This is a genomic window from Pseudoalteromonas gelatinilytica (genome assembly GCF_001641615.1).
Classification (GTDB): domain Bacteria; phylum Pseudomonadota; class Gammaproteobacteria; order Enterobacterales; family Alteromonadaceae; genus Pseudoalteromonas; species Pseudoalteromonas gelatinilytica.
Genome location: NZ_LRRU01000007.1, coordinates 115,343 through 173,013, shown reverse-complemented (window position 1 = coordinate 173,013; position 57,671 = coordinate 115,343). Strand labels below are relative to the sequence as shown.

The following is a 57,671-nucleotide window of genomic DNA, read 5'->3' as shown; positions in this document are numbered from 1 at the left end:
TGATACACCACACGAGTGAGCAATCAGCCCTGCACCATAGTGAATAAACTTATTATAATTAGCGACACGCTGTGCCTTATCGGTCACATCTAAGCCTCGTTGTAAGCGTTCATTGTGAGTCGTAATACCGGTCGGACAGGTATCTTTATTACACTGCAGAGCCTGAATACAACCTAGCGAAAACATATGACCGCGCGCCGAAACAATAAAATCAGCCCCAAGTGCCAATGCCCAAGCCACTTTTGACGGTACGATTAGCTTACCCGATGCAATCACTTTCACTCGCTCTCTGAGACCATGTTTTTTTAGCAGATCGACAACCAAAGGCAAGCTCTCTCGAAGCGGTAAACCAACTGAATCCATCAAGGGTTGAGGAGCTGCGCCCGTACCGCCGTCGGCACTATCAATAGTGATGAAATCAGGCGCTGATTCAATGCCTCGGTTATTAATTTCACTGAACAAGGTTTCGAGCCAAGTGTATTCACCAATCACCGCTTTAAAACCGGTTGGTTTACCTGTGGTACTGCGTACCGTTTCAATCATATCGAGTAAATCTGCTGGGCATTTAATCTCTGGGTGACCATTTGGACTAATCGAGTCATGCCCTTCAGGAATGCCCCGGATCTTTGCAATTTCAGCAGTCACTTTACGCCCTGGTAACATCCCCCCTTTACCGGGTTTGGCACCTTGACTCATTTTAATTTCGAACATTTTAACTTGTTCATGCTCAGCAATTGCTTTGAGTTTTTCGATGCTTAATTTGCCGTGCTCATCTCGTACACCATATTTTGCCGTGCCAATCTGAAACACAATATCTGCACCACCTTCAAGGTGATAAGGACTGAGCCCACCTTCGCCTGTATTCATCCAACAGCCTGCTAACTTTGCACCTCGCGATAACGCACGAACAGCAGGCTTAGATAAGGCACCAAAGCTCATACCAGAAATATTAAATAACGAGTTTGTTGTATAAGGAGTTTGGCAATAAGGCCCTAACGTGACTTCACTAGGGTCAAGTGCATCTTCATCTAAGGTTGGAAACGCACAGTTCATAAACATCACAGTGCCCGTTGCCTCAAGACTTTGTGTTGAGCCAAAGGCCGTAGTACGGTCAACATTTTTCGCAGCACGATAAACCCAGCTTCGATCAGCACGGTTAAATGGCAACTCTTCTCTATCCATTGCAAAGAAGTATTGACGGAAGAATTCACCTTGGCGCTCAAAGAAATAACGAAAGCGGCCGATCACCGGGTAATTACGGCGAATCGCCTGTTTAGACTGCGTCACATCACTAATGTAAAAGCACACAATCACCAGCAAACCTATCCCGAGTGCAAAAATAAATAAGCTGGCAAAAACATCGATACTAAAAATTATAAAATCACTCATCCAAGGCCCCTTTGTGAAATGACATCCTTCAAAGCATATAAGGTGTTTATATTACGTGCAATAAACAAAAAAGGCGTGATGTAAATCACGCCTTTCTCATCTGCTATGCTGCTCGTTTTGCTAGCTCAGCTTTAATATAAAGTTGAATTTGCTCTTCAAGCACCGACATTGGCACTGAGCCATGACGTAATATTTGATGGTGGAATTCGCGAATATCAAAGTCTTGGCCAAGCGCTTGCTCTGCTTCATGGCGTAAACGTTTAATCGTTAGCTCACCAATTTTGTATGACAACGCTTGTGCAGGCCATGAAATATAACGGTCGGTTTCAGTCTTCACGTTATGTAATGAAAGCGCGGTGTTTTCGCTCATAAATTTCATTGCGCGTTCGCGACTCCAGCCATACATATGCATACCTGTATCAACCACTAAACGCGCAGCACGCCACATTTCATAGGTTAATCGACCAAAGTCACTGTATGGGTCTTGGTAAAAGCCCGCTTCGATACCTAAAAATTCCGAATATAAGCCCCAACCTTCGCCAAATGCCGACAAATATGCATTGCGGCGATAGCTTGGTAATGACTCAAGTTCAGCATTAAGTGAAATTTGTAAATGATGACCAGGTACAGCTTCGTGTAGGGTTAATGCTTCAAGAACATACAACGGGCGCTTATCTAGCGCATAGGTATTAACCCAGTAATAACCCGCTTGATCATCACGACGAGACCCTGAGTAACGACCCGTTGTATATTTAGGGGCAATACTCTCAGGCACTGGCGCAACACCGTACGGCATTCTCGGTAAGGTATGGAATAATTTAGGTAACTGCGCATCCATTTTCTTGGCGATGTAAGACGCTTCTTTTAGCAAATCTTTCGGTGTTTTTGCGTAAAATTGCGGATCAGTTCGTAAAAAGTGGACAAAATCAGCAAACGAGCCTTCAAAACCTACTTTCTCAATAATTTTTTCCATTTCTGCACGAATACGCGCGACTTCTTGTAAACCCAGCTCATGGATTTCTTTCGGCGTCATATCAGTAGTGGTGTAATACTTGGCGCGATTTTCATAAAACGCCTTACCATTTGGTGTACTTGAAATGCCAATGTCAGTACGTGCACCCGGTTGATATTCGTTATTAAAGAAAGTTAAGTAACCTTGATAAGCCGGAATAACCTGTTCTTTAATAATGGTTTGTGCTTGCTTTTGTAATGCAGCAAATTCGCTATCACTCAAACCTGCCGTGTTATTTAAGAATGGTTTGTAAAATTCAGACTGGGTAGCATCATCAACAATATAAGCCGTAATAGAGTCTTGATAGCCTTCTAACACAGCCTTTGGTTGGGTTAAACCCACTTCAAGACCTTTGCGCATCCAGCCGATATTTTGCGAGAAATAGCGGGGAATTTGCTGCAATTTAGCAAGGTATAACTGGTAGTCTTGCGGTTTTGTGTAATCAGAGCTAGAAACCATAAACGACAAGCTAGAATGAAACCCATACTCAGATGTCAGTGGCATATAGTGCGTATTGAAGACATATTCATCGACACTATTTTGCACTTGGCCACGCAAAATAGTCAGGTTAATGCGGTTTTCTTCAGATAACTTATCACGGTCTATAGCATCTAGCTCAGCAAGTAATTCAGTATTCTTCTTGTATTTTTGCTCTAAAAATTCAGCCGATAGATTTTCTAATAAATACCCATCTACGCCATTTTCTTTGCCATATGGGCTGATGCTTTGGCGATAATTAACAATATTTTCGGCTACTTGAGTAAATTGCTGATCAGCATCAATATTTGTTACCTGACAAGCGCTTAAAGTACACGCTAAAGCAACCGCAATAACAGAGCGGTTTAAAGTTCGCGACAGTGTTTGTTTCATAGCATTCTTTTTAGTTTTAATCAGTATCGCTAAAGTAGCGCAGCACTGGCTAAAACCCAAGCAAATGCGACCAAGCTCAGGTTAAATGCGCTTAAATTAGCAGCGCTGTGTAAACAACAGTGAGCAAGCTTTAAACAATTTTTAATTACACTTGTTAAAGTTGTTGAGAAAATCAGCTAATAGACACAAACGAAACAAATTTAAGTTCCAAAGTTAGCGATTTTGCTTTTAAATAGGTTGATTACAGATTACTGTAGACTCAGTATTTATGCTTGGAAGCAAATACACCTTACGGAAGAGATTATTAATTGGTTGATATGCGTATTTAGTGGTATTGAAAAATGATGTTCCATGATTCCATGGCTATTGCTCAAGAAAAAATGACAAAGGTATGTATCTTTTTAGAACATCACGCATTACCGCCGTCACCACTAAACTATCAGGTTGTTTATACCTACGTCAGCCAATCTAATCCAAAACTTAACGCCGCTATTGACCGTGCAGTCGCACAAAGAAAAACCATCGATTGTGTTTATGTAGAACAGTTGTATTTCGATTTTATGGAACAAGGCCATAAAATGAAAACGGCGATTGTTCGCAATGTTGACTCGGTTATAAATACCCTTTCGCGTAATGCCAGCAATAACGAACAAAACATTGTGCGCTTTGCCGAACAAATTACCGATTGTGTGCATTCAATTGATGAAAACAACATTGAGCAAACGCGCCACGCATTAAAAATGCTCAGTAAACAGTCTGAAGTGCTGCTCAATCAACATCGTCAATTTAAGCAAGAAATAGCAAAGGCAAAAGCACTTCAAGAAAAAACCCAAAAACAACTCACCCAATTACGTAAGCAACATATCACCGACCAGCAAACTGGCTTATACAAACGCCATTACTTAAATCAACAAACCCAACTCTGGGTTGGTCAAAATAAAGCGGTTTGTGCGATTTCTATTCATATTGAGAACTTAAACCATTTTATTGAAAACTATGGCGATGTGATTGGTGAGGTGATTTTAAATAAAGTCGCGAAGCAAGTGCAAAAGTACGTGCGTGAAAGCGGTTTACCTGGGCGTACAAGTAAAGATGAGTTTACCATTTTACTTGCTGATATAGAGCCTGAAACGGCGAACTTAATTGCCGAAAAAGTACGAAATGGTGTCGAAAAGCTACGTTTTGTCAGCTCCAAAAATGGCACTAAACTCCCCGCGATTACCCTAGCTCTAGGGATCGCGAAACATGAAGGTGATGGCGACTTTAACAGTTTAGCCCGAAAAGCATCTTTAGCAGCAGCAAAAGCAAAGTCACTAGGGCAAAGTAGTTTTATTGCCGGCCAATAAAGTTTAAAACTGCGCTAAGTCATGAAAAGCCACGCTAATCTGATGATTTAGTTATAATCAAATTGCACCCCACAGCTACAATCAAGTACACTAGTCTTTATTGCCACGATAGAGATTAATCATGAACGAGAATCAAGAAAAGACCACGCATTTTGGCTATAAAACCGTTGCTGAAAACGACAAAGCATCAATGGTTGCAGATGTATTCCACTCAGTCGCTGCAAAGTATGACGTAATGAATGATCTAATGTCGTTCGGTATTCATCGTTTATGGAAACGCCAAACTATTGCAAGTTCTGGTGTTCGTAAAGGTCACTATGTATTAGACCTTGCTGGCGGTACAGGTGATTTGACCGCTAAATTTAGTCAGTTAGTTGGTGAAACGGGTCAAGTTATCTTAGGCGATATCAACTCTTCAATGCTGAAAGTTGGCCGCGAGAAACTGCGTAATCTTGGTCGTGTTGGCAATATTGAATATGTACAAATGAATGCCGAAGCATTGCCATTTCCTGACAACAGCTTTGATTTAATTACGATTGCCTTTGGTCTTCGTAACGTGACCGATAAAGATAAAGCACTTCGCTCAATGTATCGTATTCTTAAGCCGGGCGGCCGCTTACTTGTGCTTGAGTTCTCGAAACCAGAACACGAAGCGCTAAGCAAAGCTTACGACTTCTATTCATTCAATATCTTACCTAAGATGGGTCAGTTAGTGGCAAATGACAGCGAGTCTTACCAATACCTTGCTGAATCAATCCGTATGCATCCAGACCAAGAAACATTGAAAGGGATGATGGAAGATGCCGGTTTTGAACAAACGAGCTATCAAAATCTAACTGGCGGTATTGTTGCCCTTCACCGTGGTTTTAAATACTAGAAATTCTGTAAAGTAAGTAGGTAACGCGATGTTAGCAAACGCTCTGTTATCACTCGTCGAACGAATCATTAATCAATTGCTGCCGCTAGACCCCCAGTTACAGGGCAAGCTTGCAGCAATTGCTGATAAACAGCTGCTGATTGAAGTTCGTGATTGGCAACAATCCATTTTGTGCGTTTACAGCGACGAGCAAATTCACTTATACAGCACGCAAGAGCGCAGTTTTGACTGCATGATCAGCGCTGATATCAACACCTTGTTGGCCCTTAAAGATCCATCAATGCTGACGCAACTCATTCGCCAAGATAAGCTTGACCTACAAGGCGATTTAAATCTTGCGCAAGGTTTTAGCAATGCGTTTGCAGAGCTTGATATTGATTGGCCTGAACATTTTTCGCGTTATATTGGTGATGCGCCAGCCCAGCAGTTATGGCTTTCTTTCCAAGCCCTAAAACGTCGTGGTTCACAAACAAAAAGTAAGTTAGAAAATACCCTAACAACACTTTGCCAAGATGAGCTATCAGTGACTATTCACCCACTAGAACTTGCTGAATTTAAACAGCAAAATCGCCAATTAAAAAGCCAAGTATCTCAGTTAGAGATGCGAATTAACGCGCTGTTACAGTCTCGCTAATGCGCTAAGGAACTTGTGTGTCGTCTGCTCGCCTTTATTACATCACTAAAACACTCCTGAGCTATGGCTTAGACGAATTAATTCCACGTAAGCGAGTGCCTTGGTTTGCAAAGCTTGCCCGTGGCAGCTTATTTTGGTTACGTAATCAACATAAAGATAAACCTGCAGGTATGCGCTTGCGACTTGCTTTGCAAGAGCTTGGCCCGGTGTGGATCAAGTTTGGCCAAATGCTATCGACACGCCGTGATTTACTGCCGCATGATGTCGCATTAGAACTTGCCTTATTGCAAGATCAGGTTGAGCCTTTTGAAGGTGAACTTGCTCAGCAGCTTATTGAAAAAGCGCTTGGCATTAATGATATCAGTGAGTTGTTTAGTGATTTTTCGCAAACACCTTTGGCATCAGCATCGATTGCACAAGTTCACACGGCAACCTTAATTGATGAACATGGCACTCCTCAAGATGTGGTGATTAAGGTCATTCGCCCTAACATTAAAGAGCAAATTGATGCCGACTTAATGCTAATGCAAAAAGTCGCACGCTTAGTGGCTAAGTTATTAAAAGAAGCGAAACGTTTACGCCCAATTGAGGTAGTAAACGAGTACAAAAAAACCTTGCTGGATGAGCTCGACTTAATGCGTGAAGGGGCGAATGCGATTCAGCTACGCCGTAACTTTGAAGATTCAGATTCTCTCTACATTCCTTTTGTTTACAGTGATTATAGCCGCAGTAATGTATTAGTAATGGAGCGTATTTACGGTATTCCAGTATCTGATACCGACGCATTGCTGGCACAAAATACCAATATGCAGCTGCTGGCTGAACGCGGGGTTGAAGTGTTTTTCACACAAGTTTTCCGTGATAGTTTTTTCCATGCAGATATGCACCCGGGTAATATCTTCGTGTCTCGCGAAAACCCGCATAATCCAAAATACATCGGCATCGATTGCGGCATTGTCGGCACCCTTAATCGTGAAGACAAACGCTATTTAGCAGAGAACTTTATTGCCTTCTTCAACCGTGATTACCGCCAAGTCGCACAACTACACGTAGATTCTGGCTGGGTGCCAGCCGATACCAGTATTGAAGAGTTTGAGTTTGCGATTCGTACTGTGTGCGAACCCATTTTCAATAAACCGCTTGCCGAAATCTCGTTTGGCCATGTGTTAGTAAACCTGTTTAATACGGCTCGTCGCTTTAATATGCAAGTTCAACCGCAATTAGTGTTACTGCAAAAGACGCTGTTGTATGTTGAAGGCCTTGGCAGACAACTGTATCCGCAGCTTGATTTATGGAAAACCGCTAAACCTTTTCTAGAAGATTGGGTCAAAGAACAAGTTGGTCCGCTTGCAGTAATGAAAAAAATGTATGCGAACTTGCCATTTTGGGCAGAAAAAATGCCTGAATTACCTGATTTAATTTATCAAAACTTAAAACGTCAGCAACAACCTGTACAATTGCCAGCGCCGCAATCAGCTAAACCTTTGTTACTTAGCATCTTTGCGGGTAGCTGTTTGATTGTTTCAGGCTTATGTTATTTACAGCATGACTTAATCGCCAGTGCAATTACGGCAGGCTTTGCTGTCGTGGGCTTTATCGCAGCATGGCGTAGCGCATAAACTAAGTGCTATTTATGTTTTGGTGAGTATAATCGAGACAAGTCTATTCAATAAATTTGATAAAAAACGGAGTAACCCATGGGTTTTGGTGGTATCAGTATTTGGCAATTAATCATTATTTTGGCAATCATCGTTTTGTTATTTGGCACAAAAAAACTTCGTGGCATCGGCGGTGATTTAGGTAGCGCGGTAAAAGGCTTTAAAAAAGCCGTGTCTGACGATGACCAAACTAGCGCTAAAAGCGAGCAAATAGAACAAGCTTCTAACACGCAAAGCAAAGAAACCGTAGAGAAAAGCAAAGACGACCATAAGGCTTAATCAACATGGGGATGTGGGAACTTGTTGTCGTACTGATCGTGGGTCTGATTGTATTAGGCCCAGAGCGCTTGCCTGTGGCAATTCGCACAGTGAGCCGCTGGGTAAAAACATTAAAGTCAGTCGCCAACTCAGTGAAAGCTGAAGTGAACGAAGAACTCCGTATCCATGAGCTTCATGAAAATTTAAAAAAAGCAGAGCAACAAAACTTGCAAGAACTCTCGCCTGAGTTGCAAAACTCTGTAAACGAACTTCAAAAGGCTGCTCAGTCAGTCACCCACAGTTACAAGAAAGACACGCCTGAAAAAGCAGAAATTAATAATAATGACGAAAAAAAGTGAATTTAAACTCTGCTTTTGTGGTCAATAACAACGATGATGAATAGTAAATTATGACCGAGCAAGCTCACACAGGCTTTGTTGGCCACTTAATTGAGTTACGAAACAGACTTATGAAAGCTTTGTTAAGCATTTTGCTAATATTTATCAGCTTGGTGTATTTTGCCAACGATATTTATAGCTTTGTTGCAGCTCCACTTATTGCAAACTTGCCTAGCACAGCCACCATGATCGCAACGGATGTCACAGCACCCTTTTTTGCGCCGTTTAAACTCACCTTATTTGTGGCGTTATTTGCTGCTATTCCTATGATACTGCATCAAGTTTGGAGCTTTATTGCACCTGGCTTGTATCAACATGAAAAGCGTATGCTGATGCCTATTTTGGCCTCTAGTATCTTGCTATTTTATAGTGGTATCGCATTTTGCTACTTTGTGGTGTTACCTATTATTTTAGGGTTTTTCACCAACACTGGCCCTGATATGATGACATTAGCACCAGATATTAGTAGCTACTTAAGTTTTGCTTTAAAACTGTTTTTTGCTTTTGGTATTGCGTTTGAAATACCTGTTGCCATCATGCTGTTATGCTGGAGTGGCGCAACAACAACGAAAAGTTTAAAAGAAAAACGACCTTATATCGTGGTAGGTGTATTCGTGGTTGCCATGTTCTTAACACCTCCTGATGTACTGTCACAAACATTACTAGCATTACCCATGCTGTTATTATTTGAATTAGGCTTAATTTTGGCTGCATTTTATACCGCCAAACCTCAACAGGAATCAGAGGAATAAATGAAAAAACAACTCATTCCATTCGTTGCACTGTTAACGATTACTGGCACTGCGCAAGCAAACGAAGTTAACTTACAAGCATTACAAGCCTGTACTTTTGTTGAAAATGATTTTAACCGTTTACTTTGTTACGACAACGTCATGGCGGGTAAATCACTTTCTAAACCGGCTACAAAACAACAAATTGAACAACCTGCAGCAAGCTCTGCAGCGCCTGTTGCGGCAGCACCTGTTACGGCAGCAGCAAGCACACAAATTGTAAAAACAAAAAATGAAGACTTTGGTTTAGAGCACAAAGAAGTTGCGAAAGTAAATGATGACCAGATTAGCGCTATCGTTAAAAGCGTGAAAAAAGCCCCTTACGGTGAGCTCATCATCGAACTTGATAATGGTCAACAGTGGCGTCAAGTTGGTTCTGATAGCCTACGTCTAAAAGAACAAGATGTTGTCGTTATTGAACGTGGCGTTTTCAATTCTTTCCTATTAAAAGTTGAAGGCCAAAACCGTTCGATTCGCGTTAAGCGCACTAACTAATGAGCATTTCGCTGGTTGATGCTGGCGTCAACTTAAGCAATCATCAATTTGATGATATTCATGAAGCTGTGTTACGACGTGCCGCTGAGGCAAATGTAACACAGATGCTTCTTATTGGCTGCGATCTGCAAACTAGCCAAGCCTCTCTTAAGCTCGCCAAACAGTTTAAGCAATTTTGCACTGCGGGGGTTCACCCTCATGATGCAAAAACCGCAGATGACCACCTTGAAGAACACTTAACAGCACTAAGCCAAAATCATGAAGTAGTTGCTATTGGTGAATGTGGCCTCGATTACAACCGTGATTTTTCTCCTCGTGATGTACAGCGCAGTGTTTTCAGACGCCAACTGCAGCTTGCTGAGCAGCTTAATATGCCAGTGTACTTGCATGAACGAGATGCTAGTGAAGACATGTTGGCCATCTTGAGTGACTTCAAAGTACGAGGTGTATTGCACTGTTTTACGGGGGATGAAAAAGCGCTGCAAAGCTACCTAGCAATGGGGCTTTATATCGGTGTTACTGGCTGGGTATGCGATGAACGCCGCGGTGAGCAACTGCAAGCCTTGGTGCCAGCAATCCCTTTGAATCGCTTGTTAATTGAGACCGATGCGCCCTTTTTAATGCCAAGAAATATTCGACCAAGACCGAAGTCTCGTCGCAACGAACCTCAGAACCTTCCTTATGTATGTCAGCAAATTGCTGATTTAAAAGGCTGTGAATTTACTGAAGTGGCAAAACAAACTACACTAAACTTTCAGCAATTATTTTCCATAAAGGGTTAAGATGAAGCGCCTATGGTCACTATGTGGCGTACTCTTCGTTGTTTTATTTACTCCTTACTTACTGGCTAACCCTGTTGTTGTTAGCTCACAATTTAAGTCTCAACATACGTTACATGTTGAGTACACGCTTGATCCTATTACTCAACAACAAGCCTTTAGCAATACAAATGTAGTTTGGCAGGCAAGCAAAGGTGAAACCTTAAATCTAGGAATGACTTTAAAGCCTCTGTGGCTCAAGCTATCGATAAAAAACACCTCTTTAGATGATGTACCGCTGATATTATCGATAGATAACCCTTTGCTCGATGAAGTGAGTGTCTTTCATCTACAAGGTGGGCATGTGTTATTTAACACAAAAATAGGTGATGCAGTCCCATTAGCCAATCGACAAATTAAAAATGAATCGCTGTTAGTTTCATTAAGCATTCCAAAAGCTAGCCATTCAGAGGTTTATCTCAAAGTTAAAAACAACGGCGGCTTAAGAGTGCCTCTCAGTCTTTGGAAACCCTCAGAATACCTAAAGCATAAAAGCAAATTTAACTTATTGTACGGTTTATTAGTCGGCTTTATTTTATCGCTGGCACTCACTAACTTAGTGCTTTATGGTTTTTCTAGACGCCGCTATTTCGCCTACACAGGGTTATTACTTACCTTGCTTTGGCTGTCGTTAGCGTATCTTTATGGCTTTGGTTATCGCTACCTGCAACCGAGCGGCTTCTCCTTTCAACAGTTGACTATTCCGACTCTATTCTTTATCTGTGGTGCGTTATTTGTGCCATTGCAAGGGTATATATTCGGCTTTGCCAAATCTCGCTTAAATCGTTTTCAGTATTGGTTAGCCTGGGTCGTGGTGCTTGTCGCCGTAATAATGTGGTTCTTACCAATTCATATTGCAATTACACTGTGCTTGTTAAGTTTACCTGTGGTGCTCATCATCTTTGCAGGCATTGCTATCAAACAGTTTAATCGTGAATATAAACAGCCTTGTAGCGCTTTTCTAATCGCCCTATTCGCATTTTTCTGCGCCATTATTTACAGTGCACTTGGGGTGTTTAACCCGTTTAATTTAAATATCGGCGTGCTTTCACTCACCTTCATTTGCTTTTTGGTTTGTAGCTTAAGTTTAAGCTATGCCGTTATAAAACTATTTTTGATGCAGCGCGATGCCGAAGTTGCAGCGCAACAAAATGCATTAGCGGAAAGCAAAGCAAAAGATACCTTAATGCGCGAGCGCCTTGAGCTGCAAGAACAGGCGCGCCAAGACCTTGAAGCGAATATCGAGGAGCGTACCTTTGAGTTACAAGTGACGTTACGCGAGCTTGAAGAGAAAAACCGAGAGCTTGAACAACTCAATATGGAAGACGCGCTGACAAAAACCAAAAATCGCCGTTACTTCGATAAAAAACTCCTGATGGATATTCGTCGCTCGCGACGTGAACAAACACCTTTAGCCATCATCATGTTAGATATTGACCATTTCAAAGCAATTAATGACACCTATGGTCATTTAACCGGTGATCAAACCATTCAATCTGCCGCCGATGTCATTAAACAACACCTGAAACGCCCGCTCGATGAAGTGGCGCGCTATGGCGGCGAAGAGTTTGTGGTGCTGTTGCCAAATACACCACTGGCAGGTGCATTAGAAATTGCCGAACAAATACGCAAAGCCGCAGAAAATACTGATATAATAGTTGCCGGAACAACGATTAAATTTACTTTGAGTGCAGGTGTTTACAGCGCAATTGCTGAAGACATTAATAACCCAAGTTTATTCACTGACTATGCCGACAAAGCCTTATATCATGCCAAGCAAACGGGTCGAAATCGCGTAGTGAGTTATCCTCTACCAGACTAGGAGTATACAAAGCATGGCCCAATCAGGACTCGACCTTTTCCCTTATACACGTATGCGCCGCATGCGTCGTGATGACTTCTCTCGTCGCCTAATGGCTGAAAACCAACTAACCGTTAATGACCTTATTTTTCCTGTATTTGTGTTAGAAGGTAAAAACCGCCGCGAAGCCATTGAGTCTATGCCAGGCATTGACCGTCTTTCTATTGATTTACTACTTGAAGAAGCAAAAGAACTCGTTGAATTAGGTGTGCCAGCAGTGGCGATTTTCCCAGTAACACCGAGCGATAAAAAATCGTTGCTGGCTGAAGAAGCCTATAACCCAGATGCATTAGCACAACGCACTGTTCGTGCACTTAAAGAAGCTTTTCCAACCCTTGGTGTGATCACTGATGTGGCACTTGACCCGTTCACCGTGCATGGTCAAGACGGTATCATTGATGAAGATGGCTATGTGATTAATGATGTCACAACTGAAATCTTAGTAAAACAAGCACTGTCGCATGCCGAAGCGGGTGCTGATGTAGTTGCACCTTCAGACATGATGGATGGACGCATTGGTGCTATTCGTGAAGCACTTGAAGCCGAAGGTCATATCCACACTCGTATTATGGCTTACTCTGCAAAATACGCTTCAAGCTACTATGGCCCATTCCGTGATGCGGTAGGCTCTGCAGGTAACTTAAAAGGTGCCGATAAAAAGACCTATCAAATGGATCCAGCCAACTCAGATGAAGCTATTCGTGAAGTTGCCCTTGATCTGCAAGAAGGCGCAGACATGGTTATGGTAAAACCTGGTATGCCATATTTAGATGTTGTACGTCGCGTAAAAGATGAGTTTGGTGTACCAACATTTGCATACCAAGTGAGCGGTGAATATGCCATGCATAAAGCGGCCATTGATAACGGTTGGCTTGCAGAAGAAGCAATAATCATGGAGTCATTATTGGCATTTAAGCGTGCTGGCGCCGATGGCATCCTGACATATTTTGCAAAACAAGCAGCAATTTGGTTAAAAAACAACTAATCTAAAGCAAATGTTCTAAAAATTGGTAATTATTCCGATTTTATTAACATTTTGTATTTAATTTGTCATAGATTTTTCTTAAAGTACTGTGTCCCATATTGGGACTTTTATAATACATACACGGGAAAAATAATGATAAATACAAAATTAACGCCGCTCGCGCTTGTGATTGCAAGCTTGAGCGCGCCTGCTTCTGCCAACCTAATCATCTCTGAATACGTTGAAGGAAGCTCTAACAATAAAGCGGTAGAGCTTTATAACACGTCTGGTGCTGATCTATCGCTTGACGGTTACACCATCTCTTTATACTCAAATGGTAATGGCGACCTTGCTGCGCCAAACAACACCTTAGCGCTAACCGGTACACTTGCTGCAAATGCAACTTACGTTATTGTTAACGCAGGATCTGCAGATGAACTAAAAGCAAAAGGCAACACCGAATCAACTATCACTTATTTCAACGGTGATGACGCATTAGTACTAACTAAAGACGGTGCAATCGTTGATAGCTTTGGTCAACTTGGTGTTGATCCGGGTTCAGCATGGGATGAAGGCGGTGTTTCTACACAAAATAAAACGCTTCGCCGTAAAGCAACTGTGACTGCAGGTCGTACAGATGCAACATCAGCATTCAACCCAAGCGATGAGTGGGAACAATTCGACCAAGACGATTTCAGCAATATTGGTTTATACGGTGATAGCACAGAGCCAACACCTGAACCAGATCCAGTGACACCGCTTGAGTGTGGCGCAACAAAAACGTTAATTAGCGCAATTCAAGGTGAAGGCGGTGACAGCCCGCTCATTAACACTGAAGTTGAAGTTGAAGGTGTTGTTACAGCTGACTTCCAAGGTGATGATCAACTAAAAGGCTTCTTCATTAGCTCACTTGCTGCTGATGTTGATACAAACCCACTTACTTCTGAAGGTGTATTCGTTTATTTCGCAGATACTGATGTTGCTGTAGGTGACCACGTACGTATTAAAGGTAGCGTGGCAGAATACTACAGCGCAACACAACTAGGCGATGTTAGCCAAGTTGAGATCTGTGCAACCGGCTTATCGACAGATGCAACCGCTATCACTTTACCAGTTGCTGACGTTGCAGACCTTGAAGCCTATGAAGGTATGTTAGTCACCATCGCGCAACCTTTAGTAGTTAATAATAACTACGGTCTTGGCCGCTATGGTGAAGTTGACTTAGGTACTGAGCGTTTATACCAAGGTACTCAAGTGGCGCTACCAGGTGATGCAGCGAATGCGATTGAAACTGAAAACCTTAAAAAACAAATCTTAATCGACGATGGTTCAACAAAGCAAAACCTTGATCCAATTGCCTACCCAGGTACGGGTCTTGATGCCTATAACACATTACGTTTAGGCGACACTGTAAATACGATTACTGGTGTAATGGGTTACAGCTTTGACCGTTACCGCATTCACCCAACAGTGAAGCCTGAATTCACAGCAACTAACCCGCGTACAGATGCTCCAGAGCTTAACGAAGAAGCTGATCTACGTGTAGCGAGCTTTAACGTATTAAACTACTTTAATGGCGACGGCCAAGGTGCAGGCTTCCCAACTAGCCGTGGTGCAGACAGCGAAGAAGAGTTTATCCGTCAGCAAGCTAAAATTGTCAGCGCAATTACAGCTATCAATGCAGATGTTATTGGCTTAATGGAAATCGAAAACGATGGTTTCGGTGAAAACAGCGCCATTGCAAGCCTAGTAAAAGCACTGAATGACGAAGATGCAGAAAACACCTACGCATTTGTTGATTTTGGTGTTGATAAGATTGGTACTGATGAAATTACAACAGCACTTATTTATCGCTCAAATAAAGTATCTGAAGTGGGTAAAGCAGCTCATACAACTGTAGAACCTTTTGATTACAGCAATCGTCCACCTATTGCGCAAAGCTTCCAATCTCTTGAGAGCGAAGAAATCTTCACAGTTGCAGTTGCACACTTAAAATCAAAAGGCGGCTGTGGCAGCGCTGAAGGCAACAATGCTGACTTAGGCGATGGCCAAGCATGTTGGAATGAAATCCGTGTTGCGGGTGCAAATGCATACGCAGATTGGTTAGCAACTTACCCAACTGAAGTTGAAGATGAAGATATCATCCTAGTGGGTGATATGAACTCTTATGCAATGGAAGATCCTATCCGTGCATTCGCAGATAAAGGTCTTAAAAGTGCAGTAGCTGAACTGGACGGCGACACACAAGGTTACTCTTATAGCTTCTCTGGTCGCATTGGTAGCCTTGACCACGCACTAGTATCAGAATCTATGCTAGGAAAAGTTGTTGCTGCAACAGATTGGCACATCAATGCTGACGAACCAATCAGCTTAGATTACAACCTAGAGTTTAAGTCTGATACACAGCAAGCTAGCCTGTATGCAGACAACGCATACCGCGCATCTGATCACGACCCTGTGATTGTTGATATTCAATCTGCAGAGCCTATTCCTGCAGAGCAAGCGCCAGTAATTGAAGCAAGTCAATCATTCGAAATCGTAGAAAACAGTGAAATTGGCGCAGTGATTGGTCAACTTGTATTCTCTGATGGCGACGCTGATTACACGCCAGTAGTAAGCTTTAGCATTGAAGGTGAGCATGCTGATGTTATTGCAATCAGTGCAGCAGGTGAAATCACAGTAGCTAAAGCACTCGACTTTGAAGAAGAAGACAAGCTTACGCTGATGATCCGTGCAGAAGATAGCGCAGGCAACTTATCAGAAGCACAACTGCTATACATCAACATCACTAACGATGAAGCTGATGATGTAACTGAAGAAGTTGAAGAAGATGAAACAGAAGAAGAGTCAAAAGATGATGATTCTGGTTCATTTGCTTGGTTAAGCTTACTTGCTTTACCATTTGCACTACGTCGTCGTATGAAAAAATAAACGACGCTATATATAAATAAGGCCGCTTTCGCGGCCTTTTTTATTTTTGTTCACATAATTTAGCATTATTGAGGCTTGCTAGTATTAGGCTTTACATTGCAGATTAGGCTTTATGGCACAACCTGCTTTTGACTTATAGAGCTTAGCAATGTCACTCTGTTGCTGCTCATCTACCTGCCAGTTCATAAACTGATATGACTTGCCATTCTGCAAGCTGATTTTAAATACGGTGATGAATGCCACTTGGTTAAACTCAACAGCCAGGATGTCTTCAGCATTGATATAACGCTTACCAAATCCGCGCGAATAACAAATACCCGCTTTATAGCAGTGTAAAAAGCGTACTTGTAAGAAGTTTAATACGGTAATAAATAAAAGGGCTGGCAGCATCAACATCAAGAGCGGAGCGCCCAGCAAAGTAACGCTTAATGCAACAAGAATAGCCAATGCTATCTTGCTTCCCTGTAGAGTCCAATTGGGACTTAACTTAATCGTTTTCATGAAAATGTTTCTTTAGTTGTAATATTTAATAAGCAGACGTTTAATACAAAATGATTAAAAATCATTTAATCTGCGATTCTACACAGGGTAAAAAAGGTACACAAGGTACAAAAAAGCACTTTTTTACTAGAACAAAAGAATTAATACACAACTAATTAATAGTAATGTACTTTTTCTTAAAATGAATTTTGTATTAAAATCGTACAATTTTCACTCAGCAATACCAATGCATTACACACCACTCTTCAACAACAACAAAAGTGTGAGATTTCTTTAGGTACATTAATAATAAAAGGCTGAATGGCAGGTTAATTTAGAAAGATATGAAATGATTAATTTGTAACCGAAAATACTTAGCATGAAATTTAGATAATAAAAAACCCGCAACAAGTGCGGGTTTTTTTAAAGAAGTTAAAAGGCTAATTACTTAGCAGCTTTTTTCTCTTTTTCTGCAGCGATTACAGTTTCAGCTACGTTCTGTGGACATGGTGCGTAGTGTGAGAACTCCATAGAGAACTGACCACGACCAGACGTGATAGTACGTAAGTGACCGATGTAACCGAACATTTCTGAAAGTGGTACTTCACCCTTGATGCGAACGCCCATTGCGCCTGCTTCTTGGTCTTTGATCATACCACGACGACGGTTAAGGTCACCGATTACGTCACCCACGTTGTCTTCTGGAGTGAACACGTCAACTTTCATGATTGGCTCAAGAAGTTGTGCGCCCGCTTTAGGGATAGACTGACGGAAAGCGCCTTTAGCAGCGATTTCGAACGCGATTGCTGATGAGTCAACTGCGTGGAATGCACCGTCAACTAATTCAACTTCAACGTCTAACACTGGGAAGCCAGCTAGAACACCTTCTTGCATCATTGATGCGAAGCCTTTCTCAACTGCAGGCCAGAATTCCTTAGGAACGTTACCACCAACAACTGAAGACGTGAATGTGAAACCTGAGTTAGGCTCACCTGGCTTGATGCGGTAATCGATCTTACCGAATTGACCAGAACCACCAGATTGTTTCTTGTGCGTGTAGCTATCTTCGATTTCTTTCGTGATAGTTTCACGGTAAGCAACCTGAGGTTGACCAACGATTAGGTCTACGCCGTAAGTACGCTTAAGGATATCTACTTTGATATCTAAGTGTAGCTCACCCATACCTTTAAGGATGGTTTCGCCTGAATCTTCGTCAGTTTCAACTTGGAATGAAGGATCTTCTGCAACCATCTTACCGATCGCGATACCCATCTTCTCGTTACCGCCTTTGTCTTTAGGAGCAACAGCGATTGAGATAACTGGATCAGGGAAGATCATCGCTTCAAGTGTACATTCGTGCTTAGGATCACATAGAGTGTGACCAGTTTGAACGTTCTTCATACCAACAACAGCGATGATGTCACCCGCTTGCGCTTCAGAGATCTCGTTACGGTCGTTAGCTTGCATCTCAACCATACGGCCGATACGCTCTGTTTTACCAGTTGCAGAGTTAAGTACTGTGTCACCTTTCTTCATACGACCTGAGTAGATACGGATGAACGTAAGTGCACCGAAACGGTCGTCCATGATTTTGAACGCTAACGCTTTAAGTGGCGCATCTGCATCAACAGTTGCAACTTCACCAGTCGCTTCACCTGTTTCAGGATCAGTTAGAGGTTGTGGATCAACTTCTGTAGGCGCAGGTAGGTAATCTACAACCGCGTCTAGTACTAATTGCATACCTTTGTTTTTGAATGCAGAACCACAGAAAGTTGGGAAGAAAGCAAGGTCACGAGTACCTTTACGGATACACGCTTTGATTTGCTCTAGTGAAGGAACTTCACCTTCCATGTACGCTTCCATTAGGTCGTCGTCTTGCTCAACAGCAGACTCAACTAGCATCTCATGGTATTCTTCAACTTTGTCAACCATGTCAGCTGGAACGTCTTGTACTGTGTAGTTTTCAGGAAGACCAGTCTCATCCCAAACGTATGCTTTTTTCTCAAGTACGTCTACAACACCACAGAATTGATCTTCGATACCGATTGGTAGAGTCATAACTAGTGGGTTAGCACCAAGTACTTTTTCAACTTGACCAACTACGCGGTAGAAGTCAGCACCCATACGGTCTAGTTTGTTTACGAAGATTACACGTGCAACTTCTGATTCGTTAGCGTAACGCCAGTTAGTTTCTGATTGTGGCTCAACACCACCAGAACCACAGAATACACCGATACCACCGTCTAGTACTTTAAGTGAACGGTATACTTCTACTGTGAAGTCAACGTGTCCCGGAGTATCGATAACGTTTAAGCGGTGGCCTTTCCACTCACAAGTTACAGCTGCTGATTGGATTGTAATACCGCGCTCAGCTTCTTGTTCCATGAAGTCAGTAGTAGACTCACCGTCGTGTACCTCACCAGTCTTATGAATTTTACCCGTAAGCTTAAGGATACGCTCAGTGGTGGTAGTTTTACCCGCGTCAACGTGGGCGAAAATACCAATATTTCTGTACTTCGATAAATCTGCCATTATTTTACTCTTAATAAAGTCGAAAAATTATTCGGCGGGAGTATAGCATTACTTAAAGCGAACATCACCATCGAAGTCGCTTAAAATGCAATCAATTTTATAAAATTTTTCTATGCTAAGGATAAGCGGCACTTTTTATGGTGCCGATTAATGAATTTATGTGACTAAAATCGTTAATTTAACGGTAATTTACCCGATAAATGATGCGATTAGCTGCTTGTCATTTTGTAACAGCGTTCAGGTCGGCCGATACTTCCGTAGCTTTGATCCGCACTGACTTGCTCTGCTTCAAGCAGATATTCAAGGTAACGACGGGCTGTTGAACGACTTACCCCCACCAAATCACCCATTTGCTGAGCTGTAAAATTTGCACCTAAATTTGCTTTAAACGCTTTTAAGATCTTTTGCAAAGTCAGTTGATCCACCCCTTTTGGCAACCTGACCGGCGCTTTTAACTGCTCTTGCGATCCAAATAAGGTATCAACCATTGATTGGGTCACTTCATCGGCATCTGACAAGCATTGCTGCCTTGCTTCGAATCGCGCTAGCGCTTGATCCAACCGATTGAGCATTAACGGTTTCACTAAGAAATCACAGGCACCAAGCTGCATCGCTTTTTCCAGTGTTTCGACTTCTTTTGCTGCGGTTAACAGCATTACTTCGCTTTTCATTTCTTCGCGGCGTAATTCATTGAGTAAATCAAGGCCATTACCATCGGGTAAATGAATATCCAGCAAAATTAAATCAGCATTAATCGCCGATAACAGCGCTTTCGCGGTGGCAAGATTGCCAGCAATACCTACAACCTGATATTGCCCCTGACGCAGTGTTTGCCGTGCCCCTTGTTGGCCAGCAACGCCATGTGGAAGTAATAAGTATTGCGCCAACAACTGGGCTACTTCTACTTCGTCTTCAACAATGACAACCGAGTAAGTCATGTTCTTTACCTTTTATTTATAGGCTGATCGTTTTTATTATTTTGGAATGTAGACACTTAAACGTGCCCCCATCAGATCAGACTCACCTATTTCTAAACTACCACGACACGAATCTAAATTGGTTTTAACCAAATAAAGGCCGATACCATGCTCAGCCCCTGACTTAGAGCTGTATTGTGGTGTAAATACCACATCCTTGTCATCGCCTAAACCAAAACCGCTGTCTTCAACATCAAACAATAATGTTTTACTGGTTTCATCAACCGTAACACGAACCTTAGGGGTACGTGTATCGCTAGCTCGAATGGCAGCTTCAATTGCGTTATCAATCAAGTTGCCAAGTATCGAAACAACCCGTTCTAGCATATCTTTACGGGTGATCGATCCTAGTAAGCTGTCTGGATTAAGCTCAAGGATTACATTAAGTTCACGGGCTTTGTGATATTTACCAACCAATAAACCTGCTAGTACCGGATCTTGGATCCTTTCGAGTAAATGATGGATCTGCGCTTGCGAGCCTTTGCTTTCTTGGCCAATTAACTCAATCGCCTGATCCGTTTGCCCCATCTGAATTAACGCACCAATTAAGTTTAGCTTGTTTGAGTAATCATGGGTTTGCACCCGCAATAGCTCAGCAAAAGCTTGTACTTTAGTTAATTGTTGCGATAAATATTCAAGCTCATCCGCAGGGCGCATGCTCAGCAAAATACCATCAGCCTGACCTTGCACCTGCAATGCATACCGCGACAATACAATGCGTTTATCGGCGGCAAATAATTCAAAACCAACAATCGGACGCTGTTGGTTATGCATTAAAAATTCAGCATGTTCAGGAAGTAAATCTTCAAGTTTAAGTGGTTGATGGATACAGCTGATCGGTTTACCAAGGATTTCGCAAGCACGCTGGTTTAAGTTACGCACGTTACCCTCAGGGTCGAGGGCGATAATGCCGCTACGAACGGTATTCAAAATAGCATCTTGCTCAGAGAACAACCGTGCTATTTCGTCAGGCTGTAAACCAAAAATAGCATTACGTACCCGTTGACCGATATACACCGCAGCCAAAATACTTAAACCAACTAACAACAAGCCCCAAAGCATAATTTCAGCACTGCGAGCACGAATGAGCGGCTCAATTGATTGCACTAAAAAGCCAACAGAAACCAAGCCGATAACTTCGCCCTGCTCTGAAAGCACGGGGACTTTGCCACGGATAGATTCGCCCAAACTCCCTTTTGCAATCGATACATACCGCTCACCACGTAGCGCCGCTTTACTATCACCACCCACCATCGGCTTACCGAGCTTGTCAGAGTCGGGGTGAACAATGCGGCGAGTATTTCTATCGCCAATAACGATAAAGCTAGCTGCAGTGAGTTCACGAATATGCTCTATTTGCGTATTTAACTCATCAAGTCCTTGCTTGGTTTGCAATGCATATTGTACGTCATCCCGTGAGGCAATGCTGGTTGCGAGCGCAAGGGCTTTATCACCCATGTGGTTATGTAAGCTTTCTGCGGTGATCTGATACACCAAAGCGCCAAACAACACAGCTTGCAAAACACATAGACCGGTAACCCAAATAATGAGTCGCGTTTCTAAGCGCTTTGGTTTTTTAACCATATGCTGAAATGGGTTTAGCTTATTGGTGTATCTCATATCAGTGCCTTGTTCTACGCATGTTGCTCTGCTTGCGTAGCTGCTTTGTCTTTACGACGTTGGACAATATAGTCTTTCAGTGGGAACAACAACACTAAGATCGAAATCACAAAAATACTCAGTGTTAATGGGCGGTCCCATAAAAAGCTCAGCGAGCCATCTGAAATCATCATGGCACGGCGGAAATTTCGCTCAATCATATCACCGAGGATAAAGCCAAGTAATAAAGGCGCCATCGGGAACGCTAACAATCGAAGTACCAAGGCCACCAGCGCAAAGCCCACCATCATAAATAAATCAAAGGTGTTAAATGACACTAAATACACGCCAATTAAGCTGAAGAATAAAATCATCACTGTCAGCACAGATTTAGGCATTGCCAGCACTTTAGCGAAATACGGGATCAGTGGCAGATTCAAAATAAGCAGTACAATATTGCCAAAGTACATACTGACAATAACTGCCCAAAACACGCTTGGGTTTTCTTGCATTAACATAGGACCCGGCTGAATACCGTAGGCAATTAATGCACCTAACATAATCGCTGTCGTACCAGAGCCCGGAATACCTAAAGTCAGCAATGGTACAAATGAGCCAGTACAGGCTGCATTATTAGCCGACTCAGGTGCAGCTAAGCCACGCATTGAACCCTTACCAAATTTATCTTTCAGTGCTTTTGGAGCAAGGTTACGCTCAGTAGCATAGGCCATAAAGCTGGCAATCGTTGCCCCTGCGCCCGGTAAAACACCGACAATAAAACCAAGTAAAGATGAGCGGCCAACCACAGGAGCCATATCTTTGACTTCTTCTTTAGTCAGTTTTGTTGAACCAATTTTTGGCGTATCAGGATCGTCCAGCTTTTTATCTGGCTCAGCTTCTGGGCGCGCCACATTAATCAGTGCCTCAGCCAACGCAAACGTTGCCATTGCCACTAATAAAAAGCTAATCCCATCTAATAAATCGGCTTGGCCAAAGGTAAAGCGCTCGGTACCTGAAGAGGGATCAATACCAACCGTTGCCAGCATTAAACCAAATACCGTCATCATCATGGCTTTTAAAAATTGCCCTTTATTAGAGAATGCAGCAATGGCCGTTAAGCCTAAAAACATCAGTACAACATAATCAGGCGATTGGAAACTTAATGACACTTTCGCTAATAATGGCGCCGCCACCATCAGTAAAATGGCGCCAATCGTCCCGCCTATAAAGGATGAATAAGCTGCAATAGCCAGAGCTTTACCTGCCTTACCTTGTTTTGCTAGCGGGTAACCATCAAACGATGACGCTACTGTCCCCGCCACACCCGGCGCATTAATCAAAATAGAAGAAGTAGAGCCACCGAATATAGCCCCGTAGTAAACACCCGCCATTAAAATCATGCCCGAATCAGCACCGATGCTGTAAGTGATCGGGATCATCAACGCAATCGCAGTAATTGGCCCAAGGCCAGGTAGCATACCGATGAACGTGCCAACAAAGCAGCCAACAATCACATATAACAAGTTGTTCCAGTCGAGTACGGTCGACAAACCTAACATAATTCCATCAAGCATAACTTAACTCCACAGATTGCCAGGTACTAAGTAAATGCCCAGTACTTGTGTCATTAAAAACCAAAAAACCACGGCCACAGGTACAGAGGCAAACAACAACACCTTCTTACGGCGCTCACCCATAATAAAAAAGCCAGCAATTAAAAAGGCACTGGTGGCAATTAAAAAGCCGAACGGTTCAAGCATGGCGCTATAAGCAACCATCAACACCAACAGTGCAAAGGTACGTAGTAAGTTGCCCTTACTGAGTAGCTCTGCTTTTTCTGCTGGTGCTTGCTTTAATAAGTTCGCACCAATCGATAGTACACACACCACAATACCGAATACCGCATACACTTTTGGTAAGGTTGCTGAAGTAACGCTTTCGTACTCTTCAAATGGCATAAGTGGAATTTGCCAAGCCACAAGGGCGTAGAGGGTAAAGAGGACCAAGAATAAACTTGGTCCAATTAGTTCACGGTTTAACATCGTCTAACCTTAGCCTCGGATAAAACCAAGTTCTTTCATTACAACGCGTAATTGCGCTTCTTGCTGCTCAAGCGATTTAATAAACGCTTCTTTTTCTTGAAATAGATTTAGCCAACCATTACGGGCACGAACCGCTTCCCACTCTGGGGTTTGCTGCAGCTTACGTAGCTTTTCTGTGTACTCGGCAAGTTTGTCTGCTGGTAAATCTGGGGTTGCAAAAAAGCCGCGCCAGTTTACGAACTCCATGTCGTAACCTAGCGACTTTAAGGTTGGAATTGCTGGGTAATCTGGCAATGTCTCTGCTGAAGTCACCGCTAAAATTCGCGCTTGACCGCCATTCGCGACTTCGAGTGCTTCACTTAAGCCTGTTGAAAGCAAGTTGACCTCACCCGACAGTAAACCTGCTTTCGCTTTACCACCAGCATCGTAAGGTATGTAACGTAAACGACGACCATCCAGACCCGCCGCTTTCACCGCTTGTGCTGCTACTAAGTGATCCATGCTGCCACGCGCAGAACCGCCCGCGACTTTTACAGAGCCTGGGTCTTTTTTCATGGCATCAATAACGTCTTGCCATGTTTTAAATGGCGAGTCATTACGCACCACAAACGCACCATAATCAGCAATCATGCTGGCAACTGGCGTTAAATCGCGATAGCTGTAAGGAATTTTGCCTGATAATGCGCGCAGAACGATAGGTGTTGAGTTAACCATCAACATATCGCCTTTTTTAGTGCCCGACTCAATCAAGTAAGCAATTGCACGACCACCGCCGCCGCCCGACATATTCTGAAACGATGCATTGTCTTCAATGCCCGCTTTCACCATTGCTTCGCCGACACCACGTGCTGTGGTATCCCAACCGCCGCCTGGGCCACCCGGTACCAAAAAGTGTAAGTTTGCCAATGCCAGTGGGCTGGCTACTAATAATGAAGCTGCTAAAACAGATCTTTTTAATGATTTAAACATAGTCATAATGCACGACTCCTAAAATAAGTACTGCATACGAGCGCTGATGCCCATACCTGAATCTTCATCACCAACCAGCGTAGAAGCACCGGCACCATCAACATCGCTGTAAATCAGGTTGCCCATAAATTTGATATCGCTGCTTAAATAATAAGATGTGCCTAATGTATAAGTGGTAACGTCGGTACCTTGCTGTTTGCTGCTGGCATTCATTTGTGACACACGGGCAACAAGCTCCCATGCATCTTTAATCCCTTTTGGTTGTACAAATAGCGCTGAACCTGCTTTGTAACGGCGCTGCTCACCGCCTAAGAAGTAACTTGCCGAAACATGAAAGCCATCAAAGCGTTCACCATCAAGGTCATTGCTACTATCTACCGTATCAAGGTAACGGCTGGCATATTCAGCCTCTAGAGTGAATGCATTCGCTTGGTAGGCAAATTCAAGACCGCTTTGCGACATGCTATCAAGCGCTGCCGTTTCACCACCGACTGCGTAATCGACTAAGCGAACATTGGTTTCACGCACTTCACCGCGGGCAAAACGAGCACTTAAATCATTGCCGCCCATATCACGATAAGAATGCCAAGCACCTAAATGGATCACATCACCCGGCGCTGCACTTGACCAGGTTAAGCGACCTGTTACAGCCAATGTCAGTTTGTCATTTTCGTCATGGCCTGAAGCACCAAACGCATCATTTTTGTAAACACCCACCGCGTAACGTAAGCCTGAATCTTTAAAGTATTGAGAAGCTGAGATACCCCAGCGGAAGAAAGGTGAGAAGGTATTAGCAAGGGTGCTGCGCTCAATGGTATTAATATGTTTAGAACTAGTTAGCGCATTGAGCGACATGTCTTCACGGATTTTACCGGCTTTTACTTTTAAGCCGTTGTCGAATGCATAACGTACACGCGCTAACACGATTTCAGCCGTGCCTTCAGCAAATTCGAGTAGTAGTTTGTGATCCCAGTTGCCATGTTCACTTTCAACATAAGTACGGATACGACGTGGGAAGAAGTCGCTGCCTCCTGCGCCATCATTGTCGGCATTGTAAGCACCGTCGAAATAGTTGTAATCAAGTTGCACGCGACCACCAAATTCTAGGTTAAAGCCGCTAGATGTTTTTAATGAGTCCACTTCTTTTTGAAGTGCATCGAGTTGTTGCTGTAGTTGTTCAGTGTCGCTTTGTGCGAATGCTGAGGTACTTGCTAACGCCGCTGCAACGGCTAAAGCGAGCTGTGTGTTACTTGCTTTCATGAATTACTCCACACCAGATTATAATTATTTGTTGTCGTTGATCGGCCTACTGCAATCGGCGATCTGGTTTGGAGCATAGTGTTAACGATAGATTAACGAAATGTTTAGGGGGTAAGTTGCATTGATGGTGATAAATGGCTTTTTGTTCATAAAACTCATGAACAAAAAGCACATTATTGGGGTTTAGTATAAAATCTAGGCAAATTAGCTGCTTAAAAGTCGCAAAACTAGCTAAAGGTCATCTCAGGAATGTCACCAGAGACAATCAGCTTGCCCTGCGTCTTAGCAATAATTTCATCAACCGAAACACCCGGAGCACGCTCTAATAAATGAAATGCACCGTCTTTAATTTCTAAAAGAGCCAAATCGGTGATCACTTTATTGATACAACCAACACCCGTTAACGGCAAACTACATTCGGTCAGCAGTTTTGATTCGCCATGCTTATTTGCATGGGTCATAGTACAAATAATGTTTTTAGCACCGGCTACTAAATCCATCGCACCACCCATGCCTTTAACCAACTTTTTCGGGATCATCCAACTGGCAATGTTGCCGTTTTGGTCCACTTCAAAGGCACCCAGCACGGTTAAGTCAACGTGCCCACCGCGGATCATGGCAAAGCTTTCTGCGGAACTAAATATAGCCGCCCCTTTTGCTGCGGTGACCGTTTCTTTACCTGCGTTGATCATATCAGCATCAACTTGGTCTGCACTTGGGTATGGTCCCATACCGAGTAAACCATTTTCTGATTGCAGCATCACTTCGATGCCATCAGGGACATAATTAGCGACCAAGGTTGGAATACCTATGCCTAAGTTAACGTAGTAACCATCCTGTAGTTCCATCGCCACGCGTTTAGCGATTTGTTCTCGTGATAATGCCATCAGCGTGCTCCTTATTGATTCTCTTGCTTAGTGGTAACTTTCTCGATGCGTTTTTCAAATTCACCTTTAATCACCCGGTCAATATAGATACCCGGCGTGTGAATTTGGCTTGGCTCTAGCTCCCCTGGCTCAACAATTTCTTCAACTTCAAGAACCGTAATTTTGCCAGCGGTTGCTGCCATCGGGTTAAAGTTCATCGCCGTATGACGATAAATGCAGTTACCATAACGATCTGCTTTCCACGCTTTAACTATCGCAAAGTCGCCAGTAATGCTTGGCTCCAATAAATAGTCACGACCATTAATATTGCGGGTTTCTTTACCGTCAGCCACCGGAGTACCCACGCCAGTTGCGGTATAAAATGCAGGAATGCCCGCACCGCCAGCTCGCATTTTTTCAGCTAAGGTGCCTTGTGGTGTGAGCTCTACTTCCAGTTCACCATTTAATAGCTGCTGCTCAAATAGCGCGTTTTCACCAACGTAAGAGGCAACCATCTTGCTGATTTGCTTATCTTCAAGTAGCACACCTAAACCAAAACCATCCACACCACAGTTATTCGATACCACGGTTAAACCACGGGTGCCTTGACGTTTAATTTGTGCAATCAAGCCTTCAGGAATACCGCATAAACCAAAACCACCGGCTATCACTGTCATGCCATCTTCAAGGCCAGCCATCGCTTCGCTATAACTTGTAACTACTTTATCAAAACCTGCCATTGGCTCCTCCTATTGTGCAGTCCAACCGCCATCAATGGCGATTGCTTGGGCGGTAATATTGCGTGCTGCATCGGCCATTAAAAAACTAACGGTATGCAGGATCTCATCTAAGCCGATAAATGCTTTTTTCGGCATCGGTGCTAGCATAATTGTGTCGATCACTTGTTGCTCAGAAATGCCATGTTCTTTGGCTTGCGAGGCAATTTGTTGCTCAACAAGCGGCGTTTTTACATACGCTGGGCACACGGTATTAATCGTGATATTGGCATCGCCAGTTTCAAGTGCCATGGTTTTAGCAAAGCCGATTAAGCCATGTTTTGCAGCGATATAAGCCGACTTATATTTAGACGCCACCATGGCATGGATTGAACCAATATTAATGATGCGACCAAAATCTTGCTCACGCATGCGAGGGAGTACCGCCTTGGTCATCATCGCCGGGCCAACGAGCATAACTTGCTGTAAGAACTGCCATTTATCAGCCGGAAAATCCTCAAGCTTCGCAACGTGCTGAATACCCGCATTATTAATAAGTACATCAATTGGCTGATTAAGCTCAGTGAAAAACTGCTCTATTGCATCACTATCAGCCACATTAAGTGCATACCCTTCAGCGCTGCCGCCTTGTTCAACAATGCCTGCTGCCGCTTGTTGTGCTGCTTGCTGATTTAAATCAGTCACAATAATAGTGTGACCTTGCATCGCCAGTTGCTGGGCAACATAGAGACCAATACCACTGGCTGCACCGGTAATTAAAACTGTTTTGCTCATCGGGTTACTCCTCTAAAAACTCACTGATAAGCTGCGCTTTCGGGGCGATTGAGAAAAGACCATCAAGGTGTCCCCAGCCCCCTTCAATTTCTGAAATCTCAACGTCTTTACCTGCCGCTTTCATGGTGTCAAACACAGTACGCATGTTTTCAGGACGAAGCAGTAAGTCGTTCGTTGCAGGTAGCAATAATGTTTTGGCAGAGACATTTTTAAGTGCTGTTGTTAAATCGCTCTGCATACCAGCGGTAAATAATTGTGATGCCCGGACCAAATAAAGTACATGGTTGGCATCTTGAGTTTTCGCTCGTGCCATTGCGCGCTGAGCGAGTACTTGGTTTAACTTAGGCAAGGTGCGAATGTCTTTTAACGCACCTTCATCCAAAACGTTAAAGTCAGGGAAGCTCGCGTTGTAAATAATTGGATGCATCGCATCTTGCGTAATATTAAGCATGGTTGCCGCTAAACCATCTAATGGGCGCTCTTTGCCGTAGTAATTACCTTGCTGCCAGTTTTTATCTAGACGAATTGGTAACGCCCATTTTTCAAGTGCAGCAACTGTCCATGCATCCATCGTTGCAGCGCCAATCACATGAATTAAGCGCTCAACTTTATCTGGGTAACGTGTTGCCCACTCAAGTGCTTGAAACGACCCCATTGATGCGCCCATCACAGCATGTAACTTAGTGATACCTAGGCTTTCGAGTAAACGCTTTTGCACATTCACAAAGTCAGTAATCGTAACCACAGGGAAATCCAAACCATAAGGTTTACCTGTTTTTGGATTAGTTGACGCAGGACCTGTCGTAATTACATTTTCATCATGCCAGTTGGCATTCACTAAGGTATCTGAGCTAATCACATAATATTTATTGGTATCGATAGCTTTACCTGGGCCGATAATCGCATCCCAATAACCCGGTAGGGCATCATCCGCTTTATATTTACCTGCGGCATGAGAAGTACCAGAGAAGTAATGAGTGATTAAAATCACGTTATCTTTATTGGCGTTTAGTTTTCCGTAACTTTCCCAGCCAATATCCACTTGCTCTAACGTCACACCAGACACAGTGGTAAAATCTTTTGTCGTAAAATGCTGCTTTTCCACCAGCATGGTGTCGGCTTTGTTTGCAGCGCCAAACGCGGTGCTACTAAATACAACCAGCCATAGCAAAATTATTAATTTGGTTTTCATTGCTGTTCCTTAAAAGAAAATAAAGAGTCCGAGTGCCAATGCGACACCGATAAGCGGAATGACCGCAGTCAGCGCTGCCATTGACCAATACGCTCGTTGATGCGTTTCTTTACAGATAGCACGTATTGTTGTGACCACATAACCATTATGCGGCAAGGTATCGAGGGCTCCAGAACTAATTGCCACTACACGGTGCAGTTGTTCAGGGTTTACACCCATGTCTAAATAACCCGGTGCGACAAGCGGTAATGCAATGGCTTGTCCGCCAGAAGCAGAGCCTGTTAAGCCGGCAATCACACTAACCGCAACGGCAGCACCAAGTAGTTCATTACCCGGCATATGGGTCATCACATCGACAGCGGCGGTAAATGCTGGTGACACTTTCGCCACAGCGCCAAAACCAACCACAGCAGCGGTATTACCGATTGCCACTAAAGCGCCAGTTGTACCAACATTAATAGCGTTACCCATATCGTGAAAATGCTTGAAGTTAATAATCACAATACTCATTACGCCACCAAGCAAGGCAACAATCAGCGCCGTCTGCTGTAAAATATCGTGCAATGCAAATGACAGAACTAATACCACAATCAGTGGGATCACACCGGTGATTGGATGCGGACGACGACGCTCAATAATCACAGGATCATCATCACGCGCTTCAAACGTTTCGCCGTTAGCAACGGCTTTTTTGATCATCTTGTTTAACCAAAAGTAACCTGCTGTCGCCATGAAAATAGCGACCACTAAGCTCACTTCCCATGCCGCATAAGGCGACGTGCCAAGGTGCTTAACCGGGATCCAGTTTTGAATTTCTGGCGAACCTGCCGAAGTCATGGTAAAGGTCACCGAACCAAATGCCAGCGTTGCTGGAATAAAGCGGCGCGGTAAGTTTGCATCTTTAAACAGACTTAATGCCATTGGATAAACAGAAAACGCAACGATAAAGACGCTCACGCCACCGTAGGTTAAAACGGCACAGGCAATCACAACCGCAAGAACGGCGTGCTTCATACCTAGTTTACCCACAATGTAGCTTGCAACACTGTCAGCAGCACCGGTGTCTTCCATGAACTTACCGAATAACGACCCCAGTAAGAACATAAAGAACCACGCACTTAAGAAGCCTGCAAAGCCATCCATATAGGCGTTAATAAAGTTTGTATCTGCCGATACAGGGAAAATGGCCATGCCACTACTAAGTGCAACTAATAGTGCACAGATTGGCGCAGCGATAAATAAATTTACCCCACGCAGCGTTAAAATGATCAGCAGTATTAAACCGCCTAACAGTCCTATCATGCTCAGCATAGACATTCCTATAATTATTGTTATTACACAGATGAGGTGACATCGGAATAATGCTTTCAGTCTTACCCTAAGCGCTCAAAAAATACATAACACTAAGGTACTATCTGCTTTAAAAATAGCTTAATTGCTTGATAAATAAAGGGCTGTGGCGGGTATAGCACTATGGTACTAATTCAATTTCTGCAACTATCTTCTACATTAACTGACAGGTGACACGGGCAAATCTTATTCAGTCTTCGGCAACATCAATGTGAGTGGCCATAAGACTAATGACAACAATAACAAGGAATACAACATGATAAAGCTTAACCCAAAAGTCGCGCCACTTACTCTGGCTGTATCACTTGCTTTGGCAGGTGTCAGTGCTCAAGCGGCAGAACAAGCCGAACCTGCAGCAAAAAAAGGTGAACTTGAACGTATTCAGGTAACAGCACGTAAAACTGTTGAAAACCTGCAAGAAGTGCCAGTCGCAGTCACTTCAATTGGTGCTGAAGAGCTGGCTGAAAATGGCATCGTCGTCATGACCGAAGTTCAGCAGTTCTCGCCAAATACCACCTTACAAGCAAGCCGTGGTACTAACTCTACAATTACTGCGTTTATTCGTGGTGTAGGTCAGCAAGATCCACTCTGGGGCTATGAGCCGGGTGTCGGTATCTATATTGATGATGTTTATCTTGCCCGCCCACAAGGTGCCGTGCTTGATCTACTTGATGTGCAACAAATCGAAGTATTACGCGGCCCACAAGGGACGCTTTACGGTAAAAATACCATCGGTGGTGCCATTAAATACGTCACCAAAGAAATGAGCGGTGATGCCACGTTAAATATACAAGGCACTGTAGGTAGCTATAACCAAAAAGATTTAAAAATTACTGGCCAATTACCGATTGTTGACGAAAAACTTTACGTTGGTTTTGGTTTTGCAACGCTTAACCGTGATGGCTTTGGCGAGTTTTTAACGTCTTCTCTTGATAACCAAGACCGCGAAAACTACAACAAAGACGTAACCGCAGCACGCGTTACTCTCGAATACACACCGACTGATGACCTTTTCTTCCGCTTAGCGTGGGATAAAACAGAAGACAAATCAAACGCAAAAGGTGGTTACCGTTTACTACCAAGTATTCTTACCGATGCACCTGTTCCAGACAGCGTGTATGACTCATACACCAGCTTACCAACATGGAACAAAGTTGAACTTGAAGGTTACAGCCTAACTGCTCGTTGGGATATGACTGACAGCACTAGCATTAAATATGTCGGTTCAAGCCGTGAGAGCTACTCACCAACCAATATCGACTTTGATAACACGTCACTGCAAATTTTCGATGTACCTGCTATTTACGATGATGAGCAAACCACTCACGAATTACAGCTAAATCATCAAGGCGATAACTACAAACTAGTTTCGGGTCTTTACTACTATGATGGTGAATCTTGCGGTCAATTTGAGGCTATTCTAGGTATCTTAGGTCAAAGCCTAGGTGCACCAGGCCTAACTCGTGAAGTAAGCGGCTGTAGTAACTCAAACAGTAAAGCAGCGTATATCCAAAGCTCAATTGATTTAACCGATAAATGGTCAATGACACTCGGCGCGCGTTACACCAAAGACAAAAAAGAAGCACAGGTTAACAACGGCCTAATCTTTGACATTGTTTACCCTGAGTCAGGTTGGGTGCCAGGTTACACTCGCCCAGAAGGTCAGCTTGTACCAACGGTACTCGATGATGAAGAAGAATGGTCACGCTTCACACCACGTGCAGGTGTTGAATATCAGTATTCAAACGACATCATGTTCTTTGCAAGTTATGCGCAAGGCTTTAAGTCAGGTACTTTCAACCCACGTGCAACTACTGCAGAGCCAGCTGCAAAACCAGAAATCGTTGATTCATTCGAAATCGGTATGAAGAGTGAGTGGAACAATAACTTACGTGCAAACGTCACTTTATTCACCCTTGACCATAAAGACCGTCAATACATTTCAGTATTACCGGGCGACAGCGCAGCAGATCTAAACCAACGCTTAGGTAACATTGGTGAGTCAACATCAGATGGTATCGAGCTTGAACTAAACTATGTAGCATCAGAATCACTCAGCTTTGATGCGTCAGTGGGTTACATCGATAGTAGCTTTGATAACGTGATTGATTACGACCCAGTGACTGGTGAGCAATTTGATAAATCAGATCGCTTTAGTGTATCAAACACACCTGATTTAACCTTTAATCTGGGTGCAACGTACCGCATGTACACAGAAATGGGTGACTTTGTTGTCAATGGTAACTACTACTACCGTGGTGACTACGCGCTATTCGAAGAAGATAGTCTACTAACGCAAGATGCTTACGGTATCTTCAATATGGGTATTACTTGGTACAGCACAGATGGTCACTGGACTGCAGGTCTTTACGGTAAAAACTTAACGGACGAAGAGTACATGATTGGTGGTTACCAGTTCGTGGCACCTGATCCAACAGACCCAACAGATACCAGCAAATACACCCCAGGTTTAGGTGGTGATAATACGCTAATTGGTTACTACGGCGACCCTCGCACTGTAGCCTTCACTGTTGGTTACCGTTTCTAAAATAGAATCTAAATCCTTGTGTGAGAAAAGGTTTGTCTGAAACTTCCCCTCAGGCAAACCTTGTTTCAAAAGGCAAAATCACTTATAACATAACGCATTGGAGAATCGAGGGAATGTCTTTAGCTGTGAACACCATAATCGCCGATGATCACCCGTTATTTAGAAGTGCGCTGCGTCAAGCTGCCGCGACATCAGTGCCAGAAGAACATATTAAAGAAACCAGTGACATTGATGGTTTGTTTACACTGTTAAGCGCTCACCCTGAGATTGAACTAATATTTTTAGACCTCACCATCCCAGGTGCAAATGGCCTACAAGCCCTTTCGCAACTGCGTAACCACTACCCTGATATCTTAGTGATTATGGTCTCTGCCAATGAGACACCAGCCATAATCAAACAAGCCATGAGCCTTGGCGCTGCAGGCTATATTCCGAAGTCATCTTCTTTAGATGTCATCAGTGAAGCAATTAGTCATGTACTCAATGGCGACACTTGGTTACCACCTGAAGTAGATTTAACTGATGTGGTGATCAACGACGAACAAAGCGAATTTGCTCGTAACCTCGAAAAACTAACTCCGCAGCAATACCGCGTACTTGCAATGATTGCCGACGGCTTATTGAATAAACAAATCGCCTTCGAAATGTCGATTCAAGAAACCACAATCAAACAACATGTGTCAGCGATTTTACGTAAACTCAATGTCTATAACCGCACCCAAGCAGGCATTTTATTTAATCAACTTTCACAGGTTGGCAAAATCGAAGAAAGCTAATTTAAGCATTCACTCCCAGGTTTAAATTGAAATTCCCATAAATGGGAATTCTTACATCACGGAAAATCACAAAAGACTTAGAATTCATAAAGTTAAACTTTGGCATACTCCTCGCTTTAGTGCTCATCATTAAAAACAATCTAAGTAAAAAATAATAGATTCAAATGAACACTAAGGACAACATCGTGTACACAGCTTGCAAAAAACTTGGCAAAAAATTAATCCTTCCAACGATTGCTCTTCTATCCACTTTGAGTACCTTTTCTGCACATGCAGATGAGCTCGACCAATGGCTGGTTGAGCTAATGCAAAAAAGGCATATTCCAGGACTACAACTCGCTGTTGTGCAAAATAATAAAATAACGAAAGTTGCCAGCTACGGAGTTGCAAATATAGAAGATAATATCGCCGTTGATGCCGACACTTTATTTGTGATTAATTCCGCAACTAAAGCCTTCGTTGGTGTCGCACTGATGCAACTTGTTGAGCAAAAGAAGTTAGACCTTAATGCACCTATTGGCACTTACCTACCAGAACTGCCAGCTCAGTGGCATGCTATAACAACAAGAGAATTAATGAGCCATACATCAGGTTTACCTGACATCATAAAAGATGAAATTGCTAATCTAATCTCAGATCAAGGGCCTGATGATGCATGGCAACAAGTACAAACTAAACCATTAGAATTCGAAACCGGCACCCGTTTTAAATATAACCAAACAAACTACGTCATTATCGGTCAGTTAATTAATAAGTTATCTGGGATGCCATTTCAGCAATTCATAGCAAAAAAACAATTACAACAAACTGAAATGAACAGAACACTTGAAGCGGGCTTTGGTAATCTCAATAACGTTGTCAAACATTCAGCTAGACGATACGAAAAGCATGGTAATGAGCTTATAAATTCAAGAGAAGCTATTTTCTCGCCAATGCTACAAACAGCCGCGGGCATGGCCTCAACAGCAACTGAGATAGCAAATTGGCTAGTGGCATTACAAACTAATCAGCTTATTAGTGCACAAAGTATTCAGCAAATGTGGACTCCGACTCGACTAAAAAATGGTCATACTCAAGGCTTTAATCAACGCGTAAATGGCTACAGTATTGGCTGGCCAGTTATGGGACGAGAAGAACACCCGGCATTAGCTGCAATAGGTGGTAACAGAGCCGGTATCTTTGTTTACCCAGAAGATAATATGTCGATAGTGATCTTAACCAACTTGATTGGCGCAATGCCATCGCAATTTGTAGATGAAATAGCAAGCTTTTATATTCCTGAAATGAAACAAGAAAATGGCTTTGGTTTAGCGAAAAATATTAAACGCTTATGGCAAGTTCTTGAAGTGCAAGGCTATGAAAATGCAATTACAGCTGCCGCTCAATTAACTAAAGATGAGCAAGTTCAATTTACTGAAAACGATATTAACTTATGGGGTTACTCGCTTATTAACCAAAATAAACTCAATGAAGCGTTAGCGATTTTTAAACTTAATACGCACCTTTACCCACATAGTTACAATACTTTTGATAGCTTAGCAGAGGCATACTGGTACCTCGGTGATCTAAAGCAAGCAACCGCCAATTATAACCATGTGTTAAAGCTTAAACCTGATAACGCACATGCTAAAAAGCAACTAGCTAAGCTTGCAAAGCTGATGGAGTAAACAACACATTATTGGTTATCCCACTTTTGATTGTATTAATCCCAGAAGTGGGAAAAACCATTTCCTCCACCAAATACAAAACCATTAAAATCAACACCTTAACAATTGGCACAAAACTCGCCTTAGCTATTCCATGATTATTTAATTTTATCAGTATCATGGATTTAGACAGCACACTAAAACGCAAACCTCAGCAATCAAAAGCTAAAAAATGGCTTATGGCTGCAGCCATTGGCGTGTCGGCTCTTGGCGCTTTAATGGTGTATCAATGGGCTACACCCACCGTGGTTGCTGCAAGCCAACTGCAAATTGCAACCGTAGAACAAGCCGATTTTGTGGTGAAAATACGTGGCTTTGGCCGTTTAAAGCCAAAGTATCAACGTTACTTAACCAATACCGACACCGCAATGGTCGAAGCTATCCATGTATACCCCGGCACTATCGTTAAAAAAGACACGGTGATTTTAAGCCTCGTCAACCCACAGCAAGCGCAGCGTTTATCGGTCGCTCGACTAGAACTTGCTCGCCAAAAAGCCAGTGTTAATGAGCAAAAAATTAATCAGCAAAGTGAGCTACTTGAGCGCCAAGCAAATCTCGCCATATTAAAAAGTGAGCTGCAAAGCGCAGAGCTTAGAGTCGATGCCGAAAGCAAACTGATCGAGCAAGGAATTGTTTCAAGCCTCGATTACAAACGAAGCATGCTAAACGTTGCACAGCTTACAGAGCGCGTAAGTATCGAGCAGCAACGCCTCGCTCAGCTCAAAGAAATGCACTTACAACGCAACAAAATACAGCAAGAACTATTAAGCCAATTTGAGCTTAATTATCAGGTTGAACAACAGGCTTTTGATCAGCTGCAAATAACAGCAGGCATCGATGGCATGCTGCAAGAATTGAATGTTGAACTTGGTCAAAACCTCGTGCCGGGTACCCGCCTTGCGGTGGTTGGCTCAAATAAAGCACTCAAAGCAGAGCTAAGCGTTAAGCAAGCTGATGCCGAAAAAGTGGCACTCAATATGGCAGCGAAAGTTAACACTTTTAGCCAAGCAGACCACGGTGAAGTTGATGCCAAAGTCACCCGAATTGACCCTATTGTTACCGATGGCCGAGTTATCATCGAACTTGATTTACAAGGCACACTGCCTGCCAATGCCCGCCCAGATTTGAGCATTGAAGGCTATGTCGTTAGCAACATTATTCCTGATGCGTTAACCATTAACGTGCCACAAAAAGCACAAGCTCACAGCGAAGCCACGCTGTTTAAACTTAATCCAAATACCCAGTTAGCAACGCCAACCTATATCGAATTTGGTACACTCAGTGACAATCAAATTCAACTTTTGAGCGGTGCCACCGTGGGCGAACAGCTGATCATTTCAGACCTTTCTAAATGGCAGCATTTGGCAACAATAAAAATCGAACAGGACAGTTTATGAAAACCAATACGCTTATCTCATTAAACAAAATCGCCAAAGTTTATCGCGGCCAAAATGTTGAAACCTATGCATTAAAAGACATCAGCCTGAATATTAACCAAGGTGACTATATCTGCATTAGCGGCCCATCTGGCTGTGGTAAATCGACGCTGCTGTCATTATTAGGCTTACTCGATAGCCCAACTGCTGGCGACTATTTCATTAAAGAAGTCGACACAAAAACCCTTGATATGGATCAGCAAGCTGAACTTAGAAACCTTCACATTGGTTTTATATTTCAGTCGTTTAACCTAATTGATGAATTATCGGTGTTTGACAACGTAGCACTGCCGCTCACTTATCGAGAGCCAGCCATGAGCCCGAGCGAAATTGAGCTTGCGGTAAAACAAGCCCTTGATGAAGTTGAGATGGGCCACCGTGCTCAGCATAAACCAAACCAATTATCCGGTGGTCAGCAACAGCGTATTGCTATTGCCCGCGCACTGGCTGGCAAGCCAAGCATTTTATTGGTGGATGAGCCAACTGGTAACTTAGATTCAAAAAATGGTGATGCCGTCATGGACTTGCTTGATGAGCTGAATAAAAAAGGCACCACGATTTGTATGGTAACCCATGATTTACGTTATGCCGGACGTGCAAAGACGCAACTTAAATTGCTAGATGGTGAAATTGTTTCCTACTCTGAAGCTCGCCATGCACCTAGCAACGACACTGCTGAGCAAGTACTCGAAAGCGCCGAGGTGATGTAATGAAATTAACCAAAACACGCGCCCAACTAAGCTTAGCGTGGGCATCATTAATGAATGCACCGGGCTTTGTGACAGCGGTTATCGCAACGCTTGCTTTAACTCTTGCCACCTTATTTGTGGTGCTTAGCCTTGTTAACAGCTACTTTTTAAAACCCCTTGATGTGTACGATGAAAGCCGCATGGTGGTGGTTGAGCAATCACTTACTTATGATGACTACGATGCCACCGGCTTTCAAAGCTATCAATCGATGGTACATTGGCTTAAGCATAATCAAAGCTTTGAACAAAGTATGATGATCAATGCAGGTGAGCAAATCTTTGCAAACCTAGATGGCGAACCTAAAGAGCCTGTGCTGTATGTTGGCGGCAACTACTTTGACTTATTAAACACGCCATTTTTAATGGGACAGGGTTTTGACCTTGGAGAAACGCTAGAAACACCTGATGACCGCGTTGTTATCTCTGCTAACTTTTGGCGCAAGCATTACAACAGCGACCCGAACATTATTGGTAAAACACTCTCAGTCATGGCGGGTGAAACCGATTATGTTCACCGTATCGTCGGTGTTGTTGATGACTCATTCAGCCCCCCTTACATGTTTAAAGCAAGCGATGTTGAAGTGTGGTTTCCATCAAGTGCGGACCGCCGTTTCTTTCACAATGATGATTGGCAAAGCCCGTGGACAAACACTTTTAAAAACCTAAAACTGATTGCCGTTTTAAAGCCTGGGGTCACTATAGATCAAGTTAAAGTCGATTTAAAACAGCAAATTGATACGGTTAAATCAGAGTGGCTAAACAACGGGGGGATCACCGATGTAAAACCTGAAGTAACTCCTTATCGTGACGTTGAGCTGGGTAATAACGATGACTTAAGCTTAATGATGTTAGCCGGTGCAGTAGGGCTACTGATTATTGCAGTACTTAACGTCAGTACTTTATTCTTCTCGCGCGCTCTTGCTCAACATAAAACCCTCGCCTTGCAGGCGGTGTTAGGTGCTAAACGCAGCACGTTATTTAAAAGTATCTTTTTACAGTCACTAATTTTAATGACCTTATCGGTAAGCATTGCACTGTTTTTATCGGTATGGGGCATACGTTTATTTAAAGTATTGGCAGAAGGCCGATTACCACTGGTTAACAGCTTGGCGGTTGATAGCACGTTGGTCATTGTTGCCATCATACTGTGTATTGCTCTTGCTTATATTTTCTCTGTAATTACAGCGCGTTTGGTGAATTACAAAACCCTAAATACGCAAATGCAGAACAGTGGAAAAGGCGGGGTTTCGCAGGTATCTGGCCGTACAGTGCGTATTTTAATTGGCTCACAAATGTTTGTTGCCGCGCTGCTTGTGAGTTTTTCGGTGATGGTAGTCAGTAAAGCCATGGGCACGATTAACCGCCCACTCGGCAGTGATACCGAAAACCTTTATTTTGCCAACCTGTTCCAGCCAAATAATCAAATGTCATTGGCGGAGCGCTACGAACATATGCTGCAATACAAGCAGGTTTTGCTTGATAGCCAAGGCATTGATGATGTTGCCCTGGGTCACAGCCCAGTATCAGCAAGACAAAATGCCAACACCCTGACTGATGTAAACGGTAAAAGCTCAATTTTCTTCCCTAGTCAGTGGGTAGGGCCTGATTACTTTGCGTTAGTTAACACCAAAATTCTCGCTGGCCGCACCTTTAGCGAACAAGCCATACGTGGTGAAACCAACGAGATACTTGTCTCGGTCAGCGTTGCAGAGAACTTATTACCAGGCCAAGATTATCGAAATATCATCGGCAAGAGCTACCAAGGCTTAGAAGAAAAGATGTATGAAGTGGTGGGTGTAACCGAAGATTTTAATCACCCTAAATACTACGATGAGTCGTTTGGTCGTCACATTTGGTGGCCAGCAACACCGTATAGCTACATGTTTACTATCAAAGCTTCTGATGGGGTTAAGCTGACTAATAAACAAATACTTAATACGCTAAAAGAAAAGAACAGCGACCTAACCATGTGGCAGTTTAATGACCTGCAACAAGAGTACGACAATTTACTGTATATGAGCCGACTGACTGTGGTTCTATGTAGTACCTTAGCGCTATTTACTCTATTATTAGCAGCAATCGGTATCTTTGGGGTACTAAGCTACAACCTAGGTCTGCGCCGTTATGAGTTTGGTATTCGTATGGCATTAGGTGCGAAAAAAGCGCGCTTATTCAAGCTGATGAGTGTTGAAGCTATTATCCCTGTGCTCATTGGCTTTGCGGTTGCACTTGCTGTGGTAATGATGGGTTTTTACATGTTACAAGGCCAGCTAATGTCTTGGCTGATACTTGATGTAAGACTGCAATTACTTGCTTGGAGTATTACCTTATGTATTGCGCTATTCGCTTGCTTTAGACCTTTGGTTTTACTACTTAAAGCAAAACCTATGGCCGCACTACGTAACGATTAACAGCACAAAATGGTGGCTTAAGTTTTAGCTTAAGCTGCCTCAACAGGATAACAAGAAAACATCATGGACAAAATATTAGTCATAGACGATCAAGCTGATGTGCGTCTGGCTGCTACTGTTGCATTACAACAATTGGGCTTACATTGCCTTGAGGCCGAAGGCCCTGAACATGCCCTTGAGTTATTAAAATCAGAGCACATTAGCCTGATTTTGCTCGATATGAACTACAAGCTCGACACCACCTCAGGTGAAGAAGGGTTACGCTTTTTAAAGCAACTAAATCAATTAGGTTCGACCATACCTGTCATTGTCATGACCGCATGGGCCAGCATTGATGTTGCCGTTAAAGCCATGCAATTAGGGGCTGTCGACTTTGTTGAAAAGCCATGGAATAACTTACGCTTAACCGCCGTTGTACAACAACAACTCAAGCTCAAGCAAAGTAATCACGACAATGCCTGTTTAAAGGCGCTTACCAGCGACACACAGGCCCACTACATAGCCCACTCAGAAATCATGCAACTGTTGCTTGCCAAAGCTGAGCGCGCAGCAAAAACCGATGCCAGTATTTTAATTACCGGCGAAAATGGCACTGGCAAAAGCTTATTGGCACATTATATTCATCAGCATTCACTCAGAGCTGATAAACGCTATGTAAGCGTGAATGTTGGCGCCATTGCCCCAACGCTATTCGAAAGCGAATTATTTGGCCATAAGAAAGGCGCTTTCACTGATGCCAAAGAAGACCGCTTAGGACGGTTTGAAATTGCCGAAGGCGGCACCTTATTTTTAGATGAAATTGCGACTTTAAGCCTTGAGCTACAAAGTAAAATGCTGCGTGTGCTAGAAAGCAAAGAATTTGAAGTGCTCGGCTCAAGCCAAACCAAAACCGCCGATGTTCGCATTATTTCTGCTACCAATAGTGAATTAGCTACGGCCATTGAGCAGGGTGAATTCCGCCGTGACTTATTATTTAGACTCAATACTATTGAACTGCACATTCCACCGCTTCGCGACAGAAAAGACGACATCGCTCCCTTAGCTGAACACTTGTTGTTAGTGCATGGTAAAAAATACCAACGAGCGAATATGGCGCTCAGTGTTGATGCTCTACAGGCGCTAAAAAATTATAGCTGGCCTGGTAATATTCGTGAGCTAAGTCACTGCATTGAACGCGCGGTGATCATGAGCGATAACAACAATATTCAAGCCAATGACCTCATTTTAGATCAACCAAGTTGCGAGCAACCGAATAGTAATGCGGAACAAGCTTTGCCACTATTGCCCCTTGAAGAGCTTGAAAAACAGATGATTCAAAAAGCGCTGCTGCAATTTAATGGCAATGTTATCGCCGCAGGAGAGTTTTTAGGATTAAGTAAATCGGCTATTTATCGTCGCATTGATAAACATCAGCTCGATTTAAAAGAAGTAGAACGCTAAATGAGTAGTAAGTTGTCGTTAGAGCAGCGTATTCGACGCTATTTTTATATGGTTATAGCGCTGCTATTAACGCTTGGTATTGCCCTTTCGCTCAGCTTAAAACTAGATTGGTTTGCCAGTATCAGTCTATTATTGCCGTTTATCGGGATAAGCACTTTTGCTTTAATTAAAAGCTACCGTGTGATCACCGATGTGGTTGAACGCTTTGGTCTGCAACTAGATGCACTGGCAAATGACGAAAGTAATAGTTGGCATTTAGCGTCTTATCAAAGTGGACGAGTCGCAGCGCTTAAGCAAGATTTTGCCAAGCTCAGCAATAAAATAGCCAAGAACAAACGCCATTACATGCAAACAGAAGAGTTTGTTTTTGAGTTTGCCAGCATGCTGGACTTACCCATCGTTATACTAGACCCCCATGGCTTAATTTACTTTAGTAATAAGGCGTTTATAAACAGTATTAGTCATCGCCAAATTGAAGGTAAATCGGCCAGCGACTTAGGCATTGCTCTGCATGATGGCGAATGGCAACAAAACAGTGACTCACTGTTTAAACAACGCTTTCAAATCTCATCGCAGACTTTTTGGCGGACCGGCAGAAACTTTGAATTACTAACCTTCTTTTCAATTGAGCAACAGCTTCGCGATAACGAACAACTTGTATGGCAACGTTTGATTCGAGTGTTAAATCATGAAGTGCGTAACTCACTCACGCCGATTTATTCAATGAGTCAATCATTGCAAACCCTTAAGCGCCAAGGACAAATTAGCAGTCACGATGATCTCGCCCAAGATATGTTGCAAGTTATAGAAAAACGCGCTCAACACTTGCTTGATTTTGTAGCCAGTTACAGTGCGTTTGCCAAGCTACCACCTGCACAAAAACAAGCAATTAGTAGCGAGCAATTAAACACACGTTTAAGCGCTATCTTTCCTGAACTAGTGATAAATAGCAGCGAAGAGTTACATGTTAATGCCGATTTCGGTCAGCTAGAACAAGCGTTGATCAACCTGATAAAAAATGCTTTTGAAGCTGGCAGCAATTCTGCCCCTAGCCTCACTTGGTCAAGACAAGGTGATAACTTAAATATTGCAATTAGCGACCAAGGTTGTGGTATTCAAAACCCCGATAACTTGTTCGTGCCATTTTACTCAACCAAGGCAAATGGCACAGGTATAGGACTTGTGATCACCCGAGAACTTGTGCGCAACCAAGGCTTTGAGTTATCAATAAACTCAAAACCCCAGCAAGGCACAGAAGCTACAATTACGGTGCCCAGCTAACTTATTTTACAAATGTGGCTTTCACTCGCTTAGATAAAAGCATATAAGGTCCCCAGATCACAGCTTGAATAAGCCCTCTGAAAATCATCGTTTTCATTTCATCATCGAACACGTCGACATCAGGCACAATTAAACTAACCGCATAGGCATCGAGAGCAATAAACGCTAATCCACCAAATAATATCGCTAAGTACCAACTTACAAATGCTTTCTTATGCTTAAAAAACAACACAATTAAATAAAGCGAAGCTAAAAATAGTGCTGCATTAAACACCATTTCAATGATCAGTAAAGGCTCCCAAAGTGGATGATACATATCACCAAATTGCGATGTTAAACGTTGCCACATCTCGGTCGTGAAAATGGGTTTAAAGGTATTTACTGATTCGATAAATACTCTAAAAGGGCTGAGTACCACACCTATCGCCACAAGAATAAGCCAACCTTTTATGCCAACTAAGTCATCATTTTCGGGGCTTTTAGCTTCTGGTGTTTCGATTTTATTTTGTTGTTTTGCTTCTTCCATGAGTTGTCCTTATTATTTTTATTTCTTCTACTATACGCTTATTTTTTAATAAAATTCACAAAAAAACAGATTGTTGCGCTTTCAGAAAAACCACGCTATGTTTATTTTTTAAACTACGGAAGGTCATAAAAATGAAAAACGCCATAAAACCCATCGTATTAGCAACGTCACTTATTCTAGTCACAGCCTGTAATTCAACGGCCCCTATTAATAAAACAGCAACGACAGCGATTAACCAAGAAAAATTTAGCCAATTTCATCAGTATGATGAAAAATCAAATATCACACTTGAGTACACTGACTACGGGCAAATATTAAATGCCTCGGTGATTGATTTAGGTATGTCAGACCGCTATCGCATTTCAAATAATACGAGCAAAATAGGCACACGATTATCATCTAACCCTAAACCGTCTACCGCAACAGAAGCAAACCGCTTTTATTATGATTCGTACAGAAAGAATCCTCAGATGAAGCAAGACTTGCAAATAGTGCAAGAAAATATGGCCGACCTGCCAAACAAGGTGAATTTAAGTAACTTACCAAAATCAGAGTTACTCGCTTACTGGCTCAACCTCTATAACGTGACAGTACTCAATGAACTAGTTCAGCAATATCCTGTTAAAAACCTAACGAGGCTATTAAACGAAGAACCAAGCTTTTTTGATAAGCCGCGCTTTAACTTTAATGGTAACCAGTATTCATTAAACGATATTGAGTACAACATTGTTGCACCGCTATTTAACAATGACCCGCTATTAATGTATGGCTACTATCGTGGCTACATTGGCAGCCCAAATTTACTAGACCACCCATATACAGCGAAAAATGTATTTGCAGCCCTGACCACCAATGCAGTGCAGTTTGTTAATTCAAACCGCGGCAGTGTGATAGGTAACCATAGCACTCGTGTTTCTTCTTTATACCTTGAAAAGAAAAACTATTTTCCTAACTTTGAAGAAGACTTAGCTGACCATCTTCAATCGCTAGTGATTCAAGAGCCAGATAAAGACCAAGTTGTGCAAAACCTCTCTTTTAGTATCGATAACTATGATATTACCGACATCCTAGGCAGTGATATGGAATATGGTGGAGGTAACGCGACAGTCGCCGATCCAAGCGTAATTGCCTGGGGCTGGGATAACACCTTCATGACATATGGAGATAACTTAACCAAAGAAGTCGGCCATGTAAGCCCGTTACGTCGCGAAATTTTGCAAAAAATCACGCAAAAATACTATGAAGTAAATACTCGCGTTGAAATAAAAGACTTACCAGCTAAAGAGTCTGAAGATAAATAATATAACCCTAAAGCGGCTCACCATGAGCCGCTTAGACTCACCACATCCTTACGAGACCTACACTATAAAAATTAATTTTTATTTGGCTCAAGCCGCGAAATTCAGTAATTTGTCATATAAAACTAAACGTAATTAGAAAATAACAATGAAATGGATGCACTTACAACTTAAGCTACTGGCTGTTTTTTTATTCTTTGTGAGCTGTTTTGCAGCCGCTGAAGAGTATCAGGTTGCGCCCGCAGCTAACTGGGTAAAACAACATAAGTTACTCATCCCTGAGATTCCTCGAGACCAAATACGAGACGGGACTTTCTACCTGATGCTCGACACTCAGTTTCAGGTATCTGAGCAAGCCCCACAGCAACGCTTTAATCGTACTGTAATGCAGGCGGTCAATCAGTCTGGGGTTGATTATATTAGCCAGCTGAATATTGATTTTGACCCAAATTATCAATCTCTTACCCTCAATAGCTTAGGCATTATTCGTGACGGTCAATATATAGATAAACTAAATAGTGCCGAGCTACAGGTGTTACAACGCGAGACTGACTTAGCAAGTCGTATATACAATGGCACCTTAAGCCTAAATGTCATTATTGATGATATGCGGGTCATGGATATTTTAGATTACAGCTATACGGTTTCGGGGAGTAATCCGGTTTATCAGCACTTCAGCACCATGCGCACACTGAACTGGTCGGTGCCGATAGTGCAGCAATTTATGCGGGTAAAGTGGCAAAAGCCTACGCCCTTATATATCAACTTTATGAATGGCGAGTCACCAGTTACTAAAACCAAGCTCGATACAGGTTTTGACTACCAAATTAGCCAACACAATGAGCCGACAATTCGCTCCGCAAGCGAAGTACCGCATTGGTATTCACCTTACAAGGAAGTGTATTTCTCTGAAGTAAATAATTGGCAAGAGGTGATCAATTGGTCGTTACCTTTATACCAATCAGCCATCGAAGTAAGCCCTGCTATTGAAACAATTGCCCGTCAAATTAAGTTTCAACATACCGATTTAGAGTCTCAAATTGTTGCAGCCCTGCGCTTTAGCCAAGACGAAATACGTTATTTAGGCCTAGAAATGGGCACCAACTCGCACCAGCCTACTCCTGCATCAGAAACCTTGGCACTGCGCTATGGCGACTGTAAAGACAAAACCGTCTTGCTCATTTCTTTACTTAAAGCGCTCGGCGTAGAGGCTCATCCAGCTTTAGTTAACACCGAAGACAGAAAACGTACTGCCAGCTTACCTGTCTCTCCTAGCTTGTTTGACCATGTGATTGTCACCTTAGAGCACCAAGGTAAGCGCTATTGGCTTGATCCGACCATTTCATACCAGCGCGGCGATTTAGCACATTTAGCTCAACCGAACTACGATGTAGCGTTAATCATAAAGCAAGGTGAAACAGGCTTTACTGATATGTTCACAGAGCCTGCCCTAAAACGCATACAGGTTTTTGATAGTTATCAGATCCCAGAAGGTATTGATGAGCCAGTTAGTTTCTCAACTCAATATAAATACGGCGACTTTGAAGCAATTAGCCGCCGCAGTTCAATCGCTGAAAACAGCTTAAAAAGCATAGAAGATGATTACCGCGAATATTATCAAGATACCTACAAGGGCTTAAAAACAGTCAAACCTATGCTGGTTGAATCTCCAGAAGACACCGGTCAGCTAATTACCAATGAGCACTATACTATTGATAACTTTTGGCGACCTAAGGGTAATGATTTTCAAAACGACTTTTACGCTAGTGAAATTCAAAACTCAGTTTATAAGCCGGAACAGCGAGAACGTAACAATGCACCAATGTGGTTTCGTTACCCAAATAATATCGAAACAACCATAAAGGTTACGTTTACGGATACTAATTGGCAGTTTAATGATGAGCAGGTCACAGTCGACAACCCATTTTTTCATCTCGAAAAACGCGTGACATTTAAAGACTCGGTGTTGACCTTATACTTTGATTACAGTGCTAAGCAGGATCATATTCCAGCCGATCAAATAGACCTTTACCTAAGCGAGCGCAAAAAACTCAATAACGCGACCCATTACGGCATCATTAAATACGGCACAAATAGCGCCACAACCTCACCAGCGGATGACGAAACCAACTGGTATAGCGTTTTTATTTTAAGTTACTTGGCGGCAATCATCTTTTTCATCGCGGCTTGGCGTATAGAAGCAAGTAACCGCCCAGTTTTTGCTGAGCAACAGTTCTACCCTGTCAGTAACAGTAAGTTTGTTATTTACAGCTTATTAAGCTTAGGAATATTCATTAACTACTGGAGCTATCGCAACTGGAAAGCGATAAAAGAGCAACAACAAAGCCATATTATGCCGATTGCTCGAGGGATATTTGCACCGCTGTTTTTTATTCCGTTGTTACTTGAGCTTTGCAAGCACAGCGAGCAAACCTTTGGCAAAAATAAGATCATGCCTGTTGCGGTTGGGTTCGTGTTATGGCTGGCGATTATCATTTCTGGAGTCGTAAGCTATAACTGGGAATATGGTACTTGGCTGTTTTTAGTTACACCTATTCTATGGTTGCCACTGGTTAATTACATTCAAAACCTCAAGCAACCCGAACAGGCTCTTGAGTACCACTCTCAATGGCGAGCGAGGCAGGTTATCATGTCGATATTCATGCTGCCTTGGCTATTTTATGGCTTAATTTATGAGCTATATTTACTGCCAAGTTCAACCATAGTAACCGGTGACAAGCTTTGGTCTTATCAAGTTAACTTTTTAAAAAGAAAAGAAATTATTCCTGCCAACGAGAGTGTACATTATTTTTATAGTGACGCATTTATCGATTTTAAAACTGATGGAAACGGCATCACAGAAAACACTATTTTTAGTTACTGGAAAAATGAGCAAGGTGTGCTCGAAAAAGATCAGCGCCGCTTTAGTGACATTAAAGAGCTCAACGTTGATTATGCTAAAAGCGCCCTACTCACCACCACGCTCACGGTCATTGACCACAATGGTGATGAAATGATGTTATTTCTGAGCCATGAAGATGACTTAGATAAGAAGTTTGTCGCTGAGGTAGAGCGCTTAATTAAAGCCAATACCCCAGCAACTGAGCAAAACGCAGATTAAGTCAGTCGCTTAATCATCCGTTTTAAGGCGGGCGCTTTCAGAGGCTTATAAAGTAATGGATAGCCCGCATCGAGCACTAACTCGCGTATGCCTTCATCATGATTCGCAGTATTAACGATGGCTGGTAAGCGTGTTAGTGCCGCTTGCTCAATCACTTCAAGTCCCGTTACCCCATCATCAAGCTGATAATCAATAATCAACAATTGCGGCAGGGCTTGGCTTGCCTTTAACTGCTCAAGTTCCACTAAGTTCGTGGCCGTTGAGATTTCGCAGCCCCAATTTTCGAGTAGCTGCTTTAATGCCTCTAACACGTTGCGGTCGTTATCAAGCAACCAAATACGCAATTGCCCCAGCTCGGTTTCTTGTGATGCCTCAGCGCCTTTCGCTTGCGCTGGCGCAGTACTCACTCTACAAGGTAGAGTTAGGGTAAATTGCGTGCCTTTACCAAGTTCAGACCCCATCACTAGCGGAATTTTAAGTAAGTCACATATACGTTTAGTGATTGCCAACCCTAAGCCTAACCCCTCGGCGCTTGGTTTTGCACCAAGCTGTTTAAACTCTTGGAAAATAGTTTGTTGATCGCTCGATGCAATACCAATCCCAGTGTCTTCAACAATAAAGGATACATGGTCATCGTCGTACTGCATTTTCAAGCGTACTTCACCTTGCTCGGTATAACGAATCGCATTACTCAAAAGGTTACGTAGTACTCGGCGTAACAGCGCTTTGTCGGTATGCAAGCGCACATCACAGGTTTCAATAATAAACTTTAAGCCTTTTTCACGGGCAAGGGCTTCGTAGTCATTACGCAGTGGCTCAACCAACGAGCTGGCAGCAAACTCGCTCATTTGTACTTTAAACGAGCCTGAATCGAGCTTGGTTAACTCTAAAATACTCGATAACAACTCTTCGGCGCTGCCTAATGAATTCTTAATATTCATCGCCAGCTCTTTAAGTTCGGTGTCTTGGGCTTTTTCATTCATTAAAGAACAAAACAAACTCGCAGCATTGAAAGGTTGCAGTAAATCATGGCTGGCAGCGGCAAAAAAGCGCGTTTTACTGACCGTTGCTTGTTCCGCCACTTGCTTTGCCATCGACAACTCTTGGTTTGCTTGAGTCAATGCCAAGGTGCGGGCTGCGACTTTTTCTTCAAGGCTAACATTTGCTTCGGTTAACGCTTTTTGTTGTTTTACGAACTCGGTGATGTCGGTATAGGTTGTTACAAAGCCACCACCGGGCAGTGGGTTACCTTGCATTTCAAACACCCGGCCATCATTGTGCGAGCGCTGGTATTTATAAGCGCTGCCTTGGCGTAAATAGGCTAAGCGTTTTTCAACTTCGCTGGTCATGCTCTCGCCGCTAAATAAGCCACGCTCGGCATTAAAACGAATAATGTCGGCAACCGGGCGGCCTATGTAAAGCGCATCATCTGGGTAGGCGAACATGTTTTTGTAGCCTTGGTTCCAAGCTACCAAGCGCAGCTCACTATCAACTACACTGATCCCTTGTTGAATGTTTTCGATTGTTGATTGCAGTAAATCACGATTAAATTTAAGTACTTGGCTTGCTTCATCAACAAACTCGGCAACCTGCTCTAGAGGCTGGCGCTGCTCATTTTTAGCCACATCTAAAATAAGCCGTGCCGATGCGCCGCCGATCACCGCAGACATCTCGCGCTCAACTAATAGTTCTAACTCAACATTGGCAGGACGTTTCCACTTACTTTTATCATCCGGAAAGTAATGATTTACCAACGACTGCGCCGCTTCTTTTTCGGCAAATCGCTGCATTAGCGCACCTAGGTCATGGTAACTCAAAGGCTGTAGATGATTACTCACTCGAGAATCACTAAGCTGCGACACAAACTTATTGCTCTGCAAGCGTTCAGCTAAGGTTGCTCGACTAAATAACGGTACTAAGAAATACACTAAACAGTTCGCACCTAGCGATAGCAATAAAGCTTGGCTAATGCTTTCCATGCCTAATGAGAATAAGTCGGTTGGCGCTAACCAGCTTATTCCCCACGGTCCATTCACAAGCCATAAGCTATCGCTTCCTAAACCTCCGGCGATATTCGGTAGTAAAAGTGTGTATCCCCAAATAATAAAGCCGCTTAAAATCCCCAATTGCGCACCGCGACACGATGCTTGTCGCCACCATAAACCTATGATCATGGCAGGCGAAAATTGCGCGACTAAGGTAAACGACATCAACCCCACATTGGCAAGGGTTGTACTTTCGCCCAGCACTCGGTGAGTGAAGTAACTAAGCAATAGAATCAATACGATAACGATTTTACGCGCATGTAATAGGTTATTTTTATCAAGCCCGCGACTACTCGATGTAAGTTGCGAGCGGCGTAAAATAAATTGGTTAATAAAGTCATTAGTGATCATCACTGAAAGCACAATTGATGACACAATCACCATACTGGTTGCCGCTGAAAAGCCACCTAAAAAGGCTAATAACGCCACAAAAGCATCATCAGCCGCCATGGGTAAAGCCAATACAAAGGTGTCGTAGCCGACTTCTTGACCTTGAAAGTAAATTAATCCGGCGTATGCAATCGGTAGAATAAACAGGTTAATAAGTAAGAGGTAAATCGGAAATAGCCAACGCGCCGAGGCCAGCTCTTTATCGTTATTTTTTTCGATAAAGCTCATGTGGAATTGTCTTGGCAAACATAAGGTCGCCAAAATACCAAGCAAAGTATGAGCAACATACACATAGGTTGGACTTTGTGTGGCCGCCACTTGCTGATCAATATTTAGGTCATGCGCTTTTTCAAACAGAGCCACTGGGCTGTCGAATAGAGCAAAGCACACATACAAACCCACCGCTAAAAACGCCAATAATTTAACCACAGATTCAAAGGCAATACTGGCAATCAAACCTGGATTATGTTCGCTGGGCTTTAACCGCCTCGCGCCGAATAAAATAGCAAACAGTGCCAATACAATCGTGATGTAAAAAGTACTATCGGCCCATACTTCATGGCTTTGTGTGGCAGCGCGGTCGGTAAGTAAGTTGATACTTTGTGCAGTTGCACTTAGCTGTAAAGAGATATAGGGCACAATGGCAATCACTGAAATCAATGAAATGAGCCCAGACAAACTCGACGATTGACCATATCGGGTCGCAATAAAATCTGCCATTGAGGTTATTTTTTGCTGCCGACAAATATGCGCTATGCGGCAATAGACTTGCCAGCCAAAAATGAATAGCAAAATAGTGCCAGCATAGGTCGGAGCCAACCACCAGCCGTTGTATGCAGCTTGTGCTGTGGTACCAAAAAACGCCCAAGAGGTGCAATACACCCCAAGTGATAAACCATAGGTTAAGCCTTTAAAAGGCAATACTTTTCTTTTATCAGCCCAGCCTGCAACCGCAAATAAAATTGCCAGATATACAATTGCAAGAAGGCTTATTGACCAAATTGAGAACATCGCATGTGATTATTTTAATTGTTATAGCCCCAGCATAGTTTTTATTGCACGTAATTTACAGCCTAACTTTAGTGCTAATGCATTGTATTAGGGAAGTTTAAAAAACAAACATAAAGAAATGAGAATTATTTTCAATTGAGTATTGACAGATATGCAGATCTAATTGATAATCACTATCAACAAGACAATAAAGTGTTATGACTTGTTCGGAATAAACTGATTTGTTTCTCGACCCTGAAACACGTGTGGCCCACGATAAAGCTAAGATCGCCTGTTGCTAATCGCAACGCCCCTTGATATTGGCAACAGGTGATCGCCCTACTATTTTACTTGCTACATTGCTCATATCGGTGACGGTAGATATGAAACTCAAAAAGCCCTTACAGGGCTTTTTTTATGTCTAAAATTCGCACCAAACCTGCAACCAAACTAAATGAGAATTATTTTCAAAAACATATTGACAGTACCGCAAACCTAATTGATAATTAATCTCAACAAGCCAAGCAAAGTATGATGACTTGTTCAGATTGAATTTGTTTCTCCCCAGAAACGCGTGTCGCCACGTTAAAGCTTTAGCTTATATGTTACTAATCGCAACGCCCCTTGATATTGGCAACATATAAGCGACCCTACTTATTTTACTTGCTACATTGCTCATATCGGTGACGGTAGATATGAAACTAAAAAAGCCCTTGCAGGGCTTTTTTTATGTCTAAAAATTAATGCATTAACTTTATCGACGGTTCTTACGTGCACGTGCACGGCGTTGTTTTTTCTCTTCTTCTTTAGCGGCTTTTTTCGCCTCTGCAGCAGCGCGAAGCTCAGCAACCATTTGCTCTTCTTCTTCACGCATAACCGGTGTTTCCATGGTAATACGACCAATAATGCCATCGCGTAATTCGTTGATAAGAATTTCAGACATTTTGTAAGTATCAATTTGATTACCACCGCGGATACAACCACGCTTTTTACCTGCCATTTCAACAAACTCCCAGTCAGACTCTGGTAGCTCATCAATTTTATAGCGACTTTTTAAAAGTTCTGGATATGCATGCAGTAAATATTCAGCGGTGTAACTTGCCACCTCTTCGTAGTCGATAGCGGTATCACGAATTGCGCCGGTTGCCCCTAAACGATAACCAGAGTTTTCGTTCTCTACTTTAGGCCATAACATACCCGGCGTGTCGTAAAGCATAATGCCATCGTCAAGCTTAATACGTTGCTGTGCTTTTGTTACTGCAGGTTCATTACCTGTTTTTGCCACAATACGGCCGGCTAAAGTATTAATAAGCGTTGATTTACCAACATTTGGAATACCCATGATCATGGCTTTAATTTGCTTATCAGCGCCTACTTTATGCGGCACTAATTTTTTACAAAGCTCATTAATACGGTGCACTTCACCTGCTTTATCATTACCAAAATCAATCGCTTTTACGCCACTTTGCTGTTCAAAGTAGTCTTTCCAAGCTTGCGTTAACTTAGGATCTGCCAAGTCCGCCTTATTCATGATTTTGATCACCGGCTTATCGCCACGCAGCGCAGTAACCATTGGGTTTTCACTACTGTAAGGAATACGGGCATCAAGTACCTCAATGATCACATCCATCTGTGGCATGATTTCTTTAATTTCGTTTCGGGCTTTGTTCATGTGACCCGGGAACCACTGGATGGCCATTTTTAACTCCTACAAGATAATTTCACGGTATTTTAACTGGCTCGGCAACGAATTGCGCTATAATGACGCAAATTTTTTCAAGTAAGCAGTTATGGCTCTTAAATCAACCATTATTAAAGCGCAATTATCGTTAAGCGATATGGACCGCCACATTTATCAAGATTTCAATTTAACACTGGCACAACACCCATCAGAAACCGAGCAACGTTTAATGATCCGCTTGTTGGCTTTTGCACTAAATGCTCGTGAAGGCTTAGAGTTTACAAAGGGTTTATGCGCAGATGATGAGCCTGAGCTTTGGCACATTAACTATAGCGAAGAAATTGAATTATGGGTTGAGCTTGGGCTACCAGACGAAAAACGTCTGAAAAAAGCCTGCAATAAGTCGAAGCAAGTTGTTTTATATACCTACGGCGAAAATAACCAAGCGATTTGGTGGCAAAAACATCAACCTAAGTTGTATGATTTTAAAAACTTGAGTATTTTTAGTCTCGATTATGCCGCGACTCAGGCTTTAGCCGACTTAGCTGATCGCAATATCAAACTCACGATTACCATTCAAGATGGTGAAGTATGGGTTAGCTCAGACACAGCAAATATCGAAATTAAACCGCAACAGTTAATGTAAGGAATGCGATGGCAATTAGGCAAGTTGTAGTATTACATGGACTTTATATGTCGGGCTTTGTGATGCGCCCGCTGTGTTCACGCCTTGAAAAGTCAGGTCTAAAAATACTCAATTTGACCTATAACACGCTCTCTCCCGATAGAGCGGCGATTTTCGATAAGATTGATCGCTTTATCGGTGGTAAACCTACCGCCTTAGTTTGCCACTCTATGGGCGGCTTAGTGGCTCGCGCTTACTTAGAGGCCAATTCCTTACAAAGTCGCCATGTCGAAAAGGTGATCACCTTAGGCACCCCGCATAAAGGCAGTCATATTGCTAAGCAAATGCAGCAAAAAGGCTTTGATATGCTGTTAAAAAACAGCGTAGAGTTTTTATTGCCTGAGAATGGTGATTGGCCATTTAATGCCAAGCTTTATAGTATTGCCGGTGATTTACCAATTGGGCTAATGCCTCTGATTGCTAAAGGCAGTGTCTCTGATGGAACAGTTTTGATTGATGAAACCAAACTCAATGGCATGGCAGAACATAAGGTGTTTCATTTGAGTCACACCAGTATGATCTACTCACGCCAAGTGATGGATTACATTATTAAGCTTATAAATCAAAGTGAGTGAAACTTTAATCTTCAGCACTTGCAGCCACTTTATATGAGATTAAAACAATGATCCCTAGAATCAGTGGTACGGGTGCAGCAATATAGCCAAAGGTGTCAAAGTTTGCGAAGCTAGCACCTGCTAAATGCCCAACTAAACCAATAACAAATGTAAGTAACGCAATCACTACAACAACTAATTCTGCTTTATTTTCTTTAACTGTTTTACCGTCCATTTTTCTTCTCCTGGTTAAATGCGGTAAAGTCATTATGCGCTTCTAGTTCGTTGCTTTTTTGACCTAAATCAAGTTCTAAATCGGCGTTGTTAGCAGCGAGTGCAAACCTTGTTTTAGATCATACTTTCTGCCTAATTTTAAAATATTCGTAAAATAAGGTAGATTTTTTGCTCAGTTGCCCCAAGTCTATATAAAAGTAATTTAATGTTATGTTGATAGTGCACAAATGGACAAAACCAACCTTTGATAGCTAAAACCTATCACAGCGTTCGAATTAAACCATTTTACAGATTAACCAAGATGGCTAATACTTAACACCAAGCACTAGCAAGTAAACAAATAACGGTTTTTTTAAGGAGCAAATCTATGTCACAGGTAAATGCAATTGGTTTAAACAGCGCAAAAAGTGAAGATATCGTAAAATCACTTAACTCTTTATTAAGCTGCTACCAAATTCAATACATGAACGCACGCGGCTTTCATTGGAACATCAAAGGTCGTAACTTTTTTGAATTACACCTTAAATTTGAAGAAATTTATAACCTACTGCTTGAGAAAGTAGATGAGATTGCAGAGCGTATTTTAACGTTAGGTGGTACACCTGTGCACGCATTCTCTGAGTACATTGAAGCAAGCAAAATTAGTGAAGCTAAAAATATCACTGAAGGCACAGCGGCAGTAGAAAACCTATTAGCAGGTTACAGCACGCTTATTCAGATGCAGCGTGAAATCCTCGCACAAGCAGGTGATGCAGATGACGAAGGTACAGCATCACTTATGGGCGACTACATCAAAGAACAAGAGAAACTTGTTTGGATGTTAAAAGCCTACCTTGGTTAACATTTACAACAGATACGAAAAAGCCCTCATATGAGGGCTTTTTTATATTCTACTTTAACCACTTTCTTAGATTATCGTACTCAGGTCTTGCTTGAAAAAAGCTTTCAGCATCTGGGTGAAAGTTAATATCCATTTCGACGCCCGACCAAACTGTTTCTAATAAATTGCGAGCAATGATATTCGCTTTAATATAGTCAACGCGTTTGTAGCCCCGCGCTTTAACGGCCTGAAAGTAAACCTTTGCAATCTCAATACTATCGGCAGTTGCTAATTCAAATTGCTCTAAATTGACCACAGCATACTGAATGGAATGCTCTGGATACTTCATAATTTCTTGAGCGATTTCAATACTAAATGAAGCAACGGCTTCTTTATTAAAGCTGCCACTAATTTCCACATAAATCACTGGCGGCTCTACAAAATAGCGCCAATCACCATGGGCTTTAAACATGCTTACCCCTTTGAAATACAACTTAAGTTTACGCTTATAAAATTTATTTACTTATTTATCTAAGCCTTAATTTGGTAATAAAGCAATAAAAAAGGCCATTTCTAATGCCTTTTCCTCAAGGCTTTTAAAGCGACCCGATGCGCCACCATGGCCTGCATCCATGTCGGTTTTAAATACCAAAATGTTGTCATCGGTTTTAAACTCTCGCAGCTTTGCAACCCACTTCATTGGTTCCCAGTATTGCACTTGAGAATCATGGAATCCGGTAGTAACGAGAATATTAGGGTAAGACTGCGGCTTAATATTATCGTACGGCGAGTAAGCCTGAATTACATCATAAAATGCAGGATCATTTGGGTTACCCCATTCGTCATATTCATTGGTCGTCAGGGGGATACTCTCATCGAGCATCGTGGTTAGCACATCTAAAAATGGCACATGGCAACCAATACCTAAATAAAGCTCAGGGGCTTGGTTAACCACGGCGCCCATTAATAAACCACCAGCACTGCCACCAGACGCAAATACTTTTTCTGGGTGTGCATAGCCTTGCTCAGTAAGCGCATGCGTAACATCAATAAAATCGCTAAAGCTATTTTGCTTATATTGCTTTTTACCTTGCTCATACCAGTGACGTCCTAGCATTTCGCCACCGCGAATATGTGCAATCGCATAAACAAAACCGCGGTCTAGCAAACTTAATGAACTGCTTGAAAAGCTAGGATCGATGGTAATGCCGTACGCGCCATAGCCGTATTGCAGTACTGGGTTAGTGCCATCTTTAGTAAATTTATCAATACGATAAACCAAAGAAACGGGTACTTTCTCGCCATCTCTTGCAGTAACCATTAAACGCTCTGAGCGATAATGTTCTGGGTTAAAATCCCCTAGCACTTGCTGTTGTTTTAATAAGGTTTTGTTACCTGTTTTTAAATCAACATCATACAAAGAACCTGGCGTCGTTAAGCTTGAATAGTAAATACGCGCAGTGCTCACATTCGGCTCGGGGTTCATGGCAATTGCAGCATAATAACAAGGATCATCAAACTCTAAAGTAAGACGCTCAGCTTGCTGATTAACTACAACAAAACGTGTTTGGCCAAGTTCTCGCTCTGTGAGGATAAGGTAGTCATCAAAAATCTCGACTCCTTCTAACAATACGTTTTCGCGATGCGGTGTATGCTCCTGCCAAAGACTTTTATCGGCAATGGTGCTTTGCGTCGCCGTCATTAAGCGAAAGTTTTTTGCTTGCCAGTTAGTCACAATGTAAAAGGTATCACCTAGCTTATCGACATCGAATTCATGGCCTTCTTCGCGTGGCATTAAGGCACTAAACTCACCTTCTGGGTTATTGGCATCCAGCACCCAAGTATCGTTTGTTTCTGTGGTAGCAAGGTCAATAATGATAAGGCTTTCATCGCGGCTTTT

At 42.6% G+C, this 57,671-nt stretch carries 46 protein-coding genes (2 of these 46 running past the window's edge); 25 read left to right on the top strand and 21 right to left on the bottom strand.

Annotated features, from left to right (window positions below):
* Together NH153_RS03510 and NH153_RS03505 are read right to left on the bottom strand one after the other, a co-directional pair.
* Positions 1–1,389 carry the 5' portion of an FMN-binding glutamate synthase family protein gene (locus NH153_RS03510; RefSeq protein ID WP_063700999.1) on the bottom strand. The gene continues 96 nt to the left of window position 1, outside the view, so 1,389 of the gene's 1,485 nt are visible here — the first part of the coding sequence; its start codon is at positions 1,387–1,389; the stop codon falls past the left edge of the window.
* 103 nt (positions 1,390–1,492) lie between these two features.
* Complete coding sequence (locus NH153_RS03505; RefSeq protein ID WP_063700997.1) at positions 1,493–3,271, bottom strand: DUF885 domain-containing protein; 1,779 nt, start codon at positions 3,269–3,271, stop codon at positions 1,493–1,495.
* 359 nt (positions 3,272–3,630) lie between these two features.
* On the opposite strand from NH153_RS03505, the gene NH153_RS03500 reads away from it, so the two are divergent.
* From NH153_RS03500 to NH153_RS03445, 12 genes are all read left to right on the top strand, one after another.
* Positions 3,631–4,617 (top strand): GGDEF domain-containing protein, encoded by a 987-nt coding sequence (locus NH153_RS03500; RefSeq protein ID WP_063700996.1) that lies wholly within the window; start codon positions 3,631–3,633, stop codon positions 4,615–4,617.
* A 121-nt stretch (positions 4,618–4,738) separates the two neighbouring features.
* Positions 4,739–5,494 carry a bifunctional demethylmenaquinone methyltransferase/2-methoxy-6-polyprenyl-1,4-benzoquinol methylase UbiE gene (gene ubiE / locus NH153_RS03495; protein ID WP_063700994.1) on the top strand — a complete coding sequence of 252 codons (756 nt, stop codon included), beginning with the start codon at positions 4,739–4,741 and terminating at the stop codon, positions 5,492–5,494.
* Positions 5,495–5,522: 28 nt separating this feature from the next.
* On the top strand, positions 5,523–6,128 hold the full coding sequence (locus NH153_RS03490; RefSeq protein ID WP_063700993.1) for a ubiquinone biosynthesis accessory factor UbiJ: 606 nt from the start codon (positions 5,523–5,525) through the stop codon (positions 6,126–6,128).
* 17 nt (positions 6,129–6,145) lie between these two features.
* On the top strand, positions 6,146–7,747 hold the full coding sequence (gene ubiB / locus NH153_RS03485) for a ubiquinone biosynthesis regulatory protein kinase UbiB (protein WP_063700992.1): 1,602 nt from the start codon (positions 6,146–6,148) through the stop codon (positions 7,745–7,747).
* A gap of 78 nt (positions 7,748–7,825) precedes the next feature.
* A complete protein-coding gene (gene tatA / locus NH153_RS03480) occupies positions 7,826–8,065 on the top strand; it encodes a Sec-independent protein translocase subunit TatA (RefSeq protein ID WP_063700991.1) in 240 nt (79 codons plus the stop codon).
* A 5-nt stretch (positions 8,066–8,070) separates the two neighbouring features.
* Positions 8,071–8,403, top strand: a complete 333-nt coding sequence (gene tatB, locus NH153_RS03475; protein ID WP_063700988.1) for a Sec-independent protein translocase protein TatB — start codon at positions 8,071–8,073, stop codon at positions 8,401–8,403.
* 50 nt (positions 8,404–8,453) lie between these two features.
* Positions 8,454–9,194 carry a twin-arginine translocase subunit TatC gene (gene tatC / locus NH153_RS03470; protein ID WP_063700986.1) on the top strand — a complete coding sequence of 247 codons (741 nt, stop codon included), beginning with the start codon at positions 8,454–8,456 and terminating at the stop codon, positions 9,192–9,194.
* Positions 9,195–9,728 carry a hypothetical protein gene (locus tag NH153_RS03465; protein ID WP_063700983.1) on the top strand — a complete coding sequence of 178 codons (534 nt, stop codon included), beginning with the start codon at positions 9,195–9,197 and terminating at the stop codon, positions 9,726–9,728.
* Positions 9,728–10,510: a TatD family hydrolase gene (locus NH153_RS03460; RefSeq protein WP_063700981.1), complete on the top strand. Its 783-nt coding sequence runs from the start codon at positions 9,728–9,730 to the stop codon at positions 10,508–10,510. Before NH153_RS03465 ends, NH153_RS03460 begins: the two co-directional genes overlap by 1 nt.
* Before the next feature lies 1 nt (position 10,511).
* Positions 10,512–12,368 carry a sensor domain-containing diguanylate cyclase gene (locus NH153_RS03455; protein WP_063700979.1) on the top strand — a complete coding sequence of 619 codons (1,857 nt, stop codon included), beginning with the start codon at positions 10,512–10,514 and terminating at the stop codon, positions 12,366–12,368.
* 13 nt (positions 12,369–12,381) lie between these two features.
* On the top strand, positions 12,382–13,392 hold the full coding sequence (hemB, locus tag NH153_RS03450) for a porphobilinogen synthase (protein ID WP_063700976.1): 1,011 nt from the start codon (positions 12,382–12,384) through the stop codon (positions 13,390–13,392).
* 132 nt (positions 13,393–13,524) lie between these two features.
* The gene (locus NH153_RS03445) at positions 13,525–16,302 is read left to right on the top strand and encodes an ExeM/NucH family extracellular endonuclease (protein WP_063700974.1); all 2,778 of its coding nucleotides are present in this window, start codon (positions 13,525–13,527) and stop codon (positions 16,300–16,302) included.
* Between the two features lie 84 nt (positions 16,303–16,386).
* Here the strand turns inward: NH153_RS03445 and NH153_RS03440 are convergent, their stop codons facing one another.
* The 13 genes from NH153_RS03440 to NH153_RS03380 form a co-directional block, all read right to left on the bottom strand.
* A complete protein-coding gene (locus tag NH153_RS03440) occupies positions 16,387–16,803 on the bottom strand; it encodes a hypothetical protein (protein ID WP_138625218.1) in 417 nt (138 codons plus the stop codon).
* 423 nt (positions 16,804–17,226) lie between these two features.
* Positions 17,227–19,314: an elongation factor G gene (gene fusA, locus NH153_RS03435; RefSeq protein ID WP_063700970.1), complete on the bottom strand. Its 2,088-nt coding sequence runs from the start codon at positions 19,312–19,314 to the stop codon at positions 17,227–17,229.
* A gap of 209 nt (positions 19,315–19,523) precedes the next feature.
* Complete coding sequence (locus tag NH153_RS03430) at positions 19,524–20,252, bottom strand: response regulator (protein ID WP_063700968.1); 729 nt, start codon at positions 20,250–20,252, stop codon at positions 19,524–19,526.
* Positions 20,253–20,288: 36 nt separating this feature from the next.
* Positions 20,289–21,911 (bottom strand): ATP-binding protein, encoded by a 1,623-nt coding sequence (locus NH153_RS03425; RefSeq protein ID WP_063700966.1) that lies wholly within the window; start codon positions 21,909–21,911, stop codon positions 20,289–20,291.
* Positions 21,912–21,925: 14 nt separating this feature from the next.
* Positions 21,926–23,464, bottom strand: coding sequence for a tripartite tricarboxylate transporter permease (locus tag NH153_RS03420; protein ID WP_063700964.1), 1,539 nt, complete (start codon positions 23,462–23,464; stop codon positions 21,926–21,928).
* Between the two features lie 3 nt (positions 23,465–23,467).
* Positions 23,468–23,932 (bottom strand): tripartite tricarboxylate transporter TctB family protein, encoded by a 465-nt coding sequence (locus NH153_RS03415; RefSeq protein ID WP_063700962.1) that lies wholly within the window; start codon positions 23,930–23,932, stop codon positions 23,468–23,470.
* A gap of 9 nt (positions 23,933–23,941) precedes the next feature.
* Entirely contained in the window at positions 23,942–24,907 is a 966-nt protein-coding gene (locus tag NH153_RS03410) for a Bug family tripartite tricarboxylate transporter substrate binding protein (RefSeq protein WP_370625277.1), read from the bottom strand.
* A gap of 12 nt (positions 24,908–24,919) precedes the next feature.
* The gene (locus tag NH153_RS03405; RefSeq protein ID WP_063700960.1) at positions 24,920–26,161 is read right to left on the bottom strand and encodes an OprO/OprP family phosphate-selective porin; all 1,242 of its coding nucleotides are present in this window, start codon (positions 26,159–26,161) and stop codon (positions 24,920–24,922) included.
* Positions 26,162–26,388: 227 nt separating this feature from the next.
* Positions 26,389–27,048 (bottom strand): 3-oxoacid CoA-transferase subunit B, encoded by a 660-nt coding sequence (locus NH153_RS03400; RefSeq protein WP_063700958.1) that lies wholly within the window; start codon positions 27,046–27,048, stop codon positions 26,389–26,391.
* 11 nt (positions 27,049–27,059) lie between these two features.
* Positions 27,060–27,767 (bottom strand): CoA transferase subunit A, encoded by a 708-nt coding sequence (locus NH153_RS03395; RefSeq protein ID WP_054552327.1) that lies wholly within the window; start codon positions 27,765–27,767, stop codon positions 27,060–27,062.
* Between the two features lie 9 nt (positions 27,768–27,776).
* Positions 27,777–28,538, bottom strand: coding sequence for a 3-hydroxybutyrate dehydrogenase (locus tag NH153_RS03390; protein ID WP_054552326.1), 762 nt, complete (start codon positions 28,536–28,538; stop codon positions 27,777–27,779).
* A 4-nt stretch (positions 28,539–28,542) separates the two neighbouring features.
* The gene (locus NH153_RS03385; protein WP_063700956.1) at positions 28,543–29,730 is read right to left on the bottom strand and encodes an E22 family MetX-like putative esterase; all 1,188 of its coding nucleotides are present in this window, start codon (positions 29,728–29,730) and stop codon (positions 28,543–28,545) included.
* A gap of 9 nt (positions 29,731–29,739) precedes the next feature.
* Complete coding sequence (locus NH153_RS03380; protein ID WP_063700953.1) at positions 29,740–31,041, bottom strand: GntP family permease; 1,302 nt, start codon at positions 31,039–31,041, stop codon at positions 29,740–29,742.
* A 295-nt stretch (positions 31,042–31,336) separates the two neighbouring features.
* Here NH153_RS03380 and NH153_RS03375 point away from each other — a divergent pair, with 295 nt between their 5' ends.
* The 8 genes from NH153_RS03375 to NH153_RS03335 all read left to right on the top strand — a co-directional run bounded on the left by NH153_RS03375 (position 31,337) and on the right by NH153_RS03335 (position 43,427).
* A complete protein-coding gene (locus NH153_RS03375; protein WP_063700951.1) occupies positions 31,337–33,628 on the top strand; it encodes a TonB-dependent receptor in 2,292 nt (763 codons plus the stop codon).
* A 113-nt stretch (positions 33,629–33,741) separates the two neighbouring features.
* Entirely contained in the window at positions 33,742–34,404 is a 663-nt protein-coding gene (locus NH153_RS03370) for a response regulator transcription factor (protein ID WP_054562939.1), read from the top strand.
* A 164-nt stretch (positions 34,405–34,568) separates the two neighbouring features.
* Positions 34,569–36,071 (top strand): serine hydrolase, encoded by a 1,503-nt coding sequence (locus NH153_RS03365; RefSeq protein WP_082873981.1) that lies wholly within the window; start codon positions 34,569–34,571, stop codon positions 36,069–36,071.
* A gap of 158 nt (positions 36,072–36,229) precedes the next feature.
* On the top strand, positions 36,230–37,507 hold the full coding sequence (locus NH153_RS03355) for an efflux RND transporter periplasmic adaptor subunit (protein ID WP_063700947.1): 1,278 nt from the start codon (positions 36,230–36,232) through the stop codon (positions 37,505–37,507).
* Complete coding sequence (locus tag NH153_RS03350) at positions 37,504–38,256, top strand: ABC transporter ATP-binding protein (protein WP_063700945.1); 753 nt, start codon at positions 37,504–37,506, stop codon at positions 38,254–38,256. The genes NH153_RS03355 and NH153_RS03350 overlap by 4 nt, the downstream gene beginning before the upstream one ends.
* A complete protein-coding gene (locus NH153_RS03345; RefSeq protein WP_063700943.1) occupies positions 38,256–40,706 on the top strand; it encodes an ABC transporter permease in 2,451 nt (816 codons plus the stop codon). Before NH153_RS03350 ends, NH153_RS03345 begins: the two co-directional genes overlap by 1 nt.
* Before the next feature lie 63 nt (positions 40,707–40,769).
* Entirely contained in the window at positions 40,770–42,146 is a 1,377-nt protein-coding gene (locus NH153_RS03340; RefSeq protein ID WP_063700941.1) for a sigma-54-dependent transcriptional regulator, read from the top strand.
* On the top strand, positions 42,147–43,427 hold the full coding sequence (locus tag NH153_RS03335; RefSeq protein ID WP_063700939.1) for a sensor histidine kinase: 1,281 nt from the start codon (positions 42,147–42,149) through the stop codon (positions 43,425–43,427). It begins immediately after the preceding gene.
* 1 nt (position 43,428) lies between these two features.
* Here the strand turns inward: NH153_RS03335 and NH153_RS03330 are convergent, their stop codons facing one another.
* Positions 43,429–43,953 (bottom strand): DUF2569 domain-containing protein, encoded by a 525-nt coding sequence (locus NH153_RS03330; RefSeq protein WP_063700937.1) that lies wholly within the window; start codon positions 43,951–43,953, stop codon positions 43,429–43,431.
* A gap of 131 nt (positions 43,954–44,084) precedes the next feature.
* On the opposite strand from NH153_RS03330, the gene NH153_RS03325 reads away from it, so the two are divergent.
* Both NH153_RS03325 and NH153_RS03320 read left to right on the top strand, forming a co-directional pair.
* Positions 44,085–45,254 (top strand): DUF547 domain-containing protein, encoded by a 1,170-nt coding sequence (locus NH153_RS03325; protein WP_063700935.1) that lies wholly within the window; start codon positions 44,085–44,087, stop codon positions 45,252–45,254.
* A 145-nt stretch (positions 45,255–45,399) separates the two neighbouring features.
* Positions 45,400–48,372 carry a DUF3857 domain-containing transglutaminase family protein gene (locus NH153_RS03320; RefSeq protein WP_063700933.1) on the top strand — a complete coding sequence of 991 codons (2,973 nt, stop codon included), beginning with the start codon at positions 45,400–45,402 and terminating at the stop codon, positions 48,370–48,372.
* Here the strand turns inward: NH153_RS03320 and NH153_RS03315 are convergent.
* Together NH153_RS03315 and ylqF are read right to left on the bottom strand one after the other, a co-directional pair.
* Positions 48,369–51,818 carry a PAS domain-containing hybrid sensor histidine kinase/response regulator gene (locus NH153_RS03315; protein WP_063700932.1) on the bottom strand — a complete coding sequence of 1,150 codons (3,450 nt, stop codon included), beginning with the start codon at positions 51,816–51,818 and terminating at the stop codon, positions 48,369–48,371. The two genes, NH153_RS03320 and NH153_RS03315, sit on opposite strands and share 4 nt — an antisense overlap.
* A gap of 733 nt (positions 51,819–52,551) precedes the next feature.
* Complete coding sequence (gene ylqF / locus NH153_RS03310) at positions 52,552–53,496, bottom strand: ribosome biogenesis GTPase YlqF (RefSeq protein WP_063700930.1); 945 nt, start codon at positions 53,494–53,496, stop codon at positions 52,552–52,554.
* Positions 53,497–53,587: 91 nt separating this feature from the next.
* Here ylqF and NH153_RS03305 point away from each other — a divergent pair, with 91 nt between their 5' ends.
* A complete protein-coding gene (locus NH153_RS03305; protein ID WP_054552313.1) occupies positions 53,588–54,124 on the top strand; it encodes a YaeQ family protein in 537 nt (178 codons plus the stop codon).
* Positions 54,125–54,132: 8 nt separating this feature from the next.
* Positions 54,133–54,738, top strand: coding sequence for a PGAP1-like alpha/beta domain-containing protein (locus NH153_RS03300; RefSeq protein WP_063700928.1), 606 nt, complete (start codon positions 54,133–54,135; stop codon positions 54,736–54,738).
* A gap of 4 nt (positions 54,739–54,742) precedes the next feature.
* Here NH153_RS03300 and NH153_RS03295 read toward each other — a convergent pair whose 3' ends face one another.
* Positions 54,743–54,952: a hypothetical protein gene (locus NH153_RS03295; protein ID WP_063700926.1), complete on the bottom strand. Its 210-nt coding sequence runs from the start codon at positions 54,950–54,952 to the stop codon at positions 54,743–54,745.
* 366 nt (positions 54,953–55,318) lie between these two features.
* Between NH153_RS03295 and NH153_RS03290 the strand changes: the two genes are divergently transcribed.
* Positions 55,319–55,792 (top strand): Dps family protein, encoded by a 474-nt coding sequence (locus NH153_RS03290; RefSeq protein WP_063700924.1) that lies wholly within the window; start codon positions 55,319–55,321, stop codon positions 55,790–55,792.
* A 49-nt stretch (positions 55,793–55,841) separates the two neighbouring features.
* On the opposite strand, the gene NH153_RS03285 is transcribed toward NH153_RS03290, so the two are convergent.
* Together NH153_RS03285 and NH153_RS03280 are read right to left on the bottom strand one after the other, a co-directional pair.
* Positions 55,842–56,243 carry a hypothetical protein gene (locus tag NH153_RS03285; RefSeq protein WP_063700922.1) on the bottom strand — a complete coding sequence of 134 codons (402 nt, stop codon included), beginning with the start codon at positions 56,241–56,243 and terminating at the stop codon, positions 55,842–55,844.
* A 66-nt stretch (positions 56,244–56,309) separates the two neighbouring features.
* Positions 56,310–57,671, bottom strand: partial view of a S9 family peptidase gene (locus tag NH153_RS03280; RefSeq protein WP_063700920.1) — the 3' portion only. It continues 717 nt past the right edge of the window; 1,362 of the gene's 2,079 nt are visible here — the last part of the coding sequence; the start codon falls outside the window, past its right edge; it ends in the stop codon at positions 56,310–56,312.

Bases quoted from the DNA above. Each gene is read 5' to 3' on its own strand.
- tatB (WP_063700988.1), top strand. From the start codon at position 8,071: ATGGGGATGTGGGAACTTGTTGTCGTACTGATCGTGGGTCTGATTGTA.
- NH153_RS03455 (WP_063700979.1), top strand. From the start codon at position 10,512: ATGAAGCGCCTATGGTCACTATGTGGCGTACTCTTCGTTGTTTTATTT.
- hemB (WP_063700976.1), top strand. From the start codon at position 12,382: ATGGCCCAATCAGGACTCGACCTTTTCCCTTATACACGTATGCGCCGC.
- NH153_RS03490 (WP_063700993.1), top strand. From the start codon at position 5,523: ATGTTAGCAAACGCTCTGTTATCACTCGTCGAACGAATCATTAATCAA.
- NH153_RS03445 (WP_063700974.1), top strand. From the start codon at position 13,525: ATGATAAATACAAAATTAACGCCGCTCGCGCTTGTGATTGCAAGCTTG.
- NH153_RS03405 (WP_063700960.1), bottom strand. From the start codon at position 26,161: ATGAAAGCAAGTAACACACAGCTCGCTTTAGCCGTTGCAGCGGCGTTA.
- NH153_RS03335 (WP_063700939.1), top strand. From the start codon at position 42,147: ATGAGTAGTAAGTTGTCGTTAGAGCAGCGTATTCGACGCTATTTTTAT.
- NH153_RS03400 (WP_063700958.1), bottom strand. From the start codon at position 27,048: ATGGCATTATCACGAGAACAAATCGCTAAACGCGTGGCGATGGAACTA.
- fusA (WP_063700970.1), bottom strand. From the start codon at position 19,314: ATGGCAGATTTATCGAAGTACAGAAATATTGGTATTTTCGCCCACGTT.
- NH153_RS03370 (WP_054562939.1), top strand. From the start codon at position 33,742: ATGTCTTTAGCTGTGAACACCATAATCGCCGATGATCACCCGTTATTT.
- NH153_RS03305 (WP_054552313.1), top strand. From the start codon at position 53,588: ATGGCTCTTAAATCAACCATTATTAAAGCGCAATTATCGTTAAGCGAT.
- NH153_RS03300 (WP_063700928.1), top strand. From the start codon at position 54,133: ATGGCAATTAGGCAAGTTGTAGTATTACATGGACTTTATATGTCGGGC.
- NH153_RS03340 (WP_063700941.1), top strand. From the start codon at position 40,770: ATGGACAAAATATTAGTCATAGACGATCAAGCTGATGTGCGTCTGGCT.
- NH153_RS03415 (WP_063700962.1), bottom strand. From the start codon at position 23,932: ATGTTAAACCGTGAACTAATTGGACCAAGTTTATTCTTGGTCCTCTTT.
- NH153_RS03315 (WP_063700932.1), bottom strand. From the start codon at position 51,818: ATGTTCTCAATTTGGTCAATAAGCCTTCTTGCAATTGTATATCTGGCA.
- NH153_RS03385 (WP_063700956.1), bottom strand. From the start codon at position 29,730: ATGAAAACCAAATTAATAATTTTGCTATGGCTGGTTGTATTTAGTAGC.
- NH153_RS03285 (WP_063700922.1), bottom strand. From the start codon at position 56,243: ATGTTTAAAGCCCATGGTGATTGGCGCTATTTTGTAGAGCCGCCAGTG.
- NH153_RS03295 (WP_063700926.1), bottom strand. From the start codon at position 54,952: ATGGACGGTAAAACAGTTAAAGAAAATAAAGCAGAATTAGTTGTTGTA.
- tatC (WP_063700986.1), top strand. From the start codon at position 8,454: ATGACCGAGCAAGCTCACACAGGCTTTGTTGGCCACTTAATTGAGTTA.
- NH153_RS03390 (WP_054552326.1), bottom strand. From the start codon at position 28,538: ATGAGCAAAACAGTTTTAATTACCGGTGCAGCCAGTGGTATTGGTCTC.
- NH153_RS03410 (WP_370625277.1), bottom strand. From the start codon at position 24,907: ATGACTATGTTTAAATCATTAAAAAGATCTGTTTTAGCAGCTTCATTA.
- NH153_RS03440 (WP_138625218.1), bottom strand. From the start codon at position 16,803: ATGAAAACGATTAAGTTAAGTCCCAATTGGACTCTACAGGGAAGCAAG.
- NH153_RS03380 (WP_063700953.1), bottom strand. From the start codon at position 31,041: ATGCTGAGCATGATAGGACTGTTAGGCGGTTTAATACTGCTGATCATT.
- NH153_RS03395 (WP_054552327.1), bottom strand. From the start codon at position 27,767: ATGGCAGGTTTTGATAAAGTAGTTACAAGTTATAGCGAAGCGATGGCT.
- NH153_RS03290 (WP_063700924.1), top strand. From the start codon at position 55,319: ATGTCACAGGTAAATGCAATTGGTTTAAACAGCGCAAAAAGTGAAGAT.
- tatA (WP_063700991.1), top strand. From the start codon at position 7,826: ATGGGTTTTGGTGGTATCAGTATTTGGCAATTAATCATTATTTTGGCA.
- NH153_RS03500 (WP_063700996.1), top strand. From the start codon at position 3,631: ATGGCTATTGCTCAAGAAAAAATGACAAAGGTATGTATCTTTTTAGAA.
- NH153_RS03420 (WP_063700964.1), bottom strand. From the start codon at position 23,464: ATGCTTGATGGAATTATGTTAGGTTTGTCGACCGTACTCGACTGGAAC.
- NH153_RS03425 (WP_063700966.1), bottom strand. From the start codon at position 21,911: ATGAGATACACCAATAAGCTAAACCCATTTCAGCATATGGTTAAAAAA.
- NH153_RS03365 (WP_082873981.1), top strand. From the start codon at position 34,569: ATGAACACTAAGGACAACATCGTGTACACAGCTTGCAAAAAACTTGGC.
- NH153_RS03460 (WP_063700981.1), top strand. From the start codon at position 9,728: ATGAGCATTTCGCTGGTTGATGCTGGCGTCAACTTAAGCAATCATCAA.
- NH153_RS03465 (WP_063700983.1), top strand. From the start codon at position 9,195: ATGAAAAAACAACTCATTCCATTCGTTGCACTGTTAACGATTACTGGC.
- NH153_RS03325 (WP_063700935.1), top strand. From the start codon at position 44,085: ATGAAAAACGCCATAAAACCCATCGTATTAGCAACGTCACTTATTCTA.
- NH153_RS03430 (WP_063700968.1), bottom strand. From the start codon at position 20,252: ATGACTTACTCGGTTGTCATTGTTGAAGACGAAGTAGAAGTAGCCCAG.
- NH153_RS03505 (WP_063700997.1), bottom strand. From the start codon at position 3,271: ATGAAACAAACACTGTCGCGAACTTTAAACCGCTCTGTTATTGCGGTT.
- NH153_RS03320 (WP_063700933.1), top strand. From the start codon at position 45,400: ATGAAATGGATGCACTTACAACTTAAGCTACTGGCTGTTTTTTTATTC.
- NH153_RS03350 (WP_063700945.1), top strand. From the start codon at position 37,504: ATGAAAACCAATACGCTTATCTCATTAAACAAAATCGCCAAAGTTTAT.
- ubiE (WP_063700994.1), top strand. From the start codon at position 4,739: ATGAACGAGAATCAAGAAAAGACCACGCATTTTGGCTATAAAACCGTT.
- NH153_RS03345 (WP_063700943.1), top strand. From the start codon at position 38,256: ATGAAATTAACCAAAACACGCGCCCAACTAAGCTTAGCGTGGGCATCA.
- NH153_RS03355 (WP_063700947.1), top strand. From the start codon at position 36,230: ATGGATTTAGACAGCACACTAAAACGCAAACCTCAGCAATCAAAAGCT.
- ylqF (WP_063700930.1), bottom strand. From the start codon at position 53,496: ATGGCCATCCAGTGGTTCCCGGGTCACATGAACAAAGCCCGAAACGAA.
- NH153_RS03330 (WP_063700937.1), bottom strand. From the start codon at position 43,953: ATGGAAGAAGCAAAACAACAAAATAAAATCGAAACACCAGAAGCTAAA.
- NH153_RS03375 (WP_063700951.1), top strand. From the start codon at position 31,337: ATGATAAAGCTTAACCCAAAAGTCGCGCCACTTACTCTGGCTGTATCA.